Source organism: uncultured Pseudoalteromonas sp., assembly GCF_963922945.1.
Taxonomy (GTDB): Bacteria; Pseudomonadota; Gammaproteobacteria; order Enterobacterales; family Alteromonadaceae; genus Pseudoalteromonas.
Window position 1 is genome coordinate 1 of the sequence record NZ_CAWUKC010000019.1, and the last position, 50,021, is coordinate 50,021.

The 50,021-nt window shown below is 40.2% G+C and carries 37 protein-coding genes and 1 pseudogene; 20 read left to right on the forward strand and 18 right to left on the reverse strand.

Features of this window, described 5'->3' with window-relative positions; genetic code table 11:
- Window positions 1-105 precede the first annotated feature (105 nt).
- A pseudogene (locus tag AABI99_RS06275) lies at window positions 106-466 on the forward strand (tyrosine-type recombinase/integrase); the annotation flags it as partial.
- A 291-nt stretch (window positions 467-757) separates the two neighbouring features.
- Here AABI99_RS06275 and AABI99_RS06280 read toward each other — a convergent pair.
- Window positions 758-1,069: an MGMT family protein gene (locus tag AABI99_RS06280; protein WP_338364532.1), complete on the reverse strand. Its 312-nt coding sequence runs from the start codon at window positions 1,067-1,069 to the stop codon at window positions 758-760.
- A complete protein-coding gene (locus tag AABI99_RS06285; RefSeq protein ID WP_338364534.1) occupies window positions 1,059-1,955 on the reverse strand; it encodes a LysR family transcriptional regulator in 897 nt (298 codons plus the stop codon). Before AABI99_RS06285 ends, AABI99_RS06280 begins: the two co-directional genes overlap by 11 nt.
- 123 nt (window positions 1,956-2,078) lie before the next feature.
- Between AABI99_RS06285 and AABI99_RS06290 the strand changes: the two genes are divergently transcribed.
- From AABI99_RS06290 to AABI99_RS06300, 3 genes are all read left to right on the forward strand, one after another.
- The gene (locus AABI99_RS06290) at window positions 2,079-3,161 is read left to right on the forward strand and encodes an efflux RND transporter periplasmic adaptor subunit (protein WP_338364536.1); all 1,083 of its coding nucleotides are present in this window, start codon (window positions 2,079-2,081) and stop codon (window positions 3,159-3,161) included.
- A gap of 2 nt (window positions 3,162-3,163) precedes the next feature.
- Window positions 3,164-6,244 (forward strand): efflux RND transporter permease subunit, encoded by a 3,081-nt coding sequence (locus tag AABI99_RS06295; RefSeq protein WP_338364538.1) that lies wholly within the window; start codon window positions 3,164-3,166, stop codon window positions 6,242-6,244.
- Between the two features lie 195 nt (window positions 6,245-6,439).
- Window positions 6,440-6,751 carry a hypothetical protein gene (locus AABI99_RS06300; protein ID WP_338364540.1) on the forward strand — a complete coding sequence of 104 codons (312 nt, stop codon included), beginning with the start codon at window positions 6,440-6,442 and terminating at the stop codon, window positions 6,749-6,751.
- A gap of 531 nt (window positions 6,752-7,282) precedes the next feature.
- Here AABI99_RS06300 and rluF read toward each other — a convergent pair.
- The 10 genes from rluF to AABI99_RS06350 form a co-directional block, all read right to left on the reverse strand.
- Window positions 7,283-8,269, reverse strand: coding sequence for a 23S rRNA pseudouridine(2604) synthase RluF (gene rluF, locus AABI99_RS06305; protein WP_338364542.1), 987 nt, complete (start codon window positions 8,267-8,269; stop codon window positions 7,283-7,285).
- 76 nt (window positions 8,270-8,345) lie between these two features.
- Window positions 8,346-9,425 carry a DUF418 domain-containing protein gene (locus AABI99_RS06310; protein ID WP_338364608.1) on the reverse strand — a complete coding sequence of 360 codons (1,080 nt, stop codon included), beginning with the start codon at window positions 9,423-9,425 and terminating at the stop codon, window positions 8,346-8,348.
- A gap of 34 nt (window positions 9,426-9,459) precedes the next feature.
- The gene (locus AABI99_RS06315) at window positions 9,460-10,674 is read right to left on the reverse strand and encodes an HDOD domain-containing protein (protein WP_338364544.1); all 1,215 of its coding nucleotides are present in this window, start codon (window positions 10,672-10,674) and stop codon (window positions 9,460-9,462) included.
- Window positions 10,675-10,765: 91 nt separating this feature from the next.
- Window positions 10,766-12,301, reverse strand: coding sequence for a glycogen/starch synthase (locus tag AABI99_RS06320; protein WP_338364546.1), 1,536 nt, complete (start codon window positions 12,299-12,301; stop codon window positions 10,766-10,768).
- A 41-nt stretch (window positions 12,302-12,342) separates the two neighbouring features.
- Window positions 12,343-13,644, reverse strand: a complete 1,302-nt coding sequence (glgC, locus tag AABI99_RS06325; protein WP_338364547.1) for a glucose-1-phosphate adenylyltransferase — start codon at window positions 13,642-13,644, stop codon at window positions 12,343-12,345.
- 14 nt (window positions 13,645-13,658) lie between these two features.
- Window positions 13,659-16,196, reverse strand: coding sequence for a glycogen/starch/alpha-glucan phosphorylase (locus AABI99_RS06330; RefSeq protein ID WP_338364549.1), 2,538 nt, complete (start codon window positions 16,194-16,196; stop codon window positions 13,659-13,661).
- Window positions 16,189-18,252 (reverse strand): glycogen debranching protein GlgX, encoded by a 2,064-nt coding sequence (glgX, locus tag AABI99_RS06335; RefSeq protein WP_338364551.1) that lies wholly within the window; start codon window positions 18,250-18,252, stop codon window positions 16,189-16,191. The genes AABI99_RS06330 and glgX overlap by 8 nt, the downstream gene beginning before the upstream one ends.
- The gene (glgB, locus tag AABI99_RS06340; protein WP_338364553.1) at window positions 18,245-20,464 is read right to left on the reverse strand and encodes a 1,4-alpha-glucan branching protein GlgB; all 2,220 of its coding nucleotides are present in this window, start codon (window positions 20,462-20,464) and stop codon (window positions 18,245-18,247) included. Before glgB ends, glgX begins: the two co-directional genes overlap by 8 nt.
- The gene (gene malQ / locus AABI99_RS06345; protein ID WP_338364555.1) at window positions 20,457-22,454 is read right to left on the reverse strand and encodes a 4-alpha-glucanotransferase; all 1,998 of its coding nucleotides are present in this window, start codon (window positions 22,452-22,454) and stop codon (window positions 20,457-20,459) included. Before malQ ends, glgB begins: the two co-directional genes overlap by 8 nt.
- A 9-nt stretch (window positions 22,455-22,463) precedes the next feature.
- On the reverse strand, window positions 22,464-22,766 hold the full coding sequence (locus AABI99_RS06350; protein ID WP_338364557.1) for an isoamylase early set domain-containing protein: 303 nt from the start codon (window positions 22,764-22,766) through the stop codon (window positions 22,464-22,466).
- 372 nt (window positions 22,767-23,138) lie between these two features.
- Between AABI99_RS06350 and AABI99_RS06355 the strand changes: the two genes are divergently transcribed.
- On the forward strand, window positions 23,139-24,059 hold the full coding sequence (locus AABI99_RS06355) for a hypothetical protein (protein WP_338364559.1): 921 nt from the start codon (window positions 23,139-23,141) through the stop codon (window positions 24,057-24,059).
- Between the two features lie 71 nt (window positions 24,060-24,130).
- Here the strand turns inward: AABI99_RS06355 and AABI99_RS06360 are convergent, their stop codons facing one another.
- Together AABI99_RS06360 and AABI99_RS06365 are read right to left on the reverse strand one after the other, a co-directional pair.
- The gene (locus AABI99_RS06360) at window positions 24,131-25,303 is read right to left on the reverse strand and encodes a cellulose-binding family II protein (RefSeq protein WP_338364562.1); all 1,173 of its coding nucleotides are present in this window, start codon (window positions 25,301-25,303) and stop codon (window positions 24,131-24,133) included.
- A 127-nt stretch (window positions 25,304-25,430) separates the two neighbouring features.
- Window positions 25,431-25,859, reverse strand: a complete 429-nt coding sequence (locus AABI99_RS06365; protein WP_338364564.1) for an Lrp/AsnC family transcriptional regulator — start codon at window positions 25,857-25,859, stop codon at window positions 25,431-25,433.
- A gap of 181 nt (window positions 25,860-26,040) precedes the next feature.
- Here AABI99_RS06365 and AABI99_RS06370 point away from each other — a divergent pair, with 181 nt between their 5' ends.
- From AABI99_RS06370 to AABI99_RS06430, 13 genes are all read left to right on the forward strand, one after another.
- Window positions 26,041-27,246 (forward strand): aspartate aminotransferase family protein, encoded by a 1,206-nt coding sequence (locus AABI99_RS06370; RefSeq protein WP_338364566.1) that lies wholly within the window; start codon window positions 26,041-26,043, stop codon window positions 27,244-27,246.
- A gap of 45 nt (window positions 27,247-27,291) precedes the next feature.
- Window positions 27,292-28,326, forward strand: a complete 1,035-nt coding sequence (gene astA / locus AABI99_RS06375) for an arginine N-succinyltransferase (protein WP_338364569.1) — start codon at window positions 27,292-27,294, stop codon at window positions 28,324-28,326.
- A gap of 7 nt (window positions 28,327-28,333) precedes the next feature.
- Window positions 28,334-29,800: a succinylglutamate-semialdehyde dehydrogenase gene (gene astD, locus AABI99_RS06380; RefSeq protein ID WP_338364571.1), complete on the forward strand. Its 1,467-nt coding sequence runs from the start codon at window positions 28,334-28,336 to the stop codon at window positions 29,798-29,800.
- 27 nt (window positions 29,801-29,827) lie between these two features.
- Window positions 29,828-30,631, forward strand: a complete 804-nt coding sequence (locus AABI99_RS06385; protein ID WP_338364573.1) for a DUF1338 domain-containing protein — start codon at window positions 29,828-29,830, stop codon at window positions 30,629-30,631.
- 55 nt (window positions 30,632-30,686) lie between these two features.
- The gene (locus AABI99_RS06390; RefSeq protein WP_338364575.1) at window positions 30,687-31,541 is read left to right on the forward strand and encodes a transporter substrate-binding domain-containing protein; all 855 of its coding nucleotides are present in this window, start codon (window positions 30,687-30,689) and stop codon (window positions 31,539-31,541) included.
- 295 nt (window positions 31,542-31,836) lie between these two features.
- Window positions 31,837-33,060 carry a type III PLP-dependent enzyme gene (locus AABI99_RS06395; protein WP_338364578.1) on the forward strand — a complete coding sequence of 408 codons (1,224 nt, stop codon included), beginning with the start codon at window positions 31,837-31,839 and terminating at the stop codon, window positions 33,058-33,060.
- 321 nt (window positions 33,061-33,381) lie between these two features.
- Entirely contained in the window at window positions 33,382-33,639 is a 258-nt protein-coding gene (locus tag AABI99_RS06400; protein WP_024031788.1) for a DUF3081 domain-containing protein, read from the forward strand.
- Window positions 33,639-33,944, forward strand: a complete 306-nt coding sequence (locus AABI99_RS06405; protein WP_338364584.1) for a hypothetical protein — start codon at window positions 33,639-33,641, stop codon at window positions 33,942-33,944. Before AABI99_RS06400 ends, AABI99_RS06405 begins: the two co-directional genes overlap by 1 nt.
- A gap of 405 nt (window positions 33,945-34,349) precedes the next feature.
- Window positions 34,350-34,925, forward strand: coding sequence for a transcriptional regulator BetI (gene betI / locus AABI99_RS06410; RefSeq protein WP_338364610.1), 576 nt, complete (start codon window positions 34,350-34,352; stop codon window positions 34,923-34,925).
- Between the two features lies 1 nt (window position 34,926).
- Window positions 34,927-36,390 carry a betaine-aldehyde dehydrogenase gene (betB, locus tag AABI99_RS06415; protein ID WP_338364585.1) on the forward strand — a complete coding sequence of 488 codons (1,464 nt, stop codon included), beginning with the start codon at window positions 34,927-34,929 and terminating at the stop codon, window positions 36,388-36,390.
- An 11-nt stretch (window positions 36,391-36,401) separates the two neighbouring features.
- A complete protein-coding gene (betA, locus tag AABI99_RS06420; protein ID WP_338364587.1) occupies window positions 36,402-38,069 on the forward strand; it encodes a choline dehydrogenase in 1,668 nt (555 codons plus the stop codon).
- Window positions 38,070-38,216: 147 nt separating this feature from the next.
- Complete coding sequence (locus AABI99_RS06425) at window positions 38,217-39,434, forward strand: BCCT family transporter (RefSeq protein WP_338364589.1); 1,218 nt, start codon at window positions 38,217-38,219, stop codon at window positions 39,432-39,434.
- Window positions 39,435-39,445: 11 nt separating this feature from the next.
- Window positions 39,446-40,147 (forward strand): TorF family putative porin, encoded by a 702-nt coding sequence (locus AABI99_RS06430; RefSeq protein WP_338364591.1) that lies wholly within the window; start codon window positions 39,446-39,448, stop codon window positions 40,145-40,147.
- A gap of 234 nt (window positions 40,148-40,381) precedes the next feature.
- Here AABI99_RS06430 and AABI99_RS06435 read toward each other — a convergent pair whose 3' ends face one another.
- From AABI99_RS06435 to fdxA, 3 genes are all read right to left on the reverse strand, one after another.
- Entirely contained in the window at window positions 40,382-42,289 is a 1,908-nt protein-coding gene (locus tag AABI99_RS06435; protein WP_338364593.1) for a bifunctional diguanylate cyclase/phosphodiesterase, read from the reverse strand.
- A 223-nt stretch (window positions 42,290-42,512) separates the two neighbouring features.
- Window positions 42,513-44,759 (reverse strand): DUF5916 domain-containing protein, encoded by a 2,247-nt coding sequence (locus AABI99_RS06440; protein ID WP_338364595.1) that lies wholly within the window; start codon window positions 44,757-44,759, stop codon window positions 42,513-42,515.
- Window positions 44,760-44,900: 141 nt separating this feature from the next.
- Entirely contained in the window at window positions 44,901-45,224 is a 324-nt protein-coding gene (gene fdxA / locus AABI99_RS06445) for a ferredoxin FdxA (protein WP_338364598.1), read from the reverse strand.
- Window positions 45,225-45,416: 192 nt separating this feature from the next.
- Here fdxA and AABI99_RS06450 point away from each other — a divergent pair, with 192 nt between their 5' ends.
- Both AABI99_RS06450 and AABI99_RS06455 read left to right on the forward strand, forming a co-directional pair.
- A complete protein-coding gene (locus AABI99_RS06450; protein WP_338364602.1) occupies window positions 45,417-47,024 on the forward strand; it encodes an NAD(P)/FAD-dependent oxidoreductase in 1,608 nt (535 codons plus the stop codon).
- Window positions 47,025-47,114: 90 nt separating this feature from the next.
- Window positions 47,115-48,614 carry an amidase family protein gene (locus tag AABI99_RS06455; protein WP_338364604.1) on the forward strand — a complete coding sequence of 500 codons (1,500 nt, stop codon included), beginning with the start codon at window positions 47,115-47,117 and terminating at the stop codon, window positions 48,612-48,614.
- Window positions 48,615-48,650: 36 nt separating this feature from the next.
- Here AABI99_RS06455 and AABI99_RS06460 read toward each other — a convergent pair whose 3' ends face one another.
- Window positions 48,651-49,952 (reverse strand): DEAD/DEAH box helicase, encoded by a 1,302-nt coding sequence (locus AABI99_RS06460; RefSeq protein ID WP_338364606.1) that lies wholly within the window; start codon window positions 49,950-49,952, stop codon window positions 48,651-48,653.
- Window positions 49,953-50,021: the final 69 nt, after the last annotated feature.

The following is a 50,021-nucleotide window of genomic DNA, read 5'->3' on the forward strand; positions in this document are numbered from 1 at the left end:
CGCTTTCTTGCAATTGCCATAAGACGCCCTGCTTGTTTTTCATACTGACATAAGCCTAGTACTCAGTTAGCCAAACTGCAAAAATTAGGGTGGGTGTCGTGCTTATTTCCTGGCGTATGGATGCCTTATGCTTTAACAAAAAAAATATCCTTCAGCTGCTAAGTCGCTTGCGTGGCAGTATTTATTTCCTTCTCATATATTAAGTAAAGATCCCCAAAGTGGTGAAATAAGACGACATCACTTTCAACACTCGTGTATAAGAAAAGAAATAAAAAAAGCCGTGCAAAAATCAGGATTAACAAAAATAATAACACCACATACCTTGCGCCATTCATTTGCAACGCACCTATTGCAAAGTGGCGCCGATATTCGCACGGTTCAAGCACAATTAGGTCATTCTGATGTCAAAACCACACAGATTTACACCCATGTTTTACAACAAGGAGCAAATTGTGTTGTAAGCCCATTTAATATTATCAGGCGAAAAAATGCGCTAGCAGAACATTCGCTTTGTAGAATAGAGCAAATAGCATTAAACGACTTGAACCATCTCCTGATTGCTCAAAGTAACCATCAAAGAATTTACCCTAACTTCTTTAGGCGCAGAAACGAGTTACGGCTGATAGCAAGCTCCTGGCACTTTCTAGCAACTCGAAATCATAAAACATTAGTAATAATTGGCTTGGTATTTAACTGTGTTGGGTGGCGCTTGGCTTACCCGACCTACATTGGCATTAATCTGCCCGTAGTGGTCTTATCACTCCCACCTGTACTCGCGCATATTTACTTTATTATTTTTAAAACTAACCCCTTCAGATAACAGTTTTTGGCGTTGTTCTTGGTATTTATCACTGCCTTCGGGAAATGATATTTTTCCTTGACTGTTTACCACTCTGTGCCAAGGTATTACCGAGTCGTTTGGCATCACTTTTAATAATCGCCCTACTAATCGTGAATTTTGCGGGAAACCTGCAAGCGTGGCTACTTGCCCGTAACTTGCCACAAAACCTGCAGGTATATTTGCAATAATGGTGTAAATGAGGGTTTCTTTATCGATATCAGCGCTCATTAACGTACGCCTCACTAAGTACTTTAAATTGCTCCCAAATAGAGCGCGCAACAGGGCCATGGTGTATTGCATCACGCCTAAATGCACGTACTTCTATACCAAACTCATCTTCTCTGTCGTTTATATGTATTTGCTGTAACAGCCCGGCTTCTATTTCAGGGGCGCAATAGTCTATATTCATCATTGCCCAGCCGGCACCAGCAAGCAAAAACGACTTTAAATTGGTTACATCGTCAATCTTCATTAAGGCAGAACCTTTTGAGTAAGAAAGCTTGTCGCTGTCTATGCTTAAGTCACTTTCAAACATGGCCAAACACGGGTAATTTTGTAGCTCGTTAAAGGTCATGTGCTTAGGGTATTTATTAGTAGATGCAATAATACCAATATTTAGTTTACCAATAGGCAAACTTTCTAGATGCCCTGTTGCATGGAATAAATCAAACCAAGGGCCTATGCCTAGCTCTACTTGACCGCTATTTACTTGCTCTAAAGAAACAAAGCGTTTGCCACTGGTTAAATTAAACTCTGTACGCTTAAATAATCTAAAAGTATTACTTATGATCTCGTTATAACTGTCTTTATGGCAAATTTGCTCGTAGCAAATTCGATATTGAGGCTCGTTACCCAGTGCAAGCTCTTTGGCAAGCTGCGCGAGCTCATCATTTGCATGCAATAATTGTTGTGCTTCGCGGTGAAAAACACGCCCCTTTTCAGTTAACTGTAATCGGTACTTCGTTCTATCGAGTAATTCAAAGCCAATTTTTGCCTCTAAGTTTTTAATTGCTAAGGTAAGCGCAGGCTGAGATTTATGTAGTTTTTGCGCTGCACCACTTAAACTTGCACTTTGCACAATGGCATCTAAAATTTGTAATTGATTCAGCTTCATACTGCGCTCAACAAGATCATAAATAAAACTTATACTGTTTCTAAAATTTAATGAATTTTATTTTATATGGTTGCGGCGTATCCTGCACTTAATTATTTTGCCCATCATTGCCACGGAGAAGACATGAAACTCTTTCGTCTATGTATACTTACTACGACTTTACTTACTTTAATGGCCTGTTCTGAGCCAGAGCAGCAAGTAAAAGAAGAGCCCATTAGGCCTGTTAAGTTATTTAATATAGGACATGATTCGCAAACAAATGTGCGCAGTTTTCCTGCTGAGGTGGTTGCAAACCAAGGCTCGTACTTAGCATTTAGAGTCAACGGTGAGTTGGTAGAGTTTCCGGTTTTAGCAGGTGAAGAAGTTAAAAAAGGGCAGCTTTTAGCAAAGCTCGACCCAGAAGACTTTCAATTACAGTACGATGATAGAAAAGCCCGTTATGAACTTGCTAAATCGCAACTTAGTCGTATTGAGCAACTATACGAGAAAAGAATCGCCAGTCAATCAGAATACGATGAAGCGTTGGCTAATATGCAAGTGGCAGAGTCTGCCTTTAAAATTGCCGAAACCAACCTAGAATACAGCGAACTACGCGCCCCATTTGCAGGGACCGTAGCCAAAGTATTTGTTAAAAACTTTGAAAACATTCAAGCCAAGCAAAACATATTACGCTTAGAAACACGCGATTTAATGGATGTTGAGATCCAAGTGCCTGAAAAAATAATAGCGCGTATCAAAAAAGGCAGCGACTACCACCCAACCGTTGTGTTTGATGGTTTTACTAACAAAGAATACACCTTAGATTTAAAAGAGTGGGATACGCAGGCCGACCCAACCACACTCACCTACAAAGTTGTTTTTTCGTTGCCAGTACCTAAAGACTTTAACTTACTTGCAGGTATGACGGGCCGTGTATTTATCGATTTATCAAAAGTAACCAGCTCACAAGTGGCTTATACTATTTTACCTGTAGAGTCGGTTTTTTCGGAAGCGAAAGAGAGTATTACAGATAACGCCTATGTGTGGATATACAACCCCGAAACCGGCGTTGTTAATAAACAAGCCGTTAAAGTTGGCCAAGTTCACCGCGACGGCATTGAAGTATTGAGCGGTGTTAAAGAAGGGCAAATTGTCGTTTCTGCTGGCGTGCATTCATTAGATGAAGGCATGAAAGTACGCCCATGGAATAAAGAGCGAGGCTTATAATTATGAGCTTTGCGCAACTCTCTATTGAGAAAAAAGTAATTAGCTGGATGTTTGCACTACTGCTGTTAATTGGCGGGAGTGTGTCGTACTTTGATTTAGGCCAACTAGAAGACCCAGAATTTACGCTTAAAACCGCCATGGTTATTACTATGTATCCTGGGGCGTCACCACAACAAGTAGAGGAAGAAGTCACCTTTCCTATCGAAAACGCAATTCAGCAACTCCCTTACGTTGATTTTGTAACCTCTATTTCGTCAAATGGTAAGTCGCAAATATCGGTAGAAATGAAAAGCACCTACCGCAAAGATCAGCTGCGCCAAATTTGGGATGAAATGCGCCGTAAAATAAACGATTTAGCGCCTTCACTCCCAAGTGGTGTTTACCCGAGCACTATTTTAGATGACTTTGGCGATGTATACGGCGTTATGTATGCGGTTACCGGCGATGGTTACTCTTATGATGAACTTAAAGATTACACCGATTACTTAAAGCGTGAACTCGTACTGGTTAAAGGTGTGAGTAAAGTAACCATTGCAGGCGAGCAACAACCACAAGTGATGGTTGAAGTGTCTACCCGTAAATTAGCGCAGCTCGGTATTGCCCCAAGCCATATTTTTGGTTTACTGCAATCGCAAAATACAGTCTCTAATGCAGGTAAAATTAGAGTGGGTGATGAGTCTATACGCTTTCACCCAACCGGCGAATTTAAAGATGTTAAAGAGCTCGAAACCCTACTTATATCAAAACCCGGTGCTAGCGAGCTTATTTACCTTGGTGATGTAGCCAAAGTATTTAGAGAATACGCAGAAGTACCCAACAATGTTATTCGCTACAACTCAGAGCAAGCACTTTTAATTGGCGTTTCGTTTATGAATAGCGTGAACGTAGTTGATGTAGGTAAACGTATTGACGAGCACTTAGCAGAGCTTGAGTATCAACGACCACACGGCATTGATGTTAAATCGGTATATAACCAACCTAAAGAGGTAGAAAAATCGGTAGATGGCTTTATTGTTAGCTTGGTAGAGGCTATTGCCATTGTAATAGTGGTACTACTGATTTTTATGGGATTAAAAAGCGGTATTTTAATTGGCGGGATTTTATTACTAACCGTTCTAGGCACCTTTATATTTATGAAGTTGTTTGCCATAGACCTGCAACGTATTTCTTTGGGTGCGCTGATTATTGCCCTTGGTATGCTGGTAGATAACGCCATTGTAGTCACCGAAGGCATATTAATAAATTTAAAGCGTGGCCAAACTAAATTAAAAGCGGCAGTTAATATTGTAGAGCAAACCAAATGGCCGCTACTAGGCGCTACAGTTATTGGTATTACGGCGTTTGCCCCTATTGGCTTAAGCTCGGATGCCACCGGTGAATTTGCGGGTAGCTTATTTTGGGTGTTGTTTATATCGCTGTTATTAAGCTGGATCACCGCCATTACGCTAACCCCATTTTTTGCAAATTTAATGTTTAAACAAGATGAGTTTAAAAAAGCTAAAAATGCTGAGAGCAAAGAGGAAGATGACGACCCATACCAAGGCTTTATTTTTACCGGCTACAAAGCACTACTAGATAAGTGTATGCATTATCGTAAAACCACACTTGTGCTTATGCTTGTGCTGTTATGCTCGGCTGTGGTGGGTTTTGGTGCGGTTAAACAATCGTTTTTCCCTGCATCAAACACCCCTATGTTTTACGTTGACTATTGGCAGCAACAGGGCTCCGATATACGTGCAACGCTCGAGGGGATCAAAAAGCTAGAAAACTATTTGCAAAAAGAAGAGCTAGTAGAAGAAATAACCAGTACTACAGGCCAAGGTGCGCCACGCTTTATGCTCACTTATGCACCGCAAAAGTCGTACTCGTCATACGGGCAGCTTATTATTCGGGTTAAAAACCGTGAAGCGGTAGCTGTTGTTATGCAAAAAGTGCGAGAGTACTCGAAAAATACACCTCTCTCAGCTGAGTTAAAAATTAAGCCAATGGAAATTGGCCCCAGTACCGATGCTAAAATTGAGGCCCGCTTTACAGGCCCTGATCCTGTTGTGCTACGTAAACTTGCCGCAAAAGCTGAAGAAGTAATAGCGCAAGACGACGGTGCATATAATATTCGCGATGATTGGCGCGCACGTACTAAAATGATTCGCCCACAATTTAACGAACAAAAAGCACGTCGCTTGGGTATCAGTAAATCGGATCTTGATGATGTATTGCTAACTAGCCTATCGGGTAAGCAAGTGGGCGTATATCGTGATGGTACGCAACTGCTGCCTATTATTGCCCGCTCACCTGCAAATGAGCGCCTAAACGTAGAAAGCGTTCACGACTTGCAAATATACAGCCCAGTACTGGGGGTATTTGTGCCTGTAACACAAGTGGTTGATGAATTTGTTGTTGAATGGGAAGACAGCCTAATTATGCGCCGCGACAGAAAGCGCACCATTACGGTTATGGCTGATCATGATGTGTTAGGTGATGAAACTGCCGCTAAGTTATTTGCACGTGTACGCGGCCCGGTAGAAGCAATTGAGCTGCCGCGTGGCTACACATTAGAATGGGGTGGCGAATATGAGTCGTCGTCGGATGCACAAGCTGCTATTTTTGGCTCATTACCGCTAGGTTATTTAGCAATGTTTGCGGTAACCGTACTGCTGTTCAATTCACTTAAACAGCCTTTAGTTATTTGGGCTACAGTGCCACTTGCCATTATTGGTGTGAGTGCAGGCATGTTAATAATGAATGCACCATTTAGCTTTATGGCGCTACTTGGATTACTGAGTTTAAGCGGAATGCTAATTAAAAACGGTATTGTGTTGGTTGATCAAATAAACCTTGAGCTTCGCGATGGTAAATCGCCTTATCAAGCTGTATTTGAATCGGGCGTTAGCCGTGTACGCCCTGTTGCCATGGCCGCTATTACCACCATTTTGGGTATGATCCCGCTGTTATTTGACGTGTTCTTCCAGTCAATGGCGGTAACGATTATGTTTGGTTTAGGCTTTGCAACCATACTTACGCTTATTGTTGTACCTGTGCTTTACACTGTGGTGTTTAGAATAGACTACGAGCCGAGAACGTAATTAAAAACTAAAGCCAACGTTTAAAACGCAGCTATCTCAAAGTAGCTGCGTTTTTTATTATACTAACCAAGGTTAAAAATAGACTTAATAAGCACCCTCGCACTAATACTAAGTTATATATGTATTCTCTTTGGCTATTTATTTAGGGCTTTATTTACTTTATATTGACGCTGTGTTTAATTACAAAAACGCTAAATGACAGCAAAGCAACTTTTTCGACTCATCATTACCACAAGTTTAGTATTCCCCCCCATATTATTTATTGCTTGGGATGAAAACCTAGACCCGCCATTTATAGCTAATGCTGTATATGATTTTTTAACCCACACGCTGCTGCCTGCTCTATCAGTTGTGCTAAGCATTGCAGCAGGTATGTACGGGTACAAAAAGTACAACGAATGTAGAACCTTTAAAGCAAATTTTAAAGATTATGTAGGGCCTGTTTATCTTTCGAGGTTAAATTTGCAGCAGTGTGTTTGGCATTTAGGCAAGGCAGAGCCTATGTAGTGTGGTTATTCCCCATAAATAGGCGATAACGTGGAATAAATGCCAAACATGCGCTGCCCGGAGGGTTCTGCCTAGGGGCAATTTACTCTTTGTTGCTCAGTTTTTACTTAGTCCACTAGGTTACAAACCTCGCGCCACGATTAAACCGCCCCTAGTTTGAACAAATTTTAATCCTGAAAGGTCAACAGGCCCTAGCACGATGGAAAGCTTAGGGGCTGGCTGGGTATTTTGTTTATACCGGTTTTAGTTTATTTATAGTTTTTGTATTTCTATAAAGCTTTGGACTTATTATTATAGCGAGAATAGCTGGCAGCAAGAGTACCAGCTACTGGCTGTAGAGGCCTGCCCGCGTGATTACGAATACAGCTGCGCAAAACTGCTTGTGCTTGATTTACAAACTTATAGAAAACGCTCTTTTAGATGGTATTTAGATAAGCAAAAACTAAAACGGTTAAAAAATGAAAAAATAAACATCGTGGGCGTTAAAAGCCCACTCGGGTATGTTGTGCATCAAATACAGTGGTAGGTACGTTATTTTTTTAAACTTAATGTACCAGACAAGCGCGATTTACCGTTTGATGACTTTTTGTTGTTTGCGTTTTTGCTATCGCCTTGAGTATTTTTAACTACGCCCCCTTTACCTACATAGGTGGTTGAACGCTTTTGAAAGGGGGGGTTACTTCTTTGAGTGCGAGTCCCCCGCTCATTATTAAATGCACGAGGGTTTTCACCCTGAAAATTACGCTTTTTAGGCTCACCTTTGCTATTGGCATTTTTCTTATTAGTATCAACTGAGTGCTCTTGGGTTTTACCTGAGTCGGCAATTGAGTCGTTAATTTGCGCCATTTCTACGTCAGTTAAATGTCGCCATTGGCCAACCTTCAGCCCCTTTAACGTTACATTCATAATACGCGTACGCTTGAGGGTCACCACTTCATAACCTAGGTATTCACACATACGGCGAATCTGGCGGTTTAAACCCTGCGTGAGTACAATTTTAAACTCTTGCGGGGCTGTTTGCGTCACTTTACATTTTTTTGTAATGGTATCTAAAATAGGAATACCGCTGGCCATTTTAGTTACAAATTGGCGATTGAGCGGTTTATCAACTGTCACCACGTATTCTTTTTCGTGATTATTACCCGCTCGCAAAATTTTATTAACGATATCGCCTTCGTTAGTTAAAAAAATTAATCCTTCTGAGGGTCTGTCTAATCGGCCGATAGGAAATATACGGGTGGGATAATTAACAGCTTTGACAATATTGCTTTGAATTTTACTCTCGGTGGTACACGTAATCCCAACGGGCTTATTATACGCAATATACACACGCTTTGGTTTTTCGCGCAGCGGTTTACCATCCACCAACACAGTATCGGTATCGGCCACCTTTACGCCCATTTCAGGGGTATTACCATTAACCGTTACACGACCTTGCTCAATATATTTATCGGCTTCACGGCGTGAGCAAAACCCGGTTTCACTAATAAATTTATTTAAACGTTTTAATTCGGTCATGGCACTCAATGGTCCTAATTTTAAAGGCGACTAGTGTAAACTACATGCCATTATTTTTCGCCCCTAATTTAAACCTTTACGCATTAATTTTTGCAATTTTAGCTTTGGTTAACCTACGCCAAACATATTCCAGCGGCCCTTGCTCATAATAGCGACTATGGAGCGCTGTAAATAAGAGCTGTACTACAACTAAACACGTAGCGACTATCCAGTAGTCTAGCCTGTTAAAACTTAATACCCACTGTGGATACAGCACTTTATAAAGCAGCAGCTGCATAAGTGTTTGGCAAATATATAAAGTAAAGGCTAAGCGCCCAGCTTGCTGAATAAGCCGGCCCACATAGGCACGATTTCTACAAAATCTAACAATAAGGTGGATATACAATATAGCCATGAACAATGCGGCAAAGGTATTTATAAACTCTTGTATGGCGTAACCTGCTCCCCCAGTAAACTTTGACGCATAGAGCCTCATGCCTGAAAAAATGAAAGCGCCAGCTATACAAACAATAAGATGGGGTTTGGTTAAACCTTTACTAAAAACCTCATTTTTAAATAAATAGATGCCTATCAGCATTAGCCCCACACACAGCCACATGAGCATGACCGGCACAGCAACCAGCATGAATATATTCATACTTAGGTTATTAAAAAAATAATCAACATAATGAGGGCTATATAAGTCTGTATACTGCGGCGAATCACGGTAAATCACCTCATCTGGTACACTAAAAAGTACCAACGCTGTGGCTACACAACCAATTAAAAGAAACTCCCCCGCCCTTTTTACAAGTAGTTGATTATTACTTTGTAGGTATTTAAGGGCAAACCAGCCCGATACGCCGTATAAAAATAAAATGTCGCCAGCCCACAGTAAAAAACCATGAGCCAGACCAAAAATAATTAGCCAATGCAGTCGCGCTTTTAAAGGCGCTGATGATTTAAATTTTTGCCATTGAATATAAAGCCCAGCGCCAAACAATAGGCTAAAAAGAGTTCTAAAACGCCCATCAACAAGAAACGTACTAAAGGCATGAATAACGGAATCACTAAAAGGAGGTGTCGATAAAGGGACATACACGTAATCTATTAAACCAAATCCATAACCATTCATATACACCAAGCAAAGCACAGCAATGCCACGAATAAAATCCATATTATAATTTCGCATAATAAGCGGCTATTTTCCTTTAACTATTCTTTTTATAATTATCTGCCCAATCTACGGCTTGATTATATAACCCTGGCAGCACATCACTTTTGACATTAAGTAATATAACGGCTTTTTCTACTGTCCACCAGCTACCTGTTTCGTAGGCTTTAACAACATTTAAAATATAATATAGGGTGTTTTTCTCATCTAATAAGGCTGCTTTAATTTCATCAGGAAAAGGTAGCTTTTCAACAAGTAAACTCATTGGCTGATCAAGTATTGCATCTAGTAACGAAAAAAGCCCTGTTAAAAATGCTTCCCCGTTAAGAGATTTAGACACCCGCCCTGCTAATAGCTCACAAAAGCGTGCTCTAACTACACACACTTGCATTAATTCTGCCGGCTTTTTACCCGCGGTGTGCGCGGTAACAATTAAACTGACAAACTTTTTTAAACGCTCATGCCCTAAATACACTAACGCTTGCTTAATGGATGATATTTTACTCTGAATTGGAAAAACACCACTATTAATTAGCCGCATAAGCTTATAAGCCAAGGCGGCATCAGCTTCAAAGAGCGCAGTAATTTGCTTTATATCGGGGTTTGCCTTCATTACTTGCGCGTAAATAGCCACCACTAAGGCATAGTTATAATCAATGTCTTGCTGTTTGTGCATTGTGGGCTTGGCAAAAAAGTAGCCTTGAAAGTAATCAAATCCCATTTTATATGCTTGGTGATAATCGGCTTGGGTTTCTATTTTTTCGGCTAATATCTTTATTTTTTTATACTGCTTTAGCTTATCGACAATATCAGCAATATCTGACAAAGGCGTTTGCGCAATATCAAACTTTACTAGCTTAATAAACTTTAAAAAACGCTCCCATTGCTCGCTATAAACAAAGTCATCTAATGCGAGTTTATAGTTTTTATGAAAAAGGTCTCTGCAAAGCTGATAGTTATCGTCGGTGGGTTCAATGGTTTCTAACAACTCAATGACCACATCTTTACAGGGTAAAAATTCGCACAGATTTTGCTTTAAAGAATCTGGGCCTATATTTATCAGCGCTGTTTTGCCTGACGTAATATGGCGTGTGCCCAGGTTAAGCTGGTTTTCCATTATTAGGCGGGCAGTGGCTTGACCTTCTTCTATAGCTGGAAAAAAGTTTTCAGCACTATTACGAAATAAAAGCTCGTAAGCAACTACATTTTGCTTACGATTGAATATTGCTTGCCTTGCAACAAATACAGACACATTACCTACTTTTGATTTTTACTCTCCAACTAAGTAATTAATAGCGTAATCAGGGATAAAAGTCACTTTAGATGGGTTTAAATGTAAAAATTTAGCAATACATGCTCGAAATATAATCAGTAGCGACCGTTTCCCACGAAAAACGTGCGCCTTTAGCATTAGCTGTAATGTTACTCCATTGCTTAGGATTTTGCTGTTTTAGCGTGAGGGTTTGCGTTAAGCAGGTCATTAACCCATCAACTTGCTCACCCAACGAGCCGCCAGAAAATGCAAAGCCATTGTTGTTGTGGCTTACGGTGTCTTTTAAACCGCCAACACTGTGAACTAAACACGGTTGCCCTGCGCGCATAGCAAGCATTTGACTAATTCCGCAAGGTTCAAACGAGCTTGGCATTAAAAATAAATCCCCAAGCTCATATAGGCTATCGCCAATACCTTGCCCATAACCTTTTAAAAACAACAAGTTTGCATTGCGTGCCATGGCCTTAGTAAAAATACTTTCAAGGGCTTTGTCACCAGAGCCTAAAATAATAAGACGGCCACTAAAACGATTAATTATTTCACACACTTTATCAAGCGCTAATCCGCTTCCATACTGCTTGCAAAGTAATAGCACCTTTTGCTCGGTCAGCCTGCCAACACTTGTTACTAGGGGCCCGTCTATTGGCGTGTTTTTAAACTGCAGCATGCGCTGATGCGCAACATAGTAGCTGGTTTCCAGCTGCTCATGTTTTGCCATCCAGTTAAATAAGGTCTGTTCAATACGCTCATACAAAAGCGATAAAGTAACCTGCTCAGGGTTTTGCTCAGGATATTCACAGCCATTTAAAATTCCCACCACCTTGCCTTGAGCCGATTGATTTTGTAAATCAAGTTCTAAACCTTCTCCACCAAAAAAACCTTGCTGATAATTACTTGGTTTAAGTACCTCAGTACTGTAAGTAGGTGAGACTAAATGCACTTTATCTGCCAAATTAATAGCGCTGCGCATAGGGTTAAAGCAGTGTGGGTAACGAGGGTCACACAAATGTTGCCCGTTATAACCTAACGAAGGAAACCAGGCCTCTAAACTCGAGTCGTCGTGTTTAAAAGGCCTGATCCCTTGCAGTGCTAAATTATGTACTGTGTAGGCAATATGTAAATTAGCAAGCGTATCGTAGCGTTTATCAAATTTTAATAACACGGCAACACACGCGCTGTGCCAATCGTGTAAGTGCAGTGCTTGAGGGCGCTTTAATAACCCTTGTAGTAACACTTCACATATTGCGGCACTAAATAATGCATATTTGCTTGCATCTGTTGCAAAAGGTCGCCCGGGTTCGTCATTGCAATACACTGAACCCGATTGGCTAAACAGTGGGTGCGAAATAACAAATTGATTAATGTGTGTGTTGTCATCACTTATTTTAAATAAAGATAATACCTGTGGCTGCGCTCTAAATATAACAGTGACATCACCTATATATTCACGTTGCAGTTGCTCAAACCCATAATCAGGAATAACAACATCTACACTCACGCCTTGTGCGGCTAGTGCTTTTGGGGCATCTCTGACTACATCTGCTACCCCGCCCACTTTAGCGTTTGGTAAAGCATCGTTTTCTGCGGCAACCATTAATACATGCATTTATTTACTACTTCCTTAACCATTGTTATTCGCATCCAATTTTAAGCGAACTTTTTATTTTCGTGTGCTTGACGTTCAAGCTTTTTAGCAAGCTCTGTGAGCATATCACGGGTCACAAGGACTATGCCTTTTTTAGACACCCTAAAGCCATTTTCTTCATCGGCTTTTCTATCGTAGCCAATTTCAAGCCCCGCGGGTAGTTCACAGCTTCGATCAATTATGGCTCGCTTAATTTTACAATGACGATTAATAACAGCGCCGGGTAAAATAACCGATTGCTCTATTTCGCAAAATGAACGCACATGCACGTTAGAAAACAGCAGTGATTTTCTAACTACTGAGCCCGATACAATACACCCTCCCGATACCGTAGAGTCTACCGCCATACCGCGTCTATCTTCATCATCAAAAATAAACTTAGCCGGTGGCAGCTGTTCTTGGTAGGTCCAAATAGGCCACGTTGGATCGTATAAATCTAGCTGTGGCTCGGGCATTACCAATTCCATGTTGGCTTCCCAGAATGAGTCTAAGGTGCCTACATCACGCCAATAAGGTTGCCCTTCTTGCATGGGATCTCTAAACGGAAACGCATACACACTGTGCTCTTCAATGATTGCCGGAATAATATCGTGCCCAAAGTCGCGGCCAGAGCCTTCATTTTCGGCATCTTTTTTTAACTGCTCAAATAAAAACTCGGTATTAAACACATAATTGCCCATAGAGGCTAAGCAAGTCCCTGGCTTACCAGGGACAGAGCTTGGAATGGAAGGTTTTTCATCAAAACGGCATACCCTATTTTTTTCATCAACCGTCATAACTCCAAAGGTATCTGCGGCCTCTTCAACAGGTACTTCAAGGCAACATACGGTCATATCGGCACCTTTTTGCACATGCTCGGCTAATAGAGCGCCGTAATCCATTCTATAAACGTGATCGCCTGACAAAATCATTACATATTTTGGCAGTTCGTGGCGAATAATATCCATGTTTTGAAAAACCGCATCGGCAGTCCCGCAATACCACTCATCACCATTACGCTGAGATGCGGGTAATATTTCAACCGACTCACCTAATTCTTTTTTAAAATGGCCCCATGCGCGATTAACATGGCGAATTAAAGAGTGCGATTTATATTGTGTTGCTATGCCTACACGCCTCACCCCTGAATTAATACAATTAGATAAAGGAAAATCAATAATACGGTGCTTACCACCAAAATAAACTGCGGGCTTTGCGCGCCAATCTGTCAACTCGTGTAAGCGTGAGCCGCGTCCACCAGCTAGTATTAACGCGTACGTATCTCGAGTTAAATTACTTATATAACGATTTGCATAACTAGGCATAATACTCTCTCCGTTTAGTCTGTGCTCTTAGTGGCATGGCTCGTAGTTGTGTTTAAGTCTGTTTCACTAATAGTTAGAGGGGTTAGGTGCCAAATATCTTCACTATATTGGCTTATGGTTCTATCACTTGAAAATACGCCACTTGCGGCCGTATTTAAAATACTCATTTGCGTCCAATGCGTTTGGTCTTGATACGCAGCCTCAACCTGTTTTTGCGCTGCCACATAACTTTCAAAGTCATGTGCAACCAACCACGGATCGTGAGGGCTTTTAATAGCATTAATAATGTCGTCAAATAAATTAGGCTCAAACAGGTTAAATTGCCCGCTTTCGAGTAACTGCATTACGGGGCTTAGGTCGCTGTTTTGCGCTATTAAATGACAAGGGTTATAACGCGATTTAATATCATCAATTTGATGAGCTTGCGCACCAAACAAAAAGAAATTATCAGCGCCAACAGCGTCTCTAATTTCAATATTAGCCCCATCTAACGTACCAATAGTAAGCGCACCATTCATCATAAACTTCATGTTGCCAGTGCCTGAAGCTTCTTTACCAGCGGTCGAGACTTGCTCTGATAAATCGGTTGCAGGGCAAATAGTTTCCATTGCGGTTACATTATAATTTGGCAAAAACGCAACGCGTAAATAAGGTGCTGCAAGTGGGTCTTTATTAATAACCTCAGCGACGTTATTAATGAGCTTAATTATTTTTTTAGCCATGTAGTAACCAGGGGCAGCTTTCCCCCCTAGCAGAACACAGCGCGGTACTAAGTTTGTAGTATCGCCTCGGCGTATTCGGTCATATAAGTGAATAACGTGCAGTATATTGAGTAGCTGGCGTTTGTATTCGTGAATACGTTTAACTTGTACGTCAAACATCATCTCTACATCAAAATCAACACCGCAGCGCGCTTTTACTAAATCGACGAGACGTTGTTTGTTTTCGCGTTTAACATTTTGCCATTGCTGATGAAACGCCCTGTCGTCAAAGTATCGGCGTAATTGGCTTATATTTGCAAAATCGCTAACCCAGTTTGAGCCAATTTTTTCTGTAATTAGTTTGCTTAAGGCAGGATTACAGTGTGCTAACCAACGCCTTGGGGTAACCCCGTTGGTTTTATTATTAAACTTGTTAGGCCAAAGCTCATAAAAGGTTTTAAATAGCCCTTCTTTTAAAAGTTGGGTATGTAGTGCGGCCACACCATTTACCGAATAGCTACCCACAATAGCTAAATACGCCATGCGTATTTGCGGCACGTCGCCTTCTTCAATTAACGACAGCGCACGCTGTTTAGTTACATCACCCGGCCAATGCTGAGCCACTTGCGCTAAAAAGCGAGCGTTTATTTCATAAATAATTTCTAAAATTCGCGGCAGTAGTTTTGCAAAAAGCGGCACTGACCATTTTTCTAATGCCTCTGGCAATAGAGTGTGGTTAGTGTAAGCCATTGTGCTGGTTGTAATTTCCCACGCGTTATCCCAATCAAGCTGGTAGTCATCAACTAAAATGCGCATCAGCTCTGCCACGGCAATGCTTGGGTGCGTATCGTTTAATTGAAATACATGATGTGCAGCAAAGTCACTAAAATCTTCGCCGTACTGTTCAACCCATTGCGATACGATATCTTGAATGCTCGCTGATGATAAAAAGTACTGTTGGCGCAATCTAAGCTCTTTACCATTTTCACTACTGTCATTTGGGTAAAGCACCATTGTGATTTGCTCTGCTAGGTTTTTTTGTGCGACGGCTTCTGAATAACTCCCCGCATTAAACTCGGTTAAGTTAAATTCGTCAGTCGCTTCTGATTTCCATAACCTTAGCGTATTTACAATATCGTTTTTATAACCAGGAATAGGCACGTCATACGGCACAGCCAATACATCGTGACAACCAACCCATTGGCGGTGCTCTCGGCCATGCTTATCGGTATAGCTTTGTACGTGCCCAAAAAACTTCACACGTTGTGATTGCTCTGGTGCGGCAAGCTCCCACGGATGCCCCTCACGTAGCCAGTTATCGGGTTGCTCAACTTGGTGGCCATTTTTTAATGATTGGTTAAACATACCGTATTCGTAGCGAATACCGTAGCCAACCACAGGAAGCGCAAGGCTTGCACAACTATCTAAAAAGCAAGCGGCTAAACGGCCAAGACCACCATTACCAAGCCCGGCATCGTGCTCTGCTTGGGCTACGGTTTCTATTGTTGTGCAATATTCTTGCAATGCACTGGAGACTTGCTCGTCTAAGTCGAGGTTTAAAATGGCATTACCAAGTGCTCGCCCCATTAAAAACTCTAATGATAGGTAAGCGGTTTTACGGCGTTTTTCTTGCTTGATTTGTTGTTTGGTTTCTCTGCAACGTGCAACAAGTCGGTCACGAATAGTAAGCGCCAAGGCATGATATAAATACAACTGTGACTCACCCACTTTGTCACGCCCTAAACTGTAATAAAAGTGCCGAGTTAAATCGTCTTTTAAGGTGCTTTCATCAATTACAGGGCCTTCTTGCCACCCTTTTACCACACACACATTTTCGTCTTGCTTAGACATGACCTACGTCCTCTAAATTTGCACTAAAAACCCAGCTACTTTGTGCTGAGATTTCGACTATTTCATCCTCTTTACTGCTTAACGAGGCGTTATGTACACTTGATAAAACCATGTCCCACTGCGCTGCTATAGGCGATGGGGGTAACTTACAAAAAACTGTTTTTTTACTGGCATTTAAAATGATTAGTAAGGCGTGTTTATTTTGCTTATCTAACAAGCTGTATATTAAAAGTTGTCGGCTTGACTCGTGCCAATGCGCATCGGTCATTTTTACGCCCTGCTCGGTAAACCATTTAACCGTAAAGCGCTCATCAATATCCTCTGAAAACACGCTGTGTTTAAACGCACTGTGGCCGCGTCTTATTTTTAATGCATCATCAATAAATCGAGTTAAGGAATGATTTAGCTGCGAGTCTTTCCATGCTAACCAACTGGTGCGGTTATTTTGACAATACGCATTATTATTGCCCCCTTGTGAGTGGCCCATTTCACTGCCTGAGGCAATCATAGGTACTCCTTTTGAGAGCAAAAGCGTAAGTAAAAAGTTTTTTTGCTGCTGCAACCTTAGGGCAATAATTTTGGCATCATTAGTAAACCCTTCAACACCGCAATTAGTTGAGTGATTAGCACTGTGACCATCTCGGTTTTGCTCGCCATTTGCTTCATTATGTTTATGCTCATAACTCACCAAATCGGCAAGCGTAAAACCATCGTGGCTGGTAATAAAGTTAATGCTATTGAGTGGCCCGCGCTGGCTGTGCTCAAAAATATCAAATGAGCCATGAATCCGCTTTGCCACATTTGCAATAACACCTTCTTCACTTTGCCAAAACCGGCGTATTACATCGCGGTATTGATCATTCCACTCACGCCAAGGAGCTGGAAATGCGCCCAGCTGGTAACCGCCTGGGCCTATATCCCAAGGCTCACTGATGAGCTTTACTCGGCTTAAAATAGGGTCTTGTTCAATGGCCTGAAAAAACGCATGAGCGGTATTAAAACCATGTGCATTTCGTCCTAAAATCGTGGCTAAATCAAACCTAAACCCGTCTACTCCCATTACTTGTACCCAATAACGCAAGCTATCCAGCACAAGTTTTAAGGTTTTAGGGTGATCAATATTAATGGTGTTACCGCAACCGGTATCGTTAATGTATACCTGAGGTTTGTCGGTAACGGTACGGTAATATGCAAGGTTGTCTAACCCTCTTAACGATAAAATAGGCCCATCCACACCAGCTTCTGCGGTGTGGTTATAAACAACATCTAAAATAACCTCTATATCCGCTTTATGAAGCTCGCTGACCATTTGTTTAAATTCATTAATATCATCATTAACCAAATAATCTTTATGTGGAGTAAAAAAGTTAAGTGTGTTGTAACCCCAGTAGTTTTGTAGTCCTTTTGCTGTTAAAAACTGCTCACTTATAAAAGCATGTACAGGGAGTAGCTCTAGTGTGGTAACCCCCAAATTATGCAAATGCTCAATAAAACTAGGATGGCTTAAACCTAAAAACTTGCCTTGCAAATTTTTAGGAATATTAGGGTGTCGGTATGTGGTACCTTTTACATGACACTCATAAATAACGGTATTACACCAACTATGGTTTGGCTTTTTATGTTTATAAGGCTGGCTATTAATAACCCTCGACTTAGGTATATCAATGGCATTATTAACAGTACTTTTAGTACCAATTGGCATTTGCCCGTAATGGCGCTCGCTCCATGTAAACTCGCCAAATAAGTCTTTTGCATACGGGTCAATAAGTAGTTTGTGCTCGTTAAACAATAATCCTTTTTCAGGACTGTACTCCCCCTCAACCCGGTAACCATACAAAACGCCTTCACCAAGTGGCGCAACATGGGCTGTCCATATACCGCCTTCGTTGATATGCATGGTTACTTTTAATATTTCAGAGTGCCCGCTTTTATCAAATAAGCACACATAAGCTTGTGTTGCTTTAGGTGCGTACAAGCTAAAGTTAACGCCGCCAATGCTAATAGTTGCGCCAAGTGGCTGTGGTTGCCCATGTGAAACCTCAAATCGATTACTCATCTTCAACCTTTTGTAAATAAATAGTCGTTAACCCGCCCACTGCAATTTTAATGCTGTGCGAAAAGCCATGAGCGCTTGCCTCTACACTACTAACAATAGCGCTTTTGTTGGCTGTTACTTTAATGCCTGAGCCAAAAAAAGTGTCATCATCGGTGTTTAAAATAACCTTGTATTTACCCGCTGCGGGAACCCCAACTTCATAGTTTTGATAAGAGACAGGCGTAAAGTTTGCAATGACTACAATAAAGTCGTGGATATTTTTTGCATAACGAACAAAGCTAAATAAACTTTGCTCGTTATTGTTGTTATCTATCCATTTAAAACCCGCAGGGCTTGAGTCGAGTTCATACAGTGCAGGCGACTTTTTATAAACAGTATTAAGCGCTTGTACAGTGTTTTGTATACCGCGGTGGCTTTTATGCTCTAGCAAGTGCCAATCAAGAGAGTGGTTGTGATCCCACTCTTTTCGCTGTGCTATTTCACCGCCCATAAACAATAGTTTTTTACCTGGGTGCGCCCACATAAATGCGTAATAAGCACGTAAATTGGCAAATTTTTGCCAATCATCGCCAGGCATTTTTTCAATTAACGAGCCTTTACCATGAACAACCTCATCATGACTCAGCGGTAAAATGTAATTTTCACTAAATGCATAGACCATAGAGAAGGTCATTTCGTGGTGATGATGTTGCCTATAAAGAGGATCATGTTGCATGTAATGAAGGCTGTCATTCATCCAGCCCATATTCCATTTATAACCAAAGCCTAAACCATCATGTTCAACACTTTGCGTAACACCAGGCCACGCTGTGGACTCTTCGGCTACCATCATTATGCCTGGATTATTTTTATAACTACGTAAATTTACCTGCTTTAAGCACTCAATAGCGCCTAGGTTTTCTCGTCCACCGTAGCAATTGGCAACCCACTGCCCTTCTTTACGGCTGTAATCAAGGTAAAGCATTGAAGCAACCGCATCTACACGAAGACCATCAAGCGCAAATTGCTCTAACCAATACATGGCATTAGAAATTAAAAAGCTTTTAACCTCGGGACGATCGTAATTATAAATGTAGGTATTCCAGTCAGGATGAAACCCTTGTCGAATATCAGCATGCTCAAATAAATGTGTGCCATCAAAATGATGTAACCCGTGCGGATCACTAGGAAAATGGCCAGGGACCCAATCGATGAGCACCCCTAAATTTGCTTTGTGACATTGTTCAATAAAATATTTAAAACTAGCGTAATCGCCAAAACGGCTCGTTGGTGCAAATAACCCCACTGGCTGGTAACCCCATGAACCGTCGAACGGGTACTCACTTATGGGCATTAATTGAATATGGGTAAAACCCATCTCAAGTGTGTAATTAACAAGTTTATGGGCAAGTTCGGTGTAACTTAAATAGCGGTTTTCCTCGGCCCTTTGCCATGATCCTAAATGGACTTCATAAACACTTATGGGTGCATCTATGTGGTTTCGCTTTTTGCGATTTTTAAGCGCATAGTCACTGAGTGTAATGCCTGAAGTTTGCCGCTGTAATATGCTAGCTGTTCCTGGCGCTTGCTGCATTTTAAAGGCAAATGGATCTGCTTTTTCAAGCACATCGCCTTGCTGTGTCACAATAGAAAATTTGTAGCAAGTATTTGGTTGAAGTGCTGGAATAAAAAGCTCCCACACACCAAATGCAGGATGAAAACGCATATAATGACGACTTGCTTGCCATACATTAAATTCACCTATAACCGATACACTGGCCGCGTTAGGGGCCCATACACAAAAACGCACGCCATCAATACCTTGCTGGTTAATAAAGTGCGCGCCCAAGTGTTTGTGTGCATGTTCTAAAGTACCTTCATTGAATAAATACATAGCATCAACGTCAAGGCTACTCGCAAAGCTATATTCATCATAAAAACACACTGTGGTATCTGCATATTCAACATTGCATTTGTAAGGCCCAACAGGCAAGTTATCCAATGTGGCAATAAATAGATCGCTATTGTTATAGCGTGTAGCTGCAAACTCATTACCTGCAATATTAAGCGTCACATTTTTAGCGGCGGGTAAAAACACGCGAATTTCGTAACCATTATTATGCGCATGCGGCCCTAAAAAACTAAAAGGGTCTTTAAAACGGCCGTTTTGAAGTGCATTTAACTGTGCATCGTAGTGACTGTGCGATGAGCCCTTCGGTGTTAGACTACTCATGTTCTTTCCTTATTGAATTAACGGCCGCTAAGATACTGGCATTATTTTGAAAAATTTCTTCGCTTGTATGAGTTAAAACACGGCGCCAGTTGGGATATTGCGTATCAGTACCGGGTATATTTACTGGGTACGTTTGTTTATCTAGATCATCAAGTTGAAGGGCAAATAAACGACTATCACTGTGTGCAAGCGCTTTGGCAAGATCTGCGTAAACATCCATGGCATCGCTTGTTTCATTAAGCTGTTTTACACTGTGAAAGCTTAAAAATCGCAGTAATCGTTGTTTTTCTTGTTGTCGTTCTTGCAATAGTTGTTGATATTGCTGAGCATCAATAAGCTGATGCTGACGTTTAATATCTAAATCATCTGCTTGCCACCAGCCGCAAAATGGCGGTACATCATGATTGGCTATCATAATTAAACAATGCTTAGGAAGTTGTTTTAATGGTAAAAATTCTCCATCGTGTTGTTTTTCAAAATAAAATAAACTATTTGAATAAATACCGCTTACAGCCAGTGCATGTTTGACCTCAGGTGGGACAATACCTAAGTCTTCGCCTATCACAATACACTGGTGCAGATGAGACTCTATTTTTAGAATTGCCAGTAAGTATTCAAAAGGGTAATACACATAACAACCATCCTGAGTATTGTTATTTTCAAAGCACCACCACAAGCGCCTAAGAGCCATGACATGATCAATGCGTAAACCCCCAACGTTTTGCATATTTGAACGAATAAGTGAACGGTAAAATGCAAAGTTATCGTTTTTTAATTGTTGCGGGTTGAGTGCAGGTAACCCCCAATTTTGCCCCGATTGCGCCCAAGGATCTGGTGGTGCTCCAACATTCGCGTTATTACTAAAAAGTGATTGCTGAGATTGATATTCAACACCGTCCCCTGCGCAACCAACAGCAAGGTCATTAATTAAACCTATTGCCATGCCTTTGTTTAAGCAACGCTGCTGACAATGGCTTAATTGTAATTTTGCTTGCCATTGTAGGTAGTAATCAAAAGTAGGATTGGCTGAATTGAGCGTAGTTAGGGTCTGGGCGTTTTGTTCGCAAAACTTTGCAAACTCATCGCGCCGAGAAGCGCTGCCATGTGCTTCGAAATGACTAAATAGCGCTTTAAATAATGCATATTTAACTGCACTTACTTTTTCATAATTGATAAACTGTTCATTGCTTTTTAAAAGCGCTTTTACCTCATCACTGTGTAACAAAGCATTTAACTGCGGATTGTTTTTAGCATCAGCTGATAATTCAACAGATATATATAAAGGGTTTAACAAAGCACGGCTATTAGGGCTATAGGGACTGGCTCGCTCACTTTGCTGGGCAAATAACAAATGTAATGGGTTAAGTAATATGTAGTCCATGTGCTGTTGTGCACATAAATCACATAGTTCTAGTAAATCATTAAAATCCCCTACACCTAGGCCTGCTTTGTTTTTAACTGTGTACAACTGCAGCGAAAGCCCAGTGCGCTTAGTGTCATCTACTTGAAAAACTTTTTCTGGGGTGGCCCACAATTGAACCTCTTTGCTTTGCTCTCCTACACTAACCTGCGCCTGATGGTAACCTACCGGAATCGCTCCTATGGGTACTGCTACTTCAATGTAGCGCACGCCGTGTGCATAGTAATCACCAGTAATGGACAAATTGTGTAAGTTCGCATGCTCAAAAGTGACGTTGAGCTGTGATAATGTAATAACTAAAGGTAAGTCTAGTTGACGCTCGTCGATGCGAATATAAAAAAGGTTATCAGTTAAATTAATTAAGCTGGTATCGGGTGCTAACTCTAACCAAGGCGCAACATCTAATTGATAATTAAGCTCTGTAATTTGCTGCTCATCATCCGTATTCACACCACAACATTGTAAGGCACGTTTGCGCGTGTCTTCGCTAAATATAACCTGCTCGCCCGTGTATTTAGTAAACTCATAACCAATACCGTGCAAATAACACAACTGCGAGAGTGCGTCCATTTACTCACCTTAATTTATGCGTTGAGTATCCACTATGCTATTTTCTGTGCCAAAACTATTAGGTAGGTAATCATCTGCTTGGTGGTCGTTGTCCCAAATATTACCATTAATTAAATATCGAAAATGAAACTGCTGATCAACCGGTAAGCGCTGTTTGCATTTAAATACCCCTTCTTTTTTATTAAGCTTCATGGGCACTGGTTGCCAATCGGTAAATTCTCCAAGCAAGCTTACTTGCTGTGCATCAGGATGGGTAAACTCAAAGGTAACTTCAGCTTCATTTTTTGTTTTAAAAAAACGTTTATTCAACATAGTAGGCTCCAACTAATCCAAAATGGGTACTTAATCTTTGCCACAGGGCCGATATAACACTTCAAAGGGCGATGTGGGGTGCATTTAAACATCAATAAACACAGATTATTCAAACAAATTTTTATTTACGCATTATTACAGTGCAAAAAAGTTTTTTAGCTGCACATATAAGGTGCGATTTCGATAAAAATTTCGTTTATTAATGACAAACTAATGAAAAGCAAGTATTGAACCACTTTAATCATTTTTTATTATTTATGATCAGTGTTCAAATCTAATGAGCAAAACTAATATAATATAAAATTCTTTCGTTATTGATGTGCTTAAGTAATAATACGCAGCATCTTATGTATCTGAAATAACAAAAATTTCATGTTGAAAAAAAGCATATTATTAACTACGTTAGTTGTTTTTATAACACTTGCCTCATTTGTAAGCCTTTCTGCGTATACCCTTTATAGTAAAAAGCAATTATCAGTAGATCCCAAATTAAAAGAAATTTCAGGTATTGAGTTTGATAAAAACAATCGTTTGTGGGCAATTAACGATGGCGGTGACGATCCGAAGCTGTATCGCTTAGGCGAAGATGGGGCGATTGAAAAAGAAATCCTAGTTACTAATGCTAAAAATATTGACTGGGAAGACATGACACAAAATAAATTTGGTCATTTTTTCTTAGGTGATTTTGGCAATAATAAAAACGATAGAAAGTGGTTAACTATTTATAAAATAGAAAATCCTATTGATATAAAAACAGAGACCACCGAAGCCGAAATTATTAAATTTACTTATCCTGAAATGGACGGCACCCCCATTAAACCTAACAAACGCAACTTTGATTTAGAGGCTTTTGTAGAGTACAAACGCCATTTATATTTATTTACCAAAAATAGAACCGAACCTTTCGATGGCATAACCAATGTTTATAAAGTGGGCGATCATGCCGCTAATTTTGATGCACAGCTAATTGATTCATTTCAAACATGTACAACCCTTGAAAAACTATGTTGGATCACATCCGCTGCGCTTAGCCCAGACAGAACTAAACTTGTACTTCTGGATTCGACCAGTATTTGGCTGTTCGAAAATTTTAAAGGAGATAAATTTTTCTCTGGTGATGTTTCTCGAATAGATTTAGGTATTGTTACGCAAAAAGAAGCCATCACTTTTTATGACGACAATACCCTTATCTTTACTGATGAAGAATTTAAAGGCTTAGTAGGTGGAAATGCATACGTAATAAAATTAAATGAAGCAAAAAAAACGATTATTAAAAAAGCACCCAAACCATAAGGGGTTTGAATAGCCACACTATTTGTAAGGTAAAGTTAGTGTACTGGGTGATTAAAGTGCTTTATGAACCTTTAACGCAGCATATCACCATTAAATGCGCTCAGCGCTTTTTCTACATCGATACCTAAAATAAGAACACCGGTATGCTCACCTTGCACCGTTTTTATAGGCACACTAAGCTGTACTTGAAAATGATGTGTTGACGCATCATATTTAACACTACTAAAGTGATACGCTTTAGACTGCTTATATACAAGGCTAAATTTACTCTCATCCCCCTGCCAATAATCGCTGGTCACTTTACTGATAGCCACATTTTTACCCTGCTTATCGGTCACTATAGTTTCTGTTATGACGCCATCGAACTGTGTTTCCCACTGCTTTAAATATAACGAGGCGTCAGTTAACAGCATATCATTTGCTACAACCTGCTGATGGGCTTTAACTTCCTTTACCCAGTTTTCATCGGCTAAATCAATTGCCTGCATGCTTAGTTTTACTAGGTTACTTTGCGCCACTGTATCAAAAATTATTGGGTGTGAAACTAATGCCCTTGTAGGCTCCGATAACTTATTTAAAATCTGTACTTGTTCGTCTTTAGATAATAAAAACGGTGCAGGGGCACATTGTGGAATAGTTTCGTCAAATTTTTCTAAAAAAGAGGGATATAAATCAATAAGTTTATTCGCTGCAAATACACCTAAAGGTACATAACGATAAAATGAGCGTTGATAAACACTCCCATCAATACCTAACTGTCTAGCTGTTTCATTAAAATCGTCTAAATCAAGTAATATTTTATCCACTCTATGATAATGAAGCACGTTGACTATTTCTTCGAGCGAGTTCATTTCAACTATTGAGGTTATATCTTGCGTTTTAAACCAATTAGCTTGATAACTACCATGCACAACGCCATATCGTAACTTTTTAGGATCTTTATTAACGCTTTCGGGGTGGGTAAACCAGTACCAATTTTCTAGATAAATAGGTGACGATAATTTACCATATTCGCTCATCTCTGATGTTAAGTGCGTTGTAAAGTAGCCATCTAACCTCTCATGCTTTACCTCACGACGAGCTCTAAGCCAAGGTAATGTTTGCAACTCAAAGGGGGTGTCCATGTTTTGTAATATGCATTCCACTTGATGTACAGCATTATCTGGCGTTGTAAGTGATACGTTAGTACCAAATTTTAAAGGTTCAGTAAGCGTTAAAAATGCAAAAAGTAAGGTTGCTGGCATAATCCGTTGCTGAATAATTAAATCTATCTGGCAAGTATAGTCAGCCCTATAAAAAATACATAATTTGAATACATTTAAATGTTAAATAAAATCAATAAGTAACATTAATGTATTATCATAGGTCACGTTAACGCTTAAATTTTGTTTCTAATATTACCGACGACGTAGTGCGCTCTACGCCATCTAAATTACCTATATCATCAAGTAAGTGACTTAGCTTTTCTAAATTTTGCGCTTGCACTACAGCGATTAAATCAAACTCACCACTTATTGCATAAAGCTGAGAAATAGCATCAATTTGTTTTAGCTCTAAATTGGTTTTGGTCGTGAGTTTTTGCATCACTTTTATAGACACATGAGCCGAGACCATACTACTTAAATACTCTTCACCGTAATCTACGCTATACCCTTTTATAACACCGGTTTCTTCAAGCTTTAACATACGACTTTGCACGGTAGAGCGCGATAAATTAAGCATGCGCGCTAAATCAGAAATACTTGCACGTGCATTTGTTTTTAAAATTGAAAGTAGCTTTTCATCTTGTGGAGTTATCATATTGCTTATTAATTTCGTTATTTTAACTTTTATTGTAATCATTTTTCACAAAATAGCACTGCAAATTTAACCTACAACCTTCGATAATAACCACCAATAACTAAAATCATCTAGCTAAAAAACGCTAACGTTTTTATTTTGCTAATCTTTATTCAATATTCACAATTTTTAGGTGTACATAATGCAAGTAACCAGAGACTTATTTAACGATGTAATGGTGCCAAACTACAACCCATCGGCTGTGGTTCCGGTGCGCGGCGAAGGGTCACGTGTGTGGGATCAAAATAACAATGAGTTTATTGATTTTGCAGGCGGTATTGCCGTTAATTGTTTAGGCCACTGTCACCCAGCGCTGGTGTCTGCATTAAAAGAGCAAGGCGAGAAAATTTGGCACTTATCAAATGTAATGACCAATGAGCCAGCACTGCGCCTTGCACAAAAAATGGTTGAAGCGACTTTTGCAGACAAAGTGTACTTTGCAAACTCTGGCGCAGAAGCCAACGAAGCTGCACTTAAACTTGCTCGTCGTTTTGCACTTGACGAGTATGGCGAAGAAAAGTCACAAATTATTGCCTTTAATAAAGGTTTTCATGGCCGCACATTTTTTACAGTAACGGTCGGCGGGCAAGCTGCTTACTCAGATGGCTTTGGCCCTAAACCTGGCGATATTATGCACTGTGATTACAACGATATTGCAGCATTTGAAGCACTTATTAGCGATAAAACATGTGCCGTAATGATGGAGCCTCTACAAGGTGAAGGCGGTATTATTTCACCGACCGACGAATTTGCTAAAAAAGTACGTGAGTTATGCACTAAACATAATGCCTTGCTAATTTTTGATGAAGTACAAACTGGGGTTGGCCGCACTGGCGATTTATACGCTTACGAAGGTTTAAGTGTAGTGCCTGATATTTTAACGACAGCTAAAGCGTTAGGTGGCGGCTTTCCTATTGGTGCAATGATCACTCGTACACATATTGCAGAGCATTTAAAAGTAGGGACACATGGCTCTACATACGGCGGTAACCCACTTGCTTGTGCCGTAGCAGAAGCTGCCTTTGATACTGTAAACACATCGGATGTACTCAACGGCGTTAAAGAGCGCGAGCAGTTATTCCGCGATGGTTTAAACGCTATTAACGAAAAATACAACGTATTTAGTGAAGTACGTGGTAAAGGTTTACTTATTGGTGCTGTATTAAACGAAAAATTTGAAGGCCGTGCCCGTGACTTTTTAGTTGCTAGTACTAACAATGGCTTAATGAGTCTAGTAGCTGGCATGAACGTGATTCGTTTTACCCCTTCTTTAGTTATTCCATTTGAAGACATTAAAGAAGGCCTAGCACGCTTTGAAAAAGCAGTAAGCGACGTAGTAAACGGCTAATTGACATAGGCGCGCCGCAAGGCGCGCTGTTGGAGAAAGTAATAAATGCAAGTATTACGCCCTATTACAAAAAAAGACTTTGCTGCACTTAAGCAAATTGCAATCGAATCAGGCCATGGTTTTACCTCACTTCCGGTGGACGATCAGCAATTAAAAGACAAAATAGACCGCGCCGAAAAAAGCTTTGCTAAAAATATTAATCAACCACTTGATGAAAGCTACCTATTTGTTTTAGAAGACTCAGAAACAGGTGAAGTGGTTGGCACAACAGCAATCGAAGCCGCTGTAGGCTTATCGGTGCCACTTTATCACTACCATTTAGGTAAAACCGTACACCACTCAGCAACGCTTAATGTTTACAATACCGTAGACATATTAAGCATGTGCAACGACTACACCGGTTGCTCTGAAATATGTACGTTGTTCTTGCGCGAAAATAGCCGTAAAGGCTTAACCGGTAGATTTTTATCACGCTCTCGCTTTTTATTTATGGCGCAACACAGCGAACGCTTTGCCGATACCGTCATAGCTGAAATGCGCGGTGTAAGCGACGAAGACGGTCATTCACCGTTTTGGCAATGGTTACAAGAACATTTTTTTAGCATTGAGTTTCCTCAAGCCGACCATTTAGTGGGTCTTGGCGATAAAGTGTTTATTAGTGAGTTAATGCCTAAATACCCTATTTACGTAAACTTACTCAGTAAAAAAGCCCAAGCAGTTATTGGTAACGTACACGATAAAACAAAACCGGCGCTCAAACTGCTAGAAAAAGAAGGGTTTGAACACCGTGGTTACGTTGACTTATTTGATGCAGGCCCAACCGTAGAAGCAAAGCTAGGTAATATTCGCAGTATTCGTGAATCTCAAGTATGCCCTATTACCATTGGCGAGCTGGAACCTATTAGCCAGCACAGCTCAGATACTTTAGCTATTTGTAATCAAGGTGTCAGTGGGTTTAGAGCAACCTTTACCCAGCACGCTCATTATAACCACGCTAAACACACATTAGTAATAAGCCAAGAAGTGGCTGATGCCCTCAAATTATCTCAAGGAGATGCAGCGCGATTCTTCCGCCTGTAAAACAAATATGAACACACACCTTATAAATAATCAATGGCACACAGGCCAAGGCCCCGCTTTTAGCTCTGTTAACCCAAGCAACGGGGAAATTGTATGGCAAGGCAATGGCGCAACCGCTGAGCAAGTAGATGCTGCAATCAATGCAGCTAGAGCCGCACAAATACAATGGGCAGATACGCCCATTGAGTCGCGCATTACCATACTTGAAAACTTTGTAGCGCAATTAAAAGAGCACAGCGAAGAATTTGCAGCCATTATAGCGCGCGAAACCGGCAAGCCACTTTGGGAAACACGCACAGAAGTAGGCGCTATGACAGGGAAAGTAGCCATTTCTATCAAAGCCTATAATGAACGCACCGGTACAACAGAAAACCCAATGCCAGGTGCTAAAGCCTTTATACGCCATAAACCACACGGTGTTGTGGCTATATTTGGGCCATATAACTTTCCGGGGCATTTACCTAATGGCCATATAGTTCCGGCTATTTTAGCGGGTAACACCGTGGTATTTAAACCGTCTGAGTTAACCCCTCACGTTGCTGAATTTACTTTATCACTTTGGTTAAAAGCAGGCTTACCAGCAGGTGTTATTAACCTAGTACAAGGTGAAGTAGAAACAGGTAAAGCACTTGCTTCGCATCAAAACATAGACGGCTTATTTTTTACTGGCAGCTCAAACACAGGCCATTTACTACATAAGCAGTTTGCAGGTCACCCGGGTAAAATATTAGCGCTTGAAATGGGGGGGAATAACCCATTAATAGTAAAAAATGTAGCCGATGTAAATGCAGCAGTGCACGATATTATTCAATCAGGCTTTATTACTTCTGGCCAGCGCTGTACTTGCGCCCGCCGCGTGTTTATTGAAAAGTCGCCCAATGGCGATGCCATTTTAGAAAAACTTATTAGCGCAACAAAGAACATTGTTGTTGACGACAGCTTTGCAAGCGAACAACCGTTTATGGGGGCGATGATTAGCGAAAAAGCTGCCCTTGGCATGGTTGCAGCGCAAGCTGCTCTAATAAACCAAGGTGCTGAGGTACTTGTTGAGCTTAAACAATTAAAAACAGGCACAGGCTTTGTCAGCCCAGGAATTGTTGATGTAACAAATGTAAGCAACCTAGCAGATGAAGAACACTTTGGTCCACTTATAAAAGTGTATCGATACAGCGACTTTGACAGCGCCATAGCAGAGGCTAATAACACCAGTTTTGGTTTATCAGCTGGCTTACTCGGCGATAACGAAGATGATTACAGCCACTTTTTAAAGCGCATTCGTGCCGGCATAGTAAATTGGAACCGCCCTATTACGGGAGCCACGAGTGCAGCCCCATTTGGTGGCATAGGTGCCAGTGGTAACCACAGAGCAAGTGCTTATTATGCCGCAGATTATTGTGCCTACCCTGTCGCCTCTGTTGAGGCCGATAAAGTAAACCTGCCACAAACTTTAGCGCCGGGCTTAGTGATCGAATAAGACAATAACCAAATTTAAGGATTTAACATGCACACTAACGTAAATACATTATTTGAAAACCTATGGGATAACTACTTAGCCGTTACGCCATCGGCAGATAAAATTCATGATCTTTTAGGTTCAACGCAAAAAGATGACATTATTAACGATCATATTGCGCTGCGTACCTTTAATATTGAAAAAGTAGGCCTAGAAAAACTAGCCGCACACTTTTTAGCATTAGGTTATACCGAATGTGGCGAATACCACTTTGAAGCTAAAAAGCTATACGCTAAACATTATGAGCATAGCGACCCTAAGCAACCTAAAGTATTTATTTCTGAGCTATTAGTTGAAAAATGCTCACCTGAGTTACAAGCTATAGTTACCAATATGGTAAACCAAATAGATGAAAACGCAGTAACTGCAGATAACTTTTTATACTCAGGCACCCATTGGCAAGTAAGTAGCGATACTTACAAGCAATTACTTGCTGAAAGTGAGTACGCAGCATGGATGTCGGCATGGGGCTACCGTGCAAACCACTTTACCGTAAATATTAATACCCTTGCTAAGTTTGATAACATTCACGATGTTAACAACGCGCTTAAAAACGCAGGCTTTGCGTTAAATACTTCAGGCGGTGAAGTAAAAGGATCTCCAGAGGTGCTATTAGAGCAATCGTCAACTCTTGCAGATGATTACGCTGTCACCTTTAGCGATGGCGAAATGCGTATCCCTAGCTGCTTTTATGAGTTTGCGATTAGATACCCTAAAGCCGATGGCGAGCTTTACACGGGGTTTGTTGCTGCCTCTGCTGATAAAATCTTTGAAAGCACTAACGCACGTTAAAAATAAAGCAGGTGCTATTATTTCAACCTAAAAAAAGCCCGTTTGGGCTTTTTTTATGACAATAATATTTAGAACATTTACACTAAGTTTTATGCCTGTATTTACTAAATTTTTGATTATCTTGCATGTGTTGCTTATATCACCTTCGATTCATGCAAATGAACCCCTTACATTACTCTCTAGAGCGAATGCGTCCACTGATGGCTTTTTAAACTCAGATAAAACGTTCGAGAGTCTGCTCAATCATACCATTAACACTAAATTGCAGTGGACCAATCAAGCGCGTTTAATCAAGCGACTTATGGGTAATGAAGCAGTATGCAGCTACGATATAATAAAAACGCCCGAGCGTGAAAAACATATTTTGTTCTCAACTATTCCAACCACAATTTACGAGCAACGAAAACTCTACGCATTTAAACGCACTTTACAAAGCTTTCCTGAACGAGTCTCTGTTGCAAAATTACTTGAAAAAGACTTTACCCTTGCCGTAGACTCAGGAACGAGTTATCAAAAACTTGAGCCTGTTTTAACAAAATATAGTGACCAAATTGCCGCGATCAGTTCTGAAGACACCAGCTCACAACTACCCCAACTCCTTATTCATAATAGAATAGACATGATTGTCGATTACGAGGTTAACGTACTCGGTGCACTCACCAGTGAGCAACTAAAACAAATAGATAGCCGTGAAATAGCTGAATTTCCAGAATTTGTTAATGGTTACTTTGCATGTAGTAAGTCAGCGCTTGGCGAAAAAGTAATAAAAACCATCAATACTTTAATGAACACCCCCGAAATTTACGACCGCTTACAAAAAAGTTTAAAGCAAGCCTATAGTGCTGATACATCTAGCGAAATGTTACTTGCTTATGCCAAGGAATACGTATATTCGACCTCTGATGAGTAAAATTAATCGTCACGATAACCCCACGCAATCAATGTAAGATCATGATATTTATTTAAAATAAATAATTTTAAAATTATTTAATATTTTTATTGCACTGCTCAAAAACCTACATTATTATCTCGCCGCTTCTTGATGATAGCCAATCCGAGTACATTACAAACCCCGTTTGTAGCAAGGCGATAGAGCAACTATCCAAGAGTGAATTTGACTGTGCATATGCACTATTGATCTCACTCAACCGACTCGTGGATACACCATAACCCGAGCGGTTGCTTAACTGACTCGGAAAACTATAATGGCTTTATCAACTCAACTACAAGACACCGTAACTAAAGTACCTGCAGTAGCGGTTGCAGCAAATCAAACAATTGATTATGTACAACCGACCAACATGCACATAGAACAACTTGCAGCCCAATTTGGCGCACCACTGATGGTGCTTGACTGCGAAGCTATACGCCACCAATACCGTGCACTTAAACATGCACTGCCTGGCGTTATATTACATTTTGCTTTGAAGCCTTTACCCCATGCTGCTGTTGTGCGCACTTTATTAGAAGAAGGCGCAAGCTTTGATTTAGCAACCAGTGGTGAAGTGGACTTAGTCGCTAGCCAAGGCGTGCCAAGTGAGCGAACTATTCACACACACCCAATAAAACGCGACAGTGACATTCGCGATGCACTTGCTTACGGCTGTACAGTGTTTGTGGTCGATAACATTAACGAGCTTGAAAAGTTTATTGCCTATAAAGATCAGGCTGAAATTTTAGTGCGCCTGAGCTTTCGTAATAAAGATGCATTTGCAGATTTATCTAAAAAGTTTGGTTGCAGCCCAGAAGCAGCGATTGACATTATTAGCTATGCACAACTGCTTGGTATTCGCATTAAAGGGTTATCGTTTCATGTAGGTTCGCAATCACCTAACCCTACTAAATACGTTGAGGCGATAAATGCATCGGCAAAAGTGGTTAAACAGGTGAGCGATCTTGGCTTACCAGCGCTAAGCACTTTAGATATTGGTGGTGGGTTTCCTGTGCCATACAGCGAAGGTGTGCTACCAATTGATGAATTTTGTGCGCCTATTAATAGCGCGCTGGCACAGCTACCAGAAACAATGCAAATTTTTGCAGAACCTGGGCGTTTTATTGTAGCAAGTAGCGTTACAAGTGTTGCCTCTGTAATGGGACAAGCAATGCGCGAAGGTAAAACATGGTACTACTTAGATGATGGCGTATATGGCTCCTTTAGCGGCTTAATGTTTGATGAGGCAGCTTACCCTATCGATAGTGCCAAACAAGACGGCGAGCGTTTTGAGTCGGTATTAGCAGGCCCAACATGCGACAGCATAGATGTAATAAGTGATTCAATTATGCTGCCAAAATTAAACAACGGCGATTTAATTATAAGCCGTATGATGGGTGCTTACACGCTAGCTACAGCAACCGACTTTAACTTTTTTAAACGTGCTGAAGTGGTTGTATTAAACGAGCAAGTACTCAGCCAAGCTTTAACCGGTTAAGAAAATAAGTTCCTCGCTATAGGTACGTTGGCTTGTACCTGTACACTTCAACGCAGTTGCTCATTCCAACTGCGTTTTTTTTGTAGACTAAACTACAAATTCAAGCTGTTCTACCCATCCGCTATTTAGTTGTTCTAAATGAGGCTTTGCTAATCCAAGTAGCAAAGCGTTTAGGTACAAAAAAAGGTTTAGTATCATTTAGGATTGCGATTACCCCCAAATTAGTAAACGATAGGGTAAAAATTATCGTTATCTCATTGTTTTTAAGATGATCGACCCTCACATATATATCGTAGCAAGTGTAAACGAGAGGGATTAAATATGAAAAATGAACTCGACAACAAACAGATACTCTCTGTCTATGAACGCATTCAACAACGTGGCAAACAAAACGATATTGGTAAACATTATCAAGGGGTTACGGCCTACTCAGACATTGATGGCTACACAATATACTTGGAAGGCAGCGGCGTATTATTACGCTTTGGGTTTCATAATGCTTACCACCTAGATTATGAACACGACAAACACAAAGACGACTTTTTAAAAAAACTATACAACATTGCTAACGAGGAATAATGCAGCCAAGACGCATTCGAAAACGTACCACAAACAATCAAACGACCACATTTATAAACCAGGTAATTGCTGAGCTGCAAGCGCATCCAGAAAAAATTGAGATCATACGTAAAAACCTAGACGAATACCGTGGACAAACCCACTTAAAACGCGGGTTTTTATTAGCTATAGAGCGTTTTGACTGGGTATTTGAGGCCAGTAACGATAGTAACTTTATTACCCAGCAAATTTTAGCTGACGATTACATAGGTAACCGATTAAGGCGCTATCCTTTATTATTTAAAGGGGTTATAAACAGCCCCTAATTCTCACCGTTTCTATAATCTCGCTCATGCGCCTAACTATTACTTTATTTTTTAATTAGTACACTAAGTAAACGCGTTTAGTAGCTATGTTTGCCCACTTAAAATACCTTTAGTACTCTAACTATTACCATTCTAACGAATATTTATCTTTTTTATTACCCACACCCCGTAAACAAATCCTTACTATTTTCAGAATTTAAAAAACTCACTTTAACACATTGTTTATATTTACCTTTTTCATAAAGAAAACACGCTAAGCTGAGTCATAAATTACCCCGTTTTTATTAATAATCCATCTACATCTTGGTATCTGATTGTTTACTTGCACCTTGAATTGTTAGAGCTATTACATTAAGCTTATCTTTATTGAACGTTCAATTAATAAAAATCATGCCTAAAGTCGGAATGGAACCTGTCAGGCGTCAGCAGCTAATTGACGCGACTATTGAGTCAGTAGCACAGCGCGGTTTACAAGGAACAACTATTAACACCATCAGTAAAAATGCAGGTTTATCATCTGGCATTATTAGCCATTACTTTGGTGGCAAGCAGGGGTTAATAGAGGCAACCGTTAGGTATTTGTTATCGAATTTAAAAAATGAATTAATTGAAAAAGTTGAGCCAACCACCAGCGCAATTGAGCGTTTGATGTTTATTGTTGAGGCCAACTTTGCCCTTGTTCAACAGCGCAACGACACCACGCGCACGTGGTTAAGTTTTTGGGCGCAGTCAATGCACGATAAAGAGCTGCACAGGCTGCAAAATGTAAACAGTAATCGCTTGCAAAGTAATTTAGCATTTTCTTTTAAGCAACTAATGCCCGTAAAGCAAGCAAAACAAGCTGCAGAACTTAGCGCCGCCATGATTGATGGCCTATGGTTAAGAGCAGTATTAAGTCAATCTGACGAAAACCAATTTAAACACAGTGAAACATTAGCTAAAAGCTATGTACATTCACTCATCAAGCAATATGGAGCCTAGCGTGACGACACCTGTCTATCAAAACTTTATTAACGGCCACTTTCTTGCAAACCAAAGTGGTGAAACTTTTGATGTAAAAAACCCTGCTACAGATGAAGTTATTTACTCGGTAGAAGTAGCCGATGAATTTATTCAAAACGCGGCTATCGAAAGTGCAAAACAAGGCTTTGCTCAATGGTCAAAAATGACCCCGATAGAGCGTAGCCGTATTTTATTAAAAGCGGTTGCTTTATTGCGCGAGCGTAATGACGAGCTTGCTTTAGTTGAAGTGCTTGATACAGGTAAACCAATGCAAGAAGCTAACTGCGTTGATATAGAAACAGGCGCAGATGTCATTGAGTACTTTGCAGGCCTTGCTCCAGCGCAAGTTGGCCAGCAGCAAATGGTTGGTGAAGATTTTTATTACACGCGCAAGGAACCACTCGGTATTTGTGCAGGTATTGGAGCATGGAACTACCCGCTGCAAATTGCGTGTTGGAAGTCAGGCCCTGCCCTTGCCGCAGGTAATGCGTTTATTTTTAAACCATCAGAAGAAACTCCTCTTGGCGCTATTAAACTAGCTGAAATTTTTGCTGAAGCAGGCGTTCCTGCCGGCGTGTTTAACGTGGTTCAAGGTGCCGGTGATGTAGGTCAGTGGTTAACCTCTCACAGTGAAATAGACAAAGTGTCGTTCACTGGCGAAGTCGGTACAGGTAAAAAAGTAGTGGCAAGCGCTGCGGGCACATTAAAAGACGTAACAATGGAATTAGGTGGTAAATCACCTTTACTAGTGTTTGAAGATGCCAATATTGAGCAAGCAGTCAGTGCTGCCATGCTAGGTAACTTTTATACGCAAGGCGAAATATGTACTAACTGTACTCGTATATATGTTCATAAAAATGTATATCAACAATTTATAGATGAGCTTAAAACACGTACTGAGCAAAATATTATTGCCGGCGACCCACAAGATTTAAATACTAACTTTGGGGCATTAATTTCTAAAAAGCACCAAGACTTAGTAATGAGCTACATAGAAAGTGGCTTAGCCGAAGGTGCAACGCTACTGACTGGCGGTACAACACTTTCTCCTGAATCAGCGCCAAATGGCTACTTTGTAGCACCTACGGTATTTACCGATTGCAACGATGATATGACCATTGTTAAAGAAGAAATTTTTGGCCCTGTTATGAGCGTGCTTGTTTTTGAAGACGAAGACGATGTGATTGCCCGTGCAAACGGTACACACCTTGGTTTAGCCGCAGGCGTATTTACTGGCGATATTAAACGTGCGCACCGTGTTATTCACCAATTAGAAGCCGGTATTTGTTGGATTAATGCTTATGGTAATTCACCTGCTGAAATGCCTGTTGGTGGTTACAAGCAATCAGGTATTGGGCGTGAAAATGGCATAGAAACGCTTGATCATTACACGCAAACTAAGTCTATTTATGTGGGCATGGCCGACATAGAAAGCCCATTTTAAGGGGGGTAACTATGAGTAACACATACGACTATATTATTGTTGGCGCAGGCTCTGCAGGTTGTGTACTTGCAAATCGCTTATCTGAAGATACAAACAATAAAGTGCTATTGCTAGAAACCGGTGGTAGCGATAAAAGTATATTTATAAAAATGCCAACGGCACTGTCTATTCCAATGAATACTGACAAGTACGCTTGGCAGTTTCACACTCAGCCAGAGCCGTACTTAGATAACCGTGAAATGCACTGCCCACGTGGTAAAGTGCTAGGCGGTTCATCATCAATTAATGGCATGGTATATGTTCGTGGCCACGCTAAAGACTTTGACGAATGGCAGCAACATGGTGCAAATGGTTGGGATTATCAGTCGTGTTTACCTTACTTTAAAAAAGCTGAAAGCTTTTATTTAGGTGAAAATGCGCATCGTGGTGGCAACGGCCCGCTTGGTGTTAATAACGGTAACGAAATGCAAAACCCGCTTTACACTACTTTTATTAAAGCTGGTGTACAAGCAGGTTACGCACACACAGACGACTACAACGCAGCTCAGCAAGAAGGCTTTGGCCCGATGCACATGACGGTTAAAGACGGTGTGCGCAGCTCGGCCTCACGCGAGTATTTAGACCCAGCTAAATCACGCAGTAACCTAACGATAATTACAGGTGCACTTGCACAAAAAGTGATTTTAGAAGGCAAAAAAGCCACAGGTATTGAGTACAAAGTAAATGGAGCAGTTAAAACTGCCCACGCTGCAAAAGAGGTTGTTTTAAGTGCAGGCCCTATTGGCTCTCCGCATATTTTGCAATTATCGGGTATTGGCGATAAAAATGCCCTTGAAAAAGCAGGTGTTGAGGTTAAACACCACCTACCTGGCGTAGGTCAAAACTTACAAGATCATCTTGAGTTTTACTTTCAATACAAATGTAAACAGCCAATTACTTTAAACGGCAAGTTAGGGCTTATTTCTAAAGGATTAATCGGTGCTAAATGGCTATTAACTCGCAAAGGGCTAGGTGCCACAAACCACTTTGAGTCGTGTGCGTTTATTCGCTCAAAACCTGAGGTAGAATGGCCAGATATTCAATACCACTTTTTACCAGCGGCGATGCGCTACGACGGGCGCAGTGCATTTGCGGGTCATGGTTTTCAGGTACATGTGGGCCACAATAAACCAAAAAGCCGTGGTAGTGTCACCATTCAATCAGCTGATCCTGAGCAACCGCCAAAAATACTGTTTAACTACTTGCAGCACAAAGACGACATTGAAGGTTTTAGAGCATGTGTGCGCCTAACTCGCAACATTATTGAGCAAAGTGCATTTGATGACTACCGCGATGAAGAAATTCAACCAGGTAAACATATTCAAACCGATGAAGAAATTGATGCCTTTGTACGTCAAGCGGTTGAGAGTGCTTATCATCCGTCTTGTTCATGCAAAATGGGTGAAGATGAAATGGCAGTAGTTAATTCAAACACTCAAGTGCACGGTATTGAAGGCCTACGTGTTGTTGACTCGTCAATTTTCCCAACGGTACCTAATGGTAATTTAAATGCGCCTACCATTATGGTTGCGGAAAAAGCAGCAGATATCATTTTAGGCAACACTCCTTTACCAGCAACGTCTGTAAAGGTTGCTATGAGTGATAACTGGAAAACTACGCAACGAAATAGTGAGATTTAATTAAGCCATAGCGTGCTTAACACTGTGTTAAGCACGTATAACTTGCAGTGGCTCACAGCGTAAATTGGTTACGCCGTGTTTGTGCAAGAAATAAAACAAAAAACGGAGAACTTATGAGTTACTTTTATTCATTTTGGGAGGGCGATAATGACTATATGGCTTAGTGCTGGCATTATATTTACGCTACTTGCTGTTATTACCATCTTATTCAAGTGGGGTAACGTACGCGTAGTAGGCGTGACACCAGTGAGAACATTTACCTTTATTGCTATCTTATTTACCTCAGGCCTAGACGTTGGCCTAATTATGTTTCCATTAACTGAATTTGCAGGTTATGCAGACATAAAAGCAAGCCCAGAATACGCGTTTGCAAACCCGCTGGCTATTGAGTTTGGCTATTGGGGATTCTTGATCTGGGGATTTTATTTTCTTACGTGCTTTTATTTCTGTGTAATAGAGCCCAAAGTTAAATTTTTCGAAATTACATGGGTCAAGTTTATAAATAACGTTGTTATTATTGGTACATGTGCTTTTACCGCTTACCTACTACTTTCTAACCTACCCTGGTACTTGCCTGAGCTTGGAGATGGCTCAAGCGTTATACCTACTTTTTACTTTATCGTATTTGCTGCGATCTGTTTTGCTGTTTATTCTAGTACAGATATTAAATACGTACGTTTTTTAAGTATCTCAACAACGTGGTTGTTCATTGGTCTTATTGCATTCATGTGGGCTGCTGCATTTATATTTGGCGAAAGCGAAATATCAGCATTTACAAATAATCTAGCCGCCATTGGCACTTATTTTGCCAATATTAATGAATTTGTTTTACCACTTAATGACTACCATGAATTTTATCTATTTTGGTGGTTTGCGTGGAGTATTATGATTGGCCAATTTACAGCACGCTTTGTAGGTGGACTTAAAACGTATCAAGTATTAGCTGCAATGCTTATATTCCCATCTATACCAATCGCGATTTGGTTTAGCGTACTGTATCACTACCACGAGATGGGTATTTCTACAGCAGGCATTAAAAACTTTGCCATGGTATTTGTTGGTATTGTGTTTGTTATTAACTCGCTTGATTCACTAATACGTTTATACACAGATAACCTTAACCTAACGGTTAAACGTTTAGGTAAGATGAACTATATGCTGCTGAACATTGTTGCACTTTCGTTATTAACGCTATTGTTTAAGCTAGAATTTTTGCAAATTCAATGGGTTGGTGCGTTAGTAATTGGCTTGTTTTTTAGCTGTGCCGCATTTATTGGCTATAGCAAGTTTAAAACCGTCAACGATATAGACAGCTCACCAAAAGCAAACAAAATCGATTATACAAAAATAGAAACTGTACACTAGGAACATCAACAATGAATAACAAACTAAAACAACTTGTAGCTGTAATACCCTTTGCGCTGTTATCAACAACAGCCGCAGCTAATTGGTCTACAACGATAACAGCAGCATCTGACTACACGTTTAATGGTGTAACACAAACTGATAGCGATCCAGCCATTCAAGCAAGCCTTGATTACGCCTTCGACAGCGGTGTATACGCGGGTGTGTGGGCATCTAATGTAGACTTTGGTGATGATACTGACTTTGAGCTTGACGCTTACCTAGGCAAGTACGTGCAACTTAATGAGCAAATTAGTGCTGATTACGGTATTGCCTATTACACATACCAAGGTAACAACAGCGATGGTAACTACGCAGAAGCCTACACAAAATTTGGTTACGCAAGTGAATATGGCCAAACAGAGCTTAATTTTTGGTACAGCTGGGATTACTTTGGTACAGGTGCAGGGCATGTAATTTCAATGATTGCGCACACCTTTGAGATTGCTCCAAATCATGCAATTCGTGCAAGTTTTGATATTTCTAACTCACTTGATGGTGAAAAGTGGGCATGGGATGTTAACCAAAAGAAATCATACAAACATTACCGCTTAGCGTATCAAACTAGCTACGAAGGCTTTGGTATTGAGGTTGCCGCTGAAGATACTAGCTTAGATTATGATTACGCTGATGAGCGTATTGTGCTTGCTATATCACGCACATTCGACTTGTAAAATTGTAGTTGTTAGATTCTACAAACAAAAATGCCACTTTAAAAAGTGGCATTTTTTTAACTGAATTTTAAGGCTGCACGCTTAAAAAATTTTTTTGGCTAAACACATTACAAAGTTTGATATTTCGTCGACAAATTGCTGCGCCATTGAATACGAACGTAAATCGCTTATCGGTAGTGTAACTATTGAGTAGTCTAAACTACGCAAAAGCTTTTGATTACCTATCAAACAGTTTTAACCTTCTATTTCCCAGGCACTGGTCCCCGCTGCAGATAAATTAGCGGTATTTTTACGCAGTACTTTATTACCAACATTAATAGAAGATTCTGGACGGCTGACTAAGTAACCCTGCACAGAGCTCACTCCCATGCGTTTTACAAGTTCAAATTGCTCAATTTCTTCTACGCCCTCAGCCACTATTTTTAGTCCTAATTTTTGACCCAGTTCGCTAATGGTATTAAGAATATCATTGTATTTGGGACTTTTATCGGCTTGAGAAATAAACGAGCGATCTATTTTTATTACATCAATAGGTAAGTCTGCTAAAGTACTTAGCGAACTAAAGCCGGTACCAAAATCATCTATTGCTATTGTCACACCTTCGTCACGAAGACGCTCAAGCTCATCTATCATACTTTTACTGGCATGAATAAACGTAGATTCCGTTATTTCTAGCATTAAAGAATGTGATGGAAGGCCTGTGTTTTTAAGGTTTTTCATTATCCAATCGTACACTGAGCGGTGCTTTAATTGTACGCCTGATACATTGACTGAAATTTTTACTTTGCGCATACCCGCATTATGCCATGCCGCCATTTGCCGACACGACTCATGCATGATCCAATCGCCAAGTTCTAAAATAAGGTTAGACTCTTCGGCAATAGGTATAAACTCCACCGGTGAAATCATCCCCTCTATAGGATGCTCCCAACGGATCAATGCCTCAAAATAATCTATCATGCAATCTTGTACATGAACAATAGGTTGAAAAGACAAGTAAAAGTCTTTACACGCGACCGCTAAACGCAACTCTTCTAGTAAATAATGGTAGCGGCGCATCTTATTACCCATTTCTGGCGAGTACACTTTGAAAATACCTTTACCGTCGCTTTTGGCACGGTACATAGCTACATCGGCTAGTTGCAATAATGCCTGTGGTGTCGATGCGCTCTCTGGGTAGGCCGCTATACCAATGCTTGCACTAATTTTTACTATTTTATTGCCTAGTACAAAGTCCTTTTCAAGTTCACTGAGGACATGCTTGGCAATATCAATCACGTTATTATCATTAGCAACGGATTCAATAAAAATAGAAAACTCATCACCACCTAAGCGTGATAAATTTTGTTCTAACTGATTAGCGCCATTTATATTACTTAGCTTATGATGGCGTAATACATTGGCTAGGCGCGTAGCAACCTGCACCAAAATTTCATCACCAAAGCTGTGACCAAACGAGTCATTAACTTGCTTAAAGCCATCTAAGTCAATAAATAATAACGCACACTTAAGCTGCTCTTCGTCAGTAAAATTAATGTGTTTATCAATATGCTCAATATAAGCATGGCGATCAATCAATAAGGTAAGCTTATCTTGGCAGATACTGGTTTGTGTTTGCTTTAAATAATTAGCGACATGGGTATTTAATGTGTTTATTGATTGGCTTAAATTACCAAGCCCTGATAGGTTGTGTTGTAGGGGCTGTAAGTTAAAGGCAACAAGCAATTGATTAGCATTGTTATTTAGCTGTGCAATTTGTTGCTGATAAGATATTTTTCTACGCTCTTTACGAATAATTGTAAAGCCAACAAATAATGCCATGCATACCAATATAAAGTTTATTGGCGAGGTTAAGGTCATTAAAATAAGTTTTGTTGCGTTTGCAGCCACAAATTCGGTGTCGGTCGTTTTAACTAATAAAAAATCGGCAGAGGGTTGATGTATTAAATAATGCCCGTTTAATAAAGGGTTATACCAAGGCGCCATTTCGAGCGTTGTATCTACAATATCAAAATGACGTAAATCTATGTCAGAGTTAAATAAATTAATGCGGTTTATTTGATTTGTTAGTTCGATGTTTAAACAGAAACAAAACAATAAAAAAACAAAAAAAATGCTGCCTACGGGTTTAAATTTATTCATCAAAAAAATCCATCTAAGTTACCCATCCTATATACCCGTTACTAAAAGTCGATTGTATCGCCTATTTTTAGTGCTAGGCAAGCTGATACGCAGTACTAATGTATTGAAAAAATAGAACTAAGCTCACAGACAATCAGTTTTTATGCTTAATAATTAGCTTATTATAGGGTGCGATGAATAAAAATAAACCACTTTGTTAAGTTACACCATATAGATTTTCAACTTATAGCTGCCATGCGTAACTCACTTTTGTAAAAAATGTCCGCTGCTCTCTTTCAACGTGTTTTAGGAAGTCATCTTGATAACTTTTATCTGAATACCCTAAGTAAAATAATGTTTGTGCATTAATTTTGTATGAGTAAACCAATTGGCTACCGTAGTCTTTATTAATACGGCTTACTTGGTAAAAATAGGTATCTTTATTTCTATCAATATCTTCAAATTGTAATATTAACTTAAGCATAGCGCGCATGCTGAATTTATAATAGAGCCTAAAGTCTAATAAGTTAGCGGTATAAACTCGTTCACCACCCGGGTTGTCTAAAACGCTGTAGTTATGCTTAGCATCCACTTGCCAATGATCGTTTATATCCCAAGTGAATTGCGTTTGTGTAGCATACGAATCACCAATTTGCTCATTTGCGTAATCTATACGGCTGCCATACTCACCATAAAACGATAGCCATATATTATTTTTAGGTTTAAATCCGGTATAAACAAAACCAATATTTTGATTATAAAAAGTATCGTTGTAATTTTCATAACGATGCACTAATCCGATTTCAAAAATGGACTGTTTTTGCCCTTTTAATGATATAAACCCTTGATATTCTTCTTCAAGTAAATCACCATTTTGAGCCCATGTTTTGTCCCAATCAGCTTCATAGGACCATGACGTTAATAGACCAGACTTATTTGCATACCAAGTTTGCCCGCCTCCAAAGCCTACATTCTCGTAATCTACTTTCTCTTGGTAACCTAAGTCAGTACGATAGTCTTTACCTATGCTTTCGTAGCTAGCAAATAAATTGTAGTCACGCTTATCTCTTGTGAACTCAATAGCATACGCCTCATCAGATTGATTTTTTGATAAATTATAGTTACTTGTTAAAAAATCAGAGTTTTTAGAATCTGTTGTAGCCACTTGGTAGGTCAGCAGATCTGATTGATTGAACCAATAACTACCATCAACAGAAAGTACTGTATTGTGATACTCATCGTTTTCGCGGTGCGTCGTAATTAAGCCTATTGTACCTTGTTGGCCAATATCATATTGATAACGCGCCGCCGCTGAATGGGTTTTATCTTCTAAAATAGCAAAGCCAGAGCCTTGGTTTGTAGGCAGTAATATAGTGCTATTATTGTCATCAACATACATAAACGCATAGCTGTGCTGCCCAGTTTTACCTGTTAATTTAGCCCCTATTTCAGGCTCTGCAATGGTGCGGGTATATAATAGTTCAAACAAGCTGCTTTTAAAGTAGGATGCACCATCTAAAAAAAATGGCCTTTTTTCAGCGTAATAAATCGAGTAAGTGGTGTTTACATCAAGCTCTAATGCATCACTCTCTATTTGCGAAAAGTCGGGGTTTATAGTGGCATTAACCACCGCATCTTGCGTGACTCCCCAACGTAAATCTAGACCCGCTTCGGTGTCTATATCGCCATTATCCCACTGCCCTGGCAAGCTTGATTTCGAATCATGTCTAAGTGCTGTCAGTGTGGGAGTCAGTTGTAAGTTTTTACTGGCTTTTAAATTTTTAAACCCCTTTAATTTATCAAACTGGCACAAGCTACATTTTATATCGCGATCAAACCCCATATTTGAAAGCTGGTAAAGTACATCACGTTGGTAATTTCGCATAAGGGCAAAGCCCCATGTTAAATCTGTTTTATTTTCAGGAAATCTAAGTGCTTTAAAAGGTATGCGCATTTCAACCACATACCCTTGGTCGGTAATTTTACCTGCACTATCCCATATTGCATCCCACGAGGGGTCCGACTGCCAGCCGTCAGTATCACTCATTCGGGTATCCCCTTGTGCACCAAGGGGGTTTACATAAAACTCGTAAGCTGAGCGTTCATCGTTAAAAGTATCAATAATTAAAATGACCGTGTCATCTTGCCAAAGCGTATCCCTGTCACGTAGTGAAGCCGTTATTTCACTCGGCTTAGGATCTTCAGCAATAAAGGCAACATATAAATTTCTCCCATCTTCATACATATAAGCATCGGTTTTAACTGGTGGGGTGCCTTTTTCGTTAGGCTCATCTTGAAAGGCTAAAGAAACGAATGTGGCATTTTGCCAATGTGGTTCATCCAATACGCCATCAACAGTAATATCGGTATTAATATGTGATAACGCATACTGCGTTTTATCAGCGGCCACGATAGAAGTTGTATACGAAAGTGAAAATAAGAGTGTAAATAAAACACTGAAGTGTTTTTTTATAGTTATTAAATACTGCATAAACATCCATTTAGAAAACACTTACCTTAAAAAGGTAAATTAATTCACGCAGTGTAATTTAAGTTGATACATTTGTTAATATCTTGATACTAAAAACAGTGGTTTTTTTAACTAATTAATATTAAAGGCTTAATTTAAATGTTAGGTTTCAATTAACTCAAGTTTATTGGCAACGCCGTTCCATTTATCTGCATCATTTGGGGCAGGCTTTACCTCAACAATACGTGGCCACACTAATGCAAGCTCTGCATTAAGCTCTGTAAATTCTTTTTGATCTTCAGGTAGCTCATCTTCTTGAAAGATTGCTTCAGCTGGGCACTCAGGTACACATAATCCACAATCTATACAGTCTATTGGGCTTATAGCTAAAAAATTAGGGCCTTCGTAAAAGGCATCTGCAGGGCATACTGCCACACAATCTGTGTATTTACATTTAATACAGTTTTCGGTGACCACAAACGCCATAATTGTTTAAACCTAGTAGTTAAATATTTAGAGCGCGGATCATACCCAACCTTATTAAAAACACAATAAATATGTGCCATATGTGAGCAATTTAACGTAATATACCCGCCCTTAATGTATAGCCATTGCGTGCCCTACACTGCTTATTGTGAGCGGATACCATTACCGCTAAGACACCTAAAAGAGATAATAATGATACGTTTAACTGAGATAAAGCTGCCGCTTGATCACAACGAAGATGCGATTGGCCAAGCCATAGTCGATAAACTAAAAATACAGCCTGAGCAATTACACAGCTACAATGTGTTCAAACGTGGGTACGATGCCCGTAAAAAAACGGCTATTATGCTTATTTACACTCTCGATATTGAAGTAGATAACGAAGAGGTGCTGTTAAACGCATTTGCAAAAGATCAGCACGTAAAACCTGCCCCAGACACCTCATATAAATTTGTTGCACAAGCCCCCGTTAATCTTACCGAGCGCCCTGTTGTAATAGGTTTTGGACCATGTGGATTATTTGCAGGTTTAGTACTGGCTCAAATGGGGTTTAAGCCAATTATCTTAGAGCGCGGTAAAGAAGTGCGTGAACGTACCAAAGACACCTTTGGTTTTTGGCGAAAACGTACCCTTAATACAGAGTCTAACGTGCAGTTTGGCGAAGGGGGTGCAGGTACATTTTCAGACGGTAAACTATACAGCCAAGTAAAAGACCCAAAGCATTACGGCCGAAAAGTTATCACCGAATTTGTAGAAGCTGGCGCACCAAGTGAAATTTTATATGTAAGTAAACCACACATTGGGACGTTTAAACTGGTTACCATGATTGAAAAAATGCGCGCGCGTATTATTCAATTGGGTGGCGAAATCCGCTTTAGTACCCGCGTAGACGACATTCATATAGATGATGGACAAGTAACCGGCTTAACACTGTCAAATGGTGAAAAGCTAAATACCCGCCATGTAGTACTTGCAGTGGGGCATAGCGCCCGTGACACCTTTAAAATGATTCACGATAAAGGCATTTATGTAGAAGCTAAACCGTTTTCAGTGGGCTTTAGAATCGAGCACAGGCAATCGATGATTGATGAGTGTCGCTTTGGGCCTAACGCCGGTAATCCCATTCTCGGCTCTGCTGATTATAAGCTTGTTCACCACTGTGATAACGGTCGCACTGTTTACAGCTTTTGTATGTGTCCCGGAGGTACAGTTGTCGCCGCCACTTCAGAAGAAGGCCGCGTAGTAACAAACGGTATGAGCCAATATTCGCGTAGTGAACGCAATGCAAATAGCGCTATTGTAGTGGGTATTACTCCAGAAAAAGACTTCCCTGGTCACCCGCTAGCTGGCATTGACTTGCAGCGTAAACTAGAAGAACAAGCCTATGCATTAGGTGGTAGCAACTATGATGCACCAGCACAATTAATTGGCGATTTTTTAAAAGGAAAAGCATCGGGCAATTTAGGTGATGTACAACCGTCGTTCACACCAGGCATAAAGCTCACCGATTTATCTAAGGCACTTCCGCAATTTGCAATTGATGCAATACGCGAAGCTATTCCAGCCTTTAATAAGCAAATTCGTGGCTTTTCAACTAACGATGGTTTATTAACGGGTGTAGAAACCCGTACATCGTCACCTATTAGTATAAAGCGCGATAAAAGTTTCCAAAGTATCAATACCAAAGGTTTATACCCAGCGGGTGAAGGCGCAGGCTACGCAGGTGGGATATTGTCGGCAGGTATTGACGGTATTAAAGCGGCTGAAGCCGTTGCACTTTCGATGATTGAAAACGCTTAATCCGATTTTCAAGTTATTTACCGAAAGCCTCACTTTGTGAGGCTTTTTTGTGCTAAATGTATAATAAATAACAATTAGCGGCTTAATAGAATGACCAAAACAACCATTATTTCTTTAATTTGTGTGCTTTGCATATTTAGTGCTAAAGCAAATAATTTAAAAACTATAGAGCAAATTCACGCAGCCTATAAAAACAAAACGACAAATGCACAACACGTTACACAAGCTTATATAAACCGAATAGAAAAACTCAACCCACACTATAACGCTGTGATTAATATCGATCCCTCAGCTATTGAACAGGCTAAAGCGCTAGATTTACTCTATGCAAATTCTAAATGGGCCGGGCCACTTCACGGTATACCCGTTCTACTTAAAGATAACATAGAGACCAAAGGTAAATTACCAACTACTGCGGGCTCTTTGGCTTTAAAAAACAATATTACTAATAAAGATGCTTTTGTAGTTAAAAAACTACGAGAAGCAGGTGCTATTATTTTAGGTAAAGCAAACTTAAGTGAATGGGCCAATTTTCGGTCTTCGTACTCTTCTTCTGGGTGGAGCGCAGTAGGTGGACAAACACATAATGCTCACGATAAAACTAGAAACCCGTGTGGCTCTAGTGCTGGCTCTGCAGTGGCCGTAGCACTTAACTTTGCACCAATTGCACTGGGTACAGAAACCGATGGCTCTATCACCTGCCCCGCATCAGTTAACGGTGTATATGCTATAAAACCAAGCATGGGCCAAGTATCACGCAATGGAGTTATTCCCCTTTCAAGCAGCCAAGACACTGTTGGGCCTATGGCTCATACCCTAAAAGATGCGCTACTGGTGCTTGCAGTATTACAAGGCGAAGATAAAAAAGATGTATCAACACATGAGTTTGTTTTAAATTCAAAACAGTTAACGGCTAAATCAACACTTAAAATTGGTGCGCTACCAAGTGATAAATTTACCATTCAAACTCAGCAACTTTATAAAAAGAAATTAAATGCGCTTAAACAAGCAGGACATACCGTTACTAAAATAGAAGTAACCGACAATCTAGATACTTTATTCGCGGATGAATACTACATTTTACTTTACGATTTTAAAGCTGAAATAAACCATTACTTATCTAACACACCAAAAGAAGTAAAAACTAAAAGCTTAGAGGCACTCATTAACTTTAATAATCAAAATAAAGAAACAGAAATGCCCTACTTCGGACAGGATATACTTACTCAGTCACAGGCAATTGATTTAACAAATAAAGATAAATACCAGCGTGTTAAAACACGCTACCGTGCACTGGCTAAATCAGCAATTACTAATTTATATAAAAATAATGATATAGATATCGTTATTGCACCAACACTATCACCAGCGTGGAAAACCGACCTCATTAACGGTGATAATTTTAAAGGCAGCAGCAGCTCTTTGCCCGCAATAGCAGGCAGCACTCATATAACACTCCCTATGGGCAAGGTAAGTAACTTACCGGTTGGGTTATCTGTTATTGCTAACATAAACCAAGAGCAAGCTGCGTATACATATGCTGAAATAATTGATAAAACACTTTCATTAAATACAAAAAAACCTGAGTAAACTCAGGTTTTTTTTAATTAAAATTCGCGTTTTAGCTTACTTTTTAAGGGTAAGCTTGGCGCCTTTTAAGCTTTTACGCACATTGGAAATACGTGAACGGTTAACTGCACGCGCTTCGCCAGTTGCCTGGCCTGATGGCTTATTAGTTCGACTACGACGTAAGTGCGCTGGCTTTTTGCCAATTTTATCAATCAGCACATCGCGGCTACTTACTTCATAACCTTCTAAATAAACACGCTTAATTTTTTGGCCAATTAACGACTCTATTTCGAATAAAGTGCTTTCTTCTTCACGGCTTACAAACGAAATCGCTTGGCCTTGACTACCTGCTCGGCCTGTACGGCCGATGCGGTGAACGTAATCTTCAGCAAGCCAAGGTAAATCAATGTTTATTACACGTGGTAAACCTTCAATATCAATACCACGTGCAGCAACCTCAGTCGCCACTAAAACACGGACTTTACCTTCTTTAAACTCACGAAGTGCGCGTCGGCGGTTACCTTGCGATTTATCACCATGACAAACAGTGGCAGATATACCATCAAGGTTAAGCTCTTTAACCAGCTCATCCGCTGTTTCTTTCATGTTTACAAACACAAGCACCTGCTGCCAGTTCTTTTTACCAATCAGCTCAGACAAAAGCTCTTGCTTACGGCGCTCTTCAACCGGGTACACAACGTGTTTTACCGTGCTTGCCGTGCTGTTTGTTTGATCAACACGTACAATTTCAGGCTGTTTTAATACTTTTGCCGCAAACTGCTTAATAGCCGCTGGGAACGTAGCTGAGAAAAGTAAAATTTGGCGCTGCTCGTCACAACTTTTAATCACACTTTGCATATCATTAATAAAGCCCATATCAAGCATACGGTCAGCTTCATCAAGCACTAAGTGTTTAACGCTTGCTAGGCTTACATTACCTAAACGAATATGATCAAGTAAACGCCCAGGCGTTGCAACAACAACATCTACACCATCTTTTAATGAATTTGCTTGGCCTGCGGTATTAACACCACCAAACAAGCTCACTACTTTTAAAGCGGTATATTTTGCATAAGCTTTAAAGTTATTAGCTATTTGCTCTGCAAGCTCACGCGTTGGCGCAAGTACTAATGCGTGAGGCGCATTGCTAGTGTTTAGCTCAGATTCAGTTAATTTTTGAATGATAGGTAAAGCAAACGCTGCCGTTTTACCCGTGCCTGTTTGGGCACTTGCTAAAACGTCTTTACCTTTACGAACAGCTGGAATTGCTGAACGCTGAATGGGCGTTAGGGTGTGGTAATTAAGTTCGTCTAACGCCTGAATAAGTTCAGGGGAAAAACTAAAAGATTTAAAATTCATGCTGTATAACCTGCGGCCACATTTATCAAGGGCCGCAAATTATACAGCAAAAACGCGTCAACAGTTAGT

What these genes read in the sequence shown, in the direction of transcription:
- AABI99_RS06280 (WP_338364532.1), bottom strand. Translation starts at nt 1,069, where the DNA reads ATGAGCGCTGATATCGATAAAGAAACCCTCATTTACACCATTATTGCA.
- AABI99_RS06285 (WP_338364534.1), bottom strand. Translation starts at nt 1,955, where the DNA reads ATGAAGCTGAATCAATTACAAATTTTAGATGCCATTGTGCAAAGTGCA.
- AABI99_RS06290 (WP_338364536.1), top strand. Translation starts at nt 2,079, where the DNA reads ATGAAACTCTTTCGTCTATGTATACTTACTACGACTTTACTTACTTTA.
- AABI99_RS06295 (WP_338364538.1), top strand. Translation starts at nt 3,164, where the DNA reads ATGAGCTTTGCGCAACTCTCTATTGAGAAAAAAGTAATTAGCTGGATG.
- AABI99_RS06300 (WP_338364540.1), top strand. Translation starts at nt 6,440, where the DNA reads ATGACAGCAAAGCAACTTTTTCGACTCATCATTACCACAAGTTTAGTA.
- rluF (WP_338364542.1), bottom strand. Translation starts at nt 8,269, where the DNA reads ATGACCGAATTAAAACGTTTAAATAAATTTATTAGTGAAACCGGGTTT.
- AABI99_RS06310 (WP_338364608.1), bottom strand. Translation starts at nt 9,425, where the DNA reads ATGGATTTTATTCGTGGCATTGCTGTGCTTTGCTTGGTGTATATGAAT.
- AABI99_RS06320 (WP_338364546.1), bottom strand. Translation starts at nt 12,301, where the DNA reads ATGCATGTATTAATGGTTGCCGCAGAAAACGATGCTTTACCAAACGCT.
- glgC (WP_338364547.1), bottom strand. Translation starts at nt 13,644, where the DNA reads ATGCCTAGTTATGCAAATCGTTATATAAGTAATTTAACTCGAGATACG.
- AABI99_RS06330 (WP_338364549.1), bottom strand. Translation starts at nt 16,196, where the DNA reads ATGTCTAAGCAAGACGAAAATGTGTGTGTGGTAAAAGGGTGGCAAGAA.
- glgX (WP_338364551.1), bottom strand. Translation starts at nt 18,252, where the DNA reads ATGAGTAATCGATTTGAGGTTTCACATGGGCAACCACAGCCACTTGGC.
- glgB (WP_338364553.1), bottom strand. Translation starts at nt 20,464, where the DNA reads ATGAGTAGTCTAACACCGAAGGGCTCATCGCACAGTCACTACGATGCA.
- malQ (WP_338364555.1), bottom strand. Translation starts at nt 22,454, where the DNA reads ATGGACGCACTCTCGCAGTTGTGTTATTTGCACGGTATTGGTTATGAG.
- AABI99_RS06350 (WP_338364557.1), bottom strand. Translation starts at nt 22,766, where the DNA reads ATGTTGAATAAACGTTTTTTTAAAACAAAAAATGAAGCTGAAGTTACC.
- AABI99_RS06355 (WP_338364559.1), top strand. Translation starts at nt 23,139, where the DNA reads ATGTTGAAAAAAAGCATATTATTAACTACGTTAGTTGTTTTTATAACA.
- AABI99_RS06360 (WP_338364562.1), bottom strand. Translation starts at nt 25,303, where the DNA reads ATGCCAGCAACCTTACTTTTTGCATTTTTAACGCTTACTGAACCTTTA.
- AABI99_RS06365 (WP_338364564.1), bottom strand. Translation starts at nt 25,859, where the DNA reads ATGATAACTCCACAAGATGAAAAGCTACTTTCAATTTTAAAAACAAAT.
- AABI99_RS06370 (WP_338364566.1), top strand. Translation starts at nt 26,041, where the DNA reads ATGCAAGTAACCAGAGACTTATTTAACGATGTAATGGTGCCAAACTAC.
- astA (WP_338364569.1), top strand. Translation starts at nt 27,292, where the DNA reads ATGCAAGTATTACGCCCTATTACAAAAAAAGACTTTGCTGCACTTAAG.
- astD (WP_338364571.1), top strand. Translation starts at nt 28,334, where the DNA reads ATGAACACACACCTTATAAATAATCAATGGCACACAGGCCAAGGCCCC.
- AABI99_RS06385 (WP_338364573.1), top strand. Translation starts at nt 29,828, where the DNA reads ATGCACACTAACGTAAATACATTATTTGAAAACCTATGGGATAACTAC.
- AABI99_RS06390 (WP_338364575.1), top strand. Translation starts at nt 30,687, where the DNA reads ATGACAATAATATTTAGAACATTTACACTAAGTTTTATGCCTGTATTT.
- AABI99_RS06395 (WP_338364578.1), top strand. Translation starts at nt 31,837, where the DNA reads ATGGCTTTATCAACTCAACTACAAGACACCGTAACTAAAGTACCTGCA.
- AABI99_RS06400 (WP_024031788.1), top strand. Translation starts at nt 33,382, where the DNA reads ATGAAAAATGAACTCGACAACAAACAGATACTCTCTGTCTATGAACGC.
- AABI99_RS06405 (WP_338364584.1), top strand. Translation starts at nt 33,639, where the DNA reads ATGCAGCCAAGACGCATTCGAAAACGTACCACAAACAATCAAACGACC.
- betI (WP_338364610.1), top strand. Translation starts at nt 34,350, where the DNA reads ATGGAACCTGTCAGGCGTCAGCAGCTAATTGACGCGACTATTGAGTCA.
- betA (WP_338364587.1), top strand. Translation starts at nt 36,402, where the DNA reads ATGAGTAACACATACGACTATATTATTGTTGGCGCAGGCTCTGCAGGT.
- AABI99_RS06425 (WP_338364589.1), top strand. Translation starts at nt 38,217, where the DNA reads ATGACTATATGGCTTAGTGCTGGCATTATATTTACGCTACTTGCTGTT.
- AABI99_RS06430 (WP_338364591.1), top strand. Translation starts at nt 39,446, where the DNA reads ATGAATAACAAACTAAAACAACTTGTAGCTGTAATACCCTTTGCGCTG.
- AABI99_RS06435 (WP_338364593.1), bottom strand. Translation starts at nt 42,289, where the DNA reads ATGAATAAATTTAAACCCGTAGGCAGCATTTTTTTTGTTTTTTTATTG.
- AABI99_RS06440 (WP_338364595.1), bottom strand. Translation starts at nt 44,759, where the DNA reads ATGCAGTATTTAATAACTATAAAAAAACACTTCAGTGTTTTATTTACA.
- fdxA (WP_338364598.1), bottom strand. Translation starts at nt 45,224, where the DNA reads ATGGCGTTTGTGGTCACCGAAAACTGTATTAAATGTAAATACACAGAT.
- AABI99_RS06450 (WP_338364602.1), top strand. Translation starts at nt 45,417, where the DNA reads ATGATACGTTTAACTGAGATAAAGCTGCCGCTTGATCACAACGAAGAT.
- AABI99_RS06455 (WP_338364604.1), top strand. Translation starts at nt 47,115, where the DNA reads ATGACCAAAACAACCATTATTTCTTTAATTTGTGTGCTTTGCATATTT.
- AABI99_RS06460 (WP_338364606.1), bottom strand. Translation starts at nt 49,952, where the DNA reads ATGAATTTTAAATCTTTTAGTTTTTCCCCTGAACTTATTCAGGCGTTA.